The following is a 56,860-nucleotide window of genomic DNA, read 5'->3' as shown; positions in this document are numbered from 1 at the left end:
ACCGCCGGCACCTGGGACGAGGAACTCGACGTCCGTACCTCCTGCCCGGCCCACCGGGGCCTCCTCACCCAGGACGCCGAGGTGCGGCGCGGCTCGCTCGACGACGCGATCCCGGAGGCCGTGCTCGCCGCCGCCTACGACAGTGAGGCCGCCGTGCCGGTGCTGCTGCTCGTCGGCGACTCCGACCCCCTCGCGGGCCACGAGGCGCTCGCGCACACCGCCAAGTCCCTTGCCCGGGCCCGGCTTTCGGTCGTGCACAGCGCTCACCACGACGTCCTCAACGACCTCCAGCACCGGTCGGTGGCCTCCGAGGTCGTCACCTTCCTGGAGACCCTGCGCAACGAACTGCGGCCGCTGATCACGGTGCGGTCGAGCGCCTGGTGAGCACGCCAGCGCCCACCCGGTACTCCGTCTGAATCCGACCTCGAAAGGTCCCGTCATGGCCTCGATCCTGTCCGTCTCCGGCAGCCCCTCCCCCGCCTCGCGCACCACCCGACTCCTGCGCCACCTGGACGACCGGCTCCGCCGCCAAGGCCATGACGTGATCCCGCTGGAAGTGCGCACCCTGCCCGCGCAGGCCCTGCTGGGCGCCGACTTCGGGCATCCGGCGATCGTCGCCGCCACGGCCCTGTTCGAGCAGGCGGACGGGGTGGTGATCGGCACACCGGTCTACAAGGCCGCCTACTCGGGCCTGCTGAAGTCGCTCCTCGACCTGCTCCCGCAATACGCGCTGACCGGCAAGACGGTGCTGCCGCTGGCCACCGGCGGCAGCACGGCCCATGTGCTGGCGATCGACTACGCGTTGCGTCCGGTGCTGAGTTCCATGGGGCCCTCGCACATCGTGCCGGGCTGGTTCACCCTCGACAAGGACATCACGGTCGGCGAGGACGGCACCCTGACCGTCGCGTCCGCCACGGCCGCGGCGCTGGAGCAGGTCACGGATCACTTCTCCAGCGCGTTGGGCGGTCGTACGGCGCTGCTGGCGTCCGCGGGGTGAACGGCACCGGGGGCCGGCGTGGTTGTGGCAGTCGTGTTTCAACTCCCCACGTCACGCTGGTTCCCGGACACCGGCTGTGGTTCTCTCACTGCATGACCGTGCTCGTGACCCGCCGCCACGTCGACTACGTGCGTGTCACCAGCACGGGGTGTTACGCCGCGAGCTGACGCTCCGCTCCGGCATCCGACCCCTCGCTTCACCAGCGCGCCGCGCTGTCCTCCGTCCTGCCCGCTTACGGTCCGGACGGCGGCCCCGCGGTCTCCTCACGCACGCCCGCACCCCCGCACGCTCCGCACAAGGGAGAGCCATGAGCCAGCCCATCGACTCCGTCACCGCGGGTCACACCCCCGAGGACGAGCCCGCAGGTCCCGACACCTCGGCCTGGTCGTTCGAGACCAAGCAGATCCACGCCGGTGCCGCGCCGGACCCGACGACGGGGGCGCGGGCGACGCCGATCTACCAGACCAGTTCGTTCGTGTTCCGCGACACCCAGCACGCCGCCGACCTGTTCTCGCTGGCCGAGCCCGGCAACATCTACACCCGGATCCACAACCCCACCCAGGACGTCTTCGAGCAGCGCGTCGCCGCCCTGGAGGGTGGAGTCGACGCGGTGGCCCTCGCCTCCGGACAGGCCGCGGAGACCCTCGCGATCCTGACCCTGGCGTCCGCGGGCGACCACCTGGTCTCCAGCACCTCCCTGTACGGCGGCACGTACAACCTCTTCCGGCACACGCTGCCGAAGTTCGGCATCGAGGTGTCGTTCGTCGACGACCCCGACGACCTGGAGGCGTGGCGGGCGGCGGTCCGCCCGAACACGAAGGCCCTGTTCGCGGAGACGCTCGGGAACCCGCGCGGCAACGTCCTCGACGTGCGAGGCGTGGCGGACGTCGCACACGGGGCGGGCGTCCCGCTGATCGTCGACAACACCGTGCCGACGCCGTACCTGTTGCGGCCGATCGAGCACGGTGCCGATATCGTCGTCCACTCGGCGACGAAGTTCCTCGGCGGGCACGGCACCACCATCGCCGGTGTCGTGGTCGACGGCGGCACCTTCGACTTCGGCGCGCGCGCCGAGCGCTTCCCCGACTTCAACGAGCCCGACCCCAGCTACCACGGCCTCCGGTACTGGCCGGCGCTGGGCCCGGGCGCCTTCGCCGTCAAGCTGCGCGTGCAGCTGCTGCGCGACCTCGGCCCGGCGGTCTCACCGCACTCCGCGTTCCTGCTCCTCCAGGGCGTGGAGACCCTGAGCCTGCGCATCGAACGCCACTCGTCCAACGCGCAGGCTCTGGCGGAGTGGCTGGAGCAGCGCGACGAGGTGGCCGCCGTCCACTACCCGGGACTTGAGTCGAACCGCTGGTACGAGGCGGGCCGGCGCTATCTTCCGCGCGGTGCCGGTGCGGTGCTGGCCTTCGAGCTCCGTGACGGGGTCGAGGCCGGGAAGCGGTTCGTGGACGCGGTCGAGCTGTTCAGCCATCTCGCCAACATCGGAGACGTACGCAGTCTCATCATCCACCCCGCGTCGACGACCCACAGTCAGCTGGACGAAGCCCAGTTGGCGGCGACCGGTACCTCGCCGGGGCTGGTGCGGCTGTCGGTCGGCATCGAGAACCTCGCGGATCTGATGGCCGACCTGGAGGCCGGGTTCCGCGCGGCCAAGGGCGCGTCCTGAGCACCGTACCGACGCCGTCGGCCCTCCCCCTTCCGCCGGTCTCCGGGGCCTGGCGGGAGGGGGATCCGCCCGGGCGCCGCCAGTGGCACACCCGGGAGAAGCCCCTCGCGCTGGAGGCGGGCGGTGAACTGCCCGGTGTACGGCTGGCGTTCGAGACCTGGGGGCGGCTCGCGCCGGACCGCTCGAACGCCGTGCTGGTGCTGCACGCGCTCACCGGCGACAGCCATGTCGCCGGGCCCGCCGGGCCCGGTCACCCCACCGCCGGCTGGTGGGACGCGCTCGTCGGACCCGGTCAAGTCCTGGACACGGAACGGTGGTTCGTCGTCGCGCCGAACGTGCTCGGCGGCTGTCAGGGCAGCACCGGACCGTCCTCACCCGGCCCCGGCGGCCGGAGTTGGGGCGGGAGCTTCCCCTTTCTGACCCAGCGCGACCAGGTCGCCGTGGAGGCCGGCCTGGCGGACGAACTGGGCGTCGGGCGTTGGGCGTTGGTGATCGGCGGCTCCATGGGCGGGATGCGCGCGCTGGAGTGGGCCGTGACGTTTCCGGAGCGCACGGACGCGCTCCTGCTGCTCGCCACCACGGCGGCGGCGAGCGCCGAGCAGATCGCGTGGGCCGGCATCCAGCTCAACGCGATCCGTTCGGACCCGCACTGGCACGGCGGCGACTACCACGACACCGGCCGGGGTCCCCATGCGGGACTCGGCCTGGCCCGCCGCCTGGCCCATGTCACCTACCGCAGCGAGCCGGAGTTGGCGGTCCGCTTCGGCCGTACGGCGCAGGGTGCGGAGGACCCGTGGAACGGTGGCCGGTACCAGGTCGAGTCGTATCTCGACCATCACGCCGCCAAGTTGGTGCGCCGTTTCGACGCGGGCAGTTATGTCACCCTCTCCGAGGCCATGAACAGCCACGACATCGGCCGCGACCGCGGGGGCACACGCGCGGCGCTGCGCCGGGTGACCGCGCGGACACTGGTCGCCGGGGTCGACTCCGACCGGCTCTATCCGCCGTCCCAGCAGGCCGAGTTGGCGACGGGGATCCCGGCCGCGGACCGGCTCCGGGTGATCGAGTCACCGTACGGCCACGACGGGTTCCTGATCGAGACGGAGCAGGTGGCCGCGCTCGTGCGTGAACTCGTGGGCTAGCGGCCCCGGTTCACGAACGGTCTACCGCCGACGCCACGGCAACGCCTCCTGGTCGTCCCCGGCGTCCTCCTCGCGGTGGAGCGCCGCGTTGATCGCCTCGCCGATCTCCGCGAACTGGCGTACCTGCTCGGGTGTCAGCGCGTCGAAGACCGCACGGCGTACGGCCTCGACGTGGCCGGGGGCCGCGCGTTCCAGGAACTCGCGTCCCTGCGCGGTGAGCGTGGCGAGTTGGCTGCGCCGGTTCTCGGGGTCCTCGTGGCGGTCCAGGTAACCGGCCTCCTGGAGGCGGGTCACGGCGTGGGTCAGCCGGCTGCGCGTGATCTTGAGGCGCTCGGCCAGCTCCGACATGGTCAGCCTGCCCTGCGGAATCGAGGAGAGGTGGGCGAGCAGGATGTAGTCGGAGTGCGTCATCCCCGCGTCGCGCCGCAGCTGACGGTTCAGGTGGTCGGACAGGAGCGTGGAGAACTCGACGTAGGCGAGCCAGGCCCGCATCTCCTCGGCATCCAGCCAGCGTGGCGTCGTGGTCATGGTCGCACTGTAGTCACCGCCGTTTGAACCTTCACACCGCCCGGCCGGGCGCACTCGCGCTGATCCAGTCGGTGACCTGCCGCACGTACTCCCGGTATCCGGACCGCGCGGCGGACACGACCGCGGCGACCTCCTCGGGCTCCGTGTCCAGACACAGCTGCACCAGGACGTGGTGCGGTCCGTCCGCCGGGGTGAGGGCGGCCGCCAGTCCGGCGTCGATCAGCCCGGCCCGCTCCGCCGCGCCGAACGAGGCGGTGGGTGTCCGCGGCGGCGCTTCGCCCAACACTCCTTCGCAGACATGCCGGTTGATGACGATGGCGAGGTCGTTCAGAAGGGCCAGGACGCGCTCGACGGCCAGTCCGGTGCCCGGGTCGTTCGCCAGGCGCGCGCTGTCCAGCCGTCCGAGCGAGTCGAGTTGTACGACCGACTTGCGCATCGTGATCAGCCGGTGCTCGATCGCCGCCCGGTCCACGGTCACCGGCGCCGTCCCCGCACTCGATGTGGTCATCGCCGCATCGTGCCACTCCGCAGCCGGGGCCACGCGGCCGATTCCGTCTGGTGGGACATGCGATGGACGACCGCGGAGGGCGGGGGGACAGTCGTTCCCCGTGGCCGATCGGACCGATCGAGTCGATCAGAACAAGGGGTGCCGAGTGCGATCGTTGAGTGACCTCTTCCGCAACTTCATGCAGCTCGGATACGTGACCGACGACATCGACGCCGCGGCCGCGTTCCTGGAGTCGAGGCTGGGGACGGTCGAGTGCGTCAGGCACTTCAAGTCGTCGCTCGGCGGCGGTCTGCCGCCCGCCGGCGCCGACGACCCGCGCGGCACCTTCGTCGTGGTGGACGGAGTGCCCGCCGACGAGTGGGTCATCGATGTCGCCCTGGTCAACGCCGGTCCGACCAACCTGGAGATCATCCGCCCGGTCGGCGGCATGGTCGACCTCTATCGCGGGGCCGTCAGGCCCGGGGAGCCGGCGACGCTGCATCATCTGGGCTTCCGCGTCGACGACTTCGACGAGGCGTCCGCGATCGTCGCCGCGAGCGGCAGGTCGTGGAAGCAGTACGGGGACAGCGGTGCCATCCGGTTCGGGTACCTCGACATGACAGCCGAGTTGGGGCACTTCGTCGAGGTCATGGAGCTGGACGAGGAGGCTGCCCAGGGGTTCGCGCACCTTGAGGCGGCGTCGAACGCAAGCCGTCACTGAGTGCACTGTTCTCTTTCGGCACGGCCCGCTTCCGCAGGAGTCGGCCGTGTCCGTCCGGTGCTCGACACTTCACGAGAGGGACCGTCATGAGCGGCGAAGGCACAGCTGATTCCTACGATGTCATCGTCGTCGGCTCGGGCGCTGGGCTGGTCGGCGCGTACGCCGCGGCCTCCCGTGGGCTGCGCACGCTGGTGATCGAGAAGACGGAGTACGTCGGCGGGACCACGGCCTATTCGGGCGCCGGGATCTGGCTGCCGGGCAACGCGGCCGAGCAGCGGGCCGGCGTCGAGGACGGCCCCGACGTCGCCCGCCCCTACCTCGACGCGATCGTCGGTGACGACTCGCCGGCCGCGCTGCGGGAGGCCTTCCTCCAGGCCGGTCCCACCCTGATCGACGAGTTGGAGAAGAACCCGCGGTTCGGCCGGTTCTTCTGGCAGGGCGTGCCCGACTACTTCGCCGGCCGACCCGGGAGCCTGCCCCAGGGCCGCACGGTCTTCCCCGAGAACCTCGACCGGTCCGAACTCGGCGACCTGGAACCGCTGGTGCGCAGGCCGCTGTGGACGGAGCGCTGGGGGGTGGAGGTCCCGCAGGAGATGATCGGCGGGCAGGCCCTCATCGGCCGTGCGCTGCTCGCGTTCATGGAGACCGGCAACGGGACCGTGCGCACGAACACCGCGCTGGAGCGCCTGATCGTCGAGGACGGTGCGGTCGTCGGGGTCGAGGCCCTGAGCGAGGGCGAGCCGGTGACCTTCCGTGCCGGGCGGGGCGTCCTGCTCGCCGCCGGCGGTTACGAGCGGAACGGCGCGCTGCGTGAACGCTTCCAGCCCGGGGTCACCGACGAGTGGACCCAGGGCTGCGAGGGCAACACCGGCGACGCCCTCACCGCGGGCATCGACATCGGCGCCGCGACCGGCCTGCTCGACGAGTCGTGGTTCGCGCCGGGCCTCGTCGTGCCCGGCACCCGCCCGGTGTTCTACACGTCGGTCTGGAGCGGCATCTGGGTCAACGCCGCCGGACAGCGCTACCTCAACGAGCGTCTCCCCTACGACCGCGCCGGTCACGAGATGCTCAAGGCGCACCGGTCCTCGCACGTGTCGCATCTGCCCACGCACTGGGTGTTCGACCAGCGCCAGCTCGACAACAGGCGGGCGTTCGCGGGGCTGCCGGTCGCACCGCAGGTGCCCGGCTGGTTCGACGTCGAGAAGTTCCTCGCCGCGGGTGTCCTGAAGCGGGCCGACACGCTGGAGGAACTGGCGGAGCTGATCGGCCTGCCCGCGGGTGCGCTCACCGAGAGCGTCGAGCAGTTCAACGGGTACGCCCGAGGCGGCAAGGACGAGCAGTTCGGCCGCGGTGAGGATCCCTGGGACCTGATGATCACGCACATCGCGGGGTCCCACACCGACGGGCCCAACCCGTGCCTGGGCGTGATCGACAAGCCGCCGTTCTACGCGGCCACGATCGTGCTGTCCGACCTGGGGACCAAGGGGGGCCTGAAGACCGACGAGCACGCGCGCGTGCTGCGGCCCGACGGTTCGGTGATCTCCGGTCTGTACGCGTCGGGGAACACGATGGCGCCGATGTCCGGCCGGATCTACCCGGGCGCGGGCGGTCCCGTGGGTTCGTCGATGGCGTTCTCCTACATCGCCGCCGTCGACATGGCCGACGAGAGCCGGTAGGTCCCGCCCTCCTCAACTCCCTCTCGGAGAAGGGCTCTTGGAGAGGGAGCCGGGCGTTCAAGCGGACTCGGTCGAGTGACCGGGGAACAGGGACAGCGCGGGGTCCAGGGCGACGGCCGCGTTGTTGACCGCGGTCGCTACCTCCCCGAAGCCGACCGACATCAGACGGACCTTGCCGGGGTACGCGGTGACGTCGCCGGCCGCGTACACCCGGTCGACCGTGGTGCGCATCCTGGTGTCGACGACGATCGTGCGCCGCTCCAGTTCGACGCCCCAGTCGGCGAGTGGTCCGAGGTTGCTGATGAAGCCGAGGGCGGCCACGACCGCGTCCACCTTCAGCACCCGGGCCTCCTCCTCCCCGTCGACCCGCAGGTGCGCCTGGCGCAGCAGGTCGTCGCCGGTGAGGGTCTCCACCTGGGCGTTGGTGACGATGTCGACTCCGCAGGCGTGCAGTTCGCGCACGCTCGCCGCGTGGGCCCGGAACGTGCCGCGCCGGTGCACGAGGGTCACCGAGCGGGCGATCGGGTGCAGGGCGAGGGCCCAGTCGACCGCGCTGTCGCCGCCGCCGACGACGAGGACGTCCCGGTCGGCGTGTTCCGCCGGGTCCGGGACGAAGTAGCTCAGCCCGCGCCCGAGGAACTCCTCCCCCGCCGGAAGAGCGCGCGGCGTGAACGTGCCGATCCCGGCGGTCAGTACGACCGCTCCGGCGTCGACGGTGGTGCCGTCGGAGAGGGCGACCTGGGGTCGTCCCTCGGGTGTGTGGGTGAGATCGACGGCTTGGCGACCGAGCAGGTAGGCCGGGTCGAACGCGTCGGCCTGGTCCTTGAGGGCGGTGACGACGTCGCGGCCGCGGGTGCCGGGGACGGCGGCGATGTCGCGGATCTCCTTCTCCGGGTAGAGCGCGGTGATCTGGCCCCCGCACTGCGGCAACGCGTCGACCAGGACGGTCCGCAGCCCGCGGAAGCCCGCGCAGTAGGCGCCGTAGAGCCCGATCGGGCCGGCGCCGACGATGAGGATGTCTGTGGTCACGGTCTCGGCCACGGGCCGGCCTCCTGGGGAATGTGGACGGGGCGCGCTCCGGCGCCCTGGCGCACGGATGGCGGTACGGCGACGGGCACGACGGACGGGAACCCGGCTCGGCGGGACGGTCGGCCGGCTGAGTGTAGGACGGCTCCGAGCAGGGACGTCCGCGCAGGTCCCGGCTGATGGGACGGCCGGTGGACGGCCCCGGACGCCGAGTGGAGAGTCGTTCTCACCGCCACCGCTATGACGGCACGGCGTCCACCGGGACGAGGAGGGTGACACGCGTGAGCGATGAGGTGCGGGTGTGGATCGATCAGAAACTGTGCACGGGTGACGGTCTGTGCACCCAGTACGCCCCCGATGTCTTCGAGTTCGGCGGCGACGGACTGGCCTACGTCAAGGACGCCGCCGACGGGGAACTGCTGACGCCCGAGGGCTCGCAGGCCGATGTGGCGGAGCGGCTGCGTCTCGATGTGATCGACGCCGCCGACGAGTGCCCGGGCAACTGCATCCACGTGGTGCGGCGCGCCGACGGGACCGAGGTCGCCGGCCCCGACGCCGGCTGACGTCCCCTTGCGGCCGCCTGGAGCCGTACACGCATGTCGAGTGGAGGAGTGGTGATCGGTGTCTGCAGTGGTTGAGCCCCAAGTGGAGCGTCGGGTTCCCTGGTTCGAGGGCGATGTGCCCGCCGAGAAGGTGCCGGAGAAGTACCGGCTGTCCCGTGCGTTCGTGCCCAAGGGCCGTTATCTGGACGCCGAGTTCCTCAAGCTGGAGCTGGAAAAGGTGTTCACGCGGGCGTGGTTGCTGGCCTGCCGACTTGAGGAACTGCCGGGCGTCGGGTGTTTCGTCGAGTACGAGATCGGTGGTCATTCGATCCTGGTCGTGCGGGAAGGCAGGGACTCGATCCGCGCCTACTTCAACGCGTGCCGGCATCGCGGTACGCGGCTGGCGCGCGGCCGGGGGCGGGTCGGCTCGCTCATCTGCCCCTTCCACGGCTGGCGTTGGAACCTGGACGGTTCGATCAGGCTGGTGCTCGACCGTGAGGAGTTCGTGCCGCGTTCCGACGACGACCTGGGCCTGGTCCAGGTACGGGCGGAGCAGTGGGGCGGGTTCGTGTTCATCAACATGGACCCCGACGCGAAACCGCTCCTCGAATACCTCGACCCGATCCCGCGGATCTTCGCGCCGTTCCAGTTCGAGAACATGCGCTACCGGTGGCACAAGAGCGTGCTGCTGCCCTGCAATTGGAAGACCGCGCTGGACGGATTCCTCGAGGCCTATCACGTGGCGGGAACGCATCCGCAGCTCTACCGCTTCGACAAGTCGAACACGAACATCGCCTCGATGAAGGAACTCGAGAACCGGATGTGGGCGCCCACGACGGTGTACGAACGGCACGCCCACTATTCGAGCGTCGGCCCGAAGAAGAAGGACACCGCCAAGGACCCGGCCAATCGGGGCACCGGGGGCGTGACCGACGAGCGGCTCAGCGTGGCGCTGAGCGTGCAGTACATCGCCGACGACATGCGGGGCCTGGAGAACGAGCGGAGCTGGCGGGCCGCCGAGGCGCTGAAGACGGCGGAGGTGCCGGAGGGGATGACCGCCGGCCAGTACTACCTCCAGCTGTACAAGGAGTTGTCGCTCGCGGAGGGCTACGACTGGCCGGACATCACGCCCCGGCAGTGGGCGGAGGCCGGTACGGCGTGGAACGTGTTCCCGAACACGATCCTGCTGCCCAACCAGGGTTCGGTCTTCGGCTACCGGGCGCGGCCGAACGGCCTGGACCCGGACAGCTGCCTGTTCGAGATCTTCAGCCTGGACCAGGTCCCCGTCGCCGACTACGACAAGAAGCGGGACTTCCAGCCCCAGTTCTTCGAGGACTTCCGTGAGGCCGACCTCGGCGAGATCTTCACGCAGGACCTGACGAACGCCAAGGAGGTGACCGTGGGCATGCACTCCCCCAGCTTCGACGGGCACCGGCTGAGCGAGGAGCAGGAGATGACCGTCTACAACCACCACCGGGTCGCCGACCGGTTCCTCTGGACCGACTGACCCGTCCGATCCGTGGTCCCGGCCCCCAGGGGCCGGGACACGATCATGTCGAGGACCTACCGCCGGACCCAGCCGACGTCGTGCCAGTACGTCTCCAGCTCCCGCACCGGCTTGGGCCAGGTCTCGATGTAGGTGACGCCCTCGGGTCCCGCCGTCATCGTGTACGGCGTGCCGGCCCGGCTGAGGAAGACGTCCCCCGGACCGACCCGTACGGTCTGCGGCTCACCGGACTCGTAGTGCTCGATGCTGTACTCGCCCGCGAAGACGAAGAGCATCTCGTCGACGTTGTGGTGGTGCCGGGGCACCGTGAAGTCCGGGCGTACGCGCAGCGGGTTGCGGTTGAAGTGCGGTACGTCGATGGGTTTGGTGGTCACCCACATCGCCCCGTCGAACGTCGCCGCGAAGTCCACGGGTGCGTCCCGGAGCAGGCCGCCGTCGTTCCAGAAGTACTGGGGATGGCCCTGCTGCTCCAGACCCATGGGAACCCAGTCCGCGTCTTCCACCAGATCACCGAATGTAAGAGTCACGCGGCGACCGTATGCGCGGCCCGACACGGTGTCGTCGACAGGTTCCGCTCATCGAGACCCGTCCGGCGAGAACTACCCGGTCCCGGCCAACGGGATTCACGCATGACACGTCCCACCCCGGTCCCCAGTATCGGGGCATGGGAATCGAGTTCTTCAATCTGCTGTCGGACGAGGGCTGGATCGAGCTGCCGGTCGACCAGTCCGCTCCCACGTACCTGTGGCACGAGGGCGGTCTCCTGGCCGACGCTCCGGTCGACATGGAGCAGACCTTCAAGGGGAACATGTGGTGGTCGACGAAGGTGGACCCGTCGTTCAACCTGAACGGCCTGCGGTGCGCGCCGGGCTTCGCGGTCCCCCGCCATCATCACAACCTCGATGAGTTGATCATCGTCTTCGGCGGCGCGTTCCATGTCGCCTGGGGCAAGGACGGGGAAGAGGGCAGCCGGACCATCGGTCCGGGCGAGTTCTGGATCAGCGAGGCCGGAACTCCCTATCTCATGACGGCCGGGCCGGAGGGCGTCACCTACGTCGAGACCTGGCCCGAGCCGATGGAGAACCTCGAGACGTACTGGCACGACGCGGGCTGGGTCCATCGCGGTCACTGACCCGACCATCTCTACATTCAGGCCCCTCATTCCGGGCGCGTTGCCGAATGAGGGGCCGATCGCATGGACAGGTCTCGCACGACCCATTCCAGGGTGACTCAATTACGTATACTCTTCTTTCTTGCGGGCCACTGCTTCCGGGGATCGGCTGCCCCTCTTCCTTCGTCGGAGCAGGTCCGTCTCGTCGCCGGTCGTGAAGTCCTCGGCAAGCCCTCGGCACGCCGGCCGGCATGGTCTGCCGCGGCGCCCGGCCCTCGTGCCGTTCGACCTCCACGCGCGGCTCTCTCCTCACTTTCTCGGACGGCAGCGTCGCCGCACGGCGCCGCCGGCCGCTGATCGCAGCGAGTGCCGGGCACTCGCCGACACGTTGGGACGCAGACATGATCGAGTCGGTCGGACGAGCCCTCTCCTCACCCCGGTCGCGCGCGGCGGCCGCGCTGGTGTCGACCACGGTCCTCCTCGCGGGATGCGGCGGCAGCGGAGGTGGTTCGACCACCGCTGCCAGCACGGAAATACCGGCCGCCTTGGCGAGCTCGTTCCCGGGCACGAAAGCCACCGGCGCGCCGGTCAGGATCGGCCTCATCACCAACGAGGGCGGCTCCGCGATCAGCCAGCCCGAGACCAGGGAATCCGCCCAGGCGGCCATGAAGTACGCCAACGCCAACCTCGGCGGAATCGCCGGCAGGCCGATCGAGTTGGTCATCTGCAAGACCAAGGAGGAACCGGCGGCGGCACGGGACTGCGCGAACCAGATGGTCGAGCAGAAGGTCGACGCGGTGGTCCTGACCAGCAGCGGGCTAGGCGACTCGATGGTGCCGATCGTCACCCAGGCCGGCATTCCCTGGGCGACCTCCATCGCCGCCAGCAACTCCGAGGGCACCACCGCCAACGCCTTCTCCTGGACGGGCGGTTTCCCGACGACCATGACGTCGATGGCCGCGTACGCGAAGGAGAAGGGCTACAAGAAGGTGGCCGCGTTCGTGATCGACGCGCCCGCCGCGGTCAGCGGTGTCGAGGCCATCGGCAAGCCCGTCTTCGCCAAGGCCGGTGTCGGCCTCCAGATCGTGACCATAGCGGCGGGCACACCGGACGCGTCCCCTCAGGTGAGTGCCGCGCTGCGGAACAAACCCGACGCCGTGGCCGTCGTCGGAGAGTCGACCGTGTGCACCTCCGTGCTCCAGGCGATGGGCACGCTCGGCGCCGGCATCGCGCGGATGTCCGTCCAGTCGTGCGTGGCCCCCGAGGTCGTCGACGCGGTGGGCCCGGGCATGGACGGACTTCAGGTGTTCAGCAGCTTCGACGTGGCGAGCGACAACATCGAGGCCCAGCTCTACCGCCAGGTGATGAAGGAGTACAGCCCCAGCACACCGACCCAGGGGTACGCGGCGATCGGGTACCAGGGTGTGCTCGGTCTGGTGCGCGCGCTGCACGGTCTGACGGGCACGGTCTCGTCGAAGACGATCACCGCGGCGCTGCACTCGGCGAAGAACGTCGTCCTGCCCGCCGGCCACGGCATCACCTTCACCTGCGACTCCAAGGCGGTACCGGGGCTGCCGTCGGCCTGCTCGGCGAAGGAGGTCACCGGCACGATGTCCGACGGAAAGCTGGGAAAAATGGGGGTCGTCGATCCCGGTCCGTTGTTCGCGCGGTAGTCGGAGCAACCGGAAAGGACGGTCTCGCCGATGAGCCAGTACGTCGTGTTTCTGCTGCTGGGCCTGGGGAGCGGGGCGGTGTTCGGCGCGCTCGCTCTGGCGCTGGTACTGACCTACCGCAGCTCCGGGGTGGTCAACTTCGCCACCGGGGCGATCGCGTTGTACAGCGCGTACACCTACGCGTTCCTGCGCCGGGGCGAGTTGCTGGTGCCGCTGCCGGGTGTGCCGAAGAAGGTCGGGCTCGGGGGTGCCCTCGGCCTCTTCCCGGCGATGGTCATCTCCCTTGTCCTCGCCGCCCTGTTGGGGGTCGTGCTGTACGGGCTGGTGTTCCGGCCGCTGCGGACCGCACCGCCGGTGGCGAAGGCTGTCGCCTCGATCGGGGTGATGCTGGTGATCCAGGCCGTGCTCGCCGCGGCAGTGGGCACGGGCGCGGTGTCGGTCAAGGCCATCCTGCCCAACGACCCGGTGTCCTGGGGCGGTTCGCTCATCCCCGGCGACCGGCTGTGGTTCGCAGCGGTGATCGTCGTACTGACCGTCGTCCTGGCGCTGGTGTTCCGGCTGACCCGGTTCGGTCTCACGGCCCGGGCGGCGACGGAGTCGGAGAAGGGCGCGCTGGTCAGCGGGTTGTCGCCGGAGCGGATCGCGGTGGCGAACTGGGCGCTCAGCTCGGCCGTCGCCGGGCTGTCCGGCATCCTGATCGCCCCGATCGTGCCGCTGGTCCCGGTCTCCTACACCCTGTTCATCGTGCCGGCCCTCGCGGCGGCGCTGGTCGGCAACTTCACCGCGCTGATCCCGGCCGTGGGAGCGGGGCTGGTCATCGGGATGCTCCAGTCGGAACTGCAGTTCCTTCAGGGGAAGTGGTCCTGGCTGCCCCAGGCCGGTCTGGCCCAACTGGTGCCGCTGGCCGTCATCCTGGCCTACCTCGTGGTCCGCGGCCGGCCGCTGCCCACCCGCGGCTCGCTGATCCAGCAGGCGTTGGGCCGGGCACCGCGGCCCGACCGCATCCTGGTCCCGGCGGTCGTGGGTACGGCCCTGGCTGTCGTCGTCCTCTTCGCCACCACCGGGAGCATCCGCGCGGCCGTGATCACCTCGCTGACCCTGGCGGTGATCTCGCTGTCGCTGGTGGTCGTCACCGGGTTCGCCGGGCAGATCTCGCTGGCTCAGCTGACACTGGCGGGGGTCGGCGCGTTCAGCCTGAGCAGGCTGAGCGTCGAATGGGGTGTCCCCTTTCCGTTCGCCCCTTTGCTGGCGGCCTTGGCGGCGATGGTGATCGGGGTGGTGATCGGGCTGCCCGCACTGCGGATCCGCGGCCTGCCGGCGGCGGTGGTCACGGTCGCGCTGGCCGTGGCTCTGGAGGCCTTCTGGTTCCGCAACACCCAACTCAACGGCGGCCTGGGCGGCTCGAAGGTGCCCTCGCCCCGCCTGTTCGGGACCGACCTGGGCATCGGAGCGGGCGACGACTATCCACGCATCCCGTTCGCGTTGCTGTGTCTGGTGGTGCTGCTGCTCGTCGGCCTGGGCGTGGCCTGGCTGCGCCGCAGCAGGCTCGGCGCCGCGATGCTCGCCGTGCGTGCCAACGAACGGTCGGCCGCGGCGGCGGGCATCGACGTCGCCCGTACGAAGATCGTCGCCTTCGCGATCGGGGCGTTCATCGCCGGGCTCGGGGGCGCCCTGCTGGGCTACCAACAGACCGTCGCCGACGCCGAGATGTTCACCGCGATCGGCGGTCTGGGCCTGTTCGCCACCGCGTACCTGGCGGGCATCACCGCCCTGTCCGGCGGCCTCGTGGCCGGGGTGATGGGAGCCGGGGGCCTGCTGCCCGTCCTCCTGGACCGGGCCCTGTCCCTGGGCGAGTGGTACGGCGTGATCATGGGCATCGGTCTCGTCCTCACCGTGATCACCAACCCGGAAGGCCTGGTCGGCCCGGCGCACGAACTGTCGGCCCGGCTACGGCGCAAGCGCCGTCCCTCCGCCCTCGGCGAGGACGCCGACGTCCTGGCCGGGCCGGCGCCGTCCTCCCGCCCACCGGTTCCCGAACCGGGCGAGGTACTCCTCGCGGTACGCGACGTCGGGGTCCGCTACGGCGGTGTGGTGGCCGTCGACTCCGTCTCCTTCGACGTGCGCTCGGGCGAGATCGTCGGCGTGATCGGCCCGAACGGTGCCGGGAAGACCACCCTCCTCGACGCGATCAGCGGATACAACCGCAGTACGGGAACAGTCGAGTTCGACGGCCGGACGATCTCCTCGCTGAAGCCGCACCAGCGGAGCCGGGCGGGCCTCGGACGCACCTTCCAGGGCATCGAGCTCTACGAGGACCTCAGCGTGGAGGAGAACGTGCTCGTCGGGGAGGCGGCCGCCCTGCACGGCGGCGACCACGTCGGCTCCGCACAGGGGCTGGAGCTGCGGAACCGGCTGTTCGAGACGCTGCACCTGAGCCGGTTCCGGAGCCAGCCGGCACGTGAACTGTCCCAGGGCAGGCGGCAGTTGGTGTCCATCGCACGTGCCCTGGCCGGCCGCCCCCGGATGCTGCTGCTCGACGAGCCCGCGGCCGGCCTGGACAGCTCCGAGAGCCGCTGGCTGGGCGACCGGCTGCGGGCCGTACGGGCCGACGGCGTGACGGTCCTGCTCATCGACCACGACATGGGGCTGGTCCTCGACGTGTGCGACCGCATCGTCGTACTGGACATCGGAAAGGTCATCGCGGACGGAACTCCCGCCGAGATCAAGGCAGATCCACGGGTCGCCACCGCCTACCTCGGTGCGACGCAAGCCGATACGGACCAGGTGCGCGGGGAGGTCGTCCAGTGACCGGGCGGGAACTGCTGACATGCGAGGGCGTGGACGCGGGCTACACCAAGGGCCGGCCGGTGGTACGCGGCTTCGACCTGAAGCTGCCGCCCGGCGAGGTCACGGCCCTGCTGGGGCCCAACGGGGCGGGAAAGACAACACTGTTGATGACGCTCGCCGGGCTGCTGCCGCGCCTGGGCGGGTCGGTCGCCCTCGACGGGCGGGAGATCCGTGGCGGGCGGGCACGCGAGGTCGCCCGGCGGGGACTGGTCCTGGTGCCCGACGACCGGTCGCTGTTCACGCAGTTGACCGTGCGGGACAACCTGACACTCGCGCGGCGGCGTCGGGGCAGCACCGTGGACCAGGTGCTCGACTACTTTCCCGCGCTGGGGAAACGGCTGAAGGTCGCGGCCGGGATGCTCTCCGGCGGGGAACAGCAGATGCTGGCCCTGGGCCGGGCGATGATCCAGGACCCTCGGGTGCTGCTCGTCGACGAGTTGAGCATGGGGCTGGCGCCGGTGATCGTCGAGGAGTTGCTGCCGGTCGTCCGGCGGATCGCCGAGGACACCGGCACGGCCGTCGTGCTGGTCGAGCAGCACGTCCGGCTGGCCCTCGACGTGGCGGACCGGGCGGTGGTCCTGGTGCACGGCGAGACGGTGTGGAGCGGGTCCGCCACGACACTCGCGGCGGACCCCGGCCTGCTGGAGCGCGCCTATCTCGGCGAGCAGGCCCCGGAAACCGTCTCGTGACCGCCATCCCGGCCGATTCGCCGTAATGCGGATACTCATTAAGTCGATCGGGTACGGAGGGATCGTCGCGGGTCACGCGACACCGGGACGGAACGGACGAAGGACGGAACATGACGAACAGTGAGGACGCGGCGCAGGAGCGGCAGGGACCGGGCGCGCACCCGGCCGGGGTCCGGGCGCGAAGGGTGTCGGCGTGAGGACGCCCGGGCTCCCCGGCGACAGCCGGTACGACGACCCGGCACTCGGGCTGGGCATCCCCGAGCCGGAGCGGACCCCCCAGGTCGAGTCGTGGACCCGGGCGGCGGGACCGGACGGCGCGGGCGGCGACGGGTACGGCGGGATGATCGCGCGCCTGCGCGGCTTCCTCGACCATGTCGCCGCGGCACGGCTGGACCCCGGCACGGTGGCCGCGCTCTCGGACGACCTCGGCGCCTGGTGCGAGCGGCTCGCCGACGCGGCCGTTGCCGAGCACGAGCAGGTCTTCGGGCACCGGGACGACATGCCGGGCCGCGGCCAGACGATGGCGCCGGCCCTCCGGGTCCACGAGGCCAACCGGTTCAGCGTCCGGGGCACGGTGCGCTTCGGCCGGTACTTCCTCGGCGGGAACGGAGCGGTCCACGGTGGCGCCGTCCCGCTCCTCTTCGACGAGGTCCTGGGCAGGCTCTCGGGCTCGGGCGGCCGCACCCGGGCCCGCACCGCCTATCTGCACACCGACTACCGGTCGATCACCCCGATCGGGGCGGAACTCGACGTACACGGCTGGTTCGTGAGCGAGGAGGGCCGCAAGCGCGTCCTCCGGGCCGAGATCCGCCACGGCGGAATCCTCTGCGCCGAGGCGGAGGGGCTGTTCATCGTCCTCAATCCCGGTCAGCCCTGACCCGAACCGCAAAAGTTAATGAAGACTCCTTAGAGAGGATTGACGGTCGGTTCCGTCGACGAAATAGTTCGATGCGGACCTACTCCGGCGAGGAGCAGACATGGCGATCATGCCCATCGAGTGGGGCAAGGTGCGGGAGTACGCCACGGCGACAGCGGCGGCCCGCCCCGCCTACCTCGACGACCCGAACGCTCCGATCCCGCCGACCTTCCTGGCCACGGTGATCCACTGGAGCACCATCGGCGAGACGGTGCGCGCGCCCGAGGTCGCGAAAGCGTGCGCGACGGTCGGGATCGAACCCGACGTACGGAATCTGCTCTCGCTGGAGCAGGAGTACTTCTTCCACGGCCCGGTGCCGCGGGCAGGCGAGACGCTGCACAACTCCGAGCGCCTGTACGACGTGCGGATCAAAGAGGGCCGGCAGGGACCGATGGTGCTGGTCCGTTTCCTGGTCTCCTTCCACGACGACCAGGGACTCCTACGTGCCGAGTGCCGGTACACGTCCGCCTATGTGCGCAAGGAGGCGTCGTGATCGATCTCGCCCGGGGAACCCGGCTTCCGGAGCGCACGTTCGGGCCGGTCACGATGACCGACATCGTGCGCTACCAGGGCGCGAGCGGTGACATGAACCCGATGCACCACGACGACGAACTCGCCCGCTCCGTCGGCTATCCCGCCGCCTTCAGCGCGGGGATGCTCGGCGCCGGCTGGCTCGCGGCGTACTGCACCGAGCACTTCGGGGAGGAGAGCGTACGGCGCTTCCGCACCCGCTTCACGCAGGTGGTGTACCGCGGGGACCGGCTGGTCGCGTCGGCGGAGGTCGTACGGCTCTTCCAGCAGGGCGACGAGCGGCGGCTGGAGCTCGCGATCCAGCTGCGCAAGGACGACGGCGCGCTCGTGGTCGACGGCTCCGCCGAGTTCGCGCTCACGTGATGGCCCCGGCGCCGGAGAAGGAGCAGGGCATGGAGCCTGGTGGCGAGTTGAGGACCGGGACGAGTGAACGCCCGGATCTGCCCGTCGCGTTGGTGATCGGCGGGGGCGGTATCGGGATGTCGGCGGCACGCCGTCTGGGCCGGTCCCACCGGCTGGTGCTGGCGAGCCTGTCCGCCGCCAGGAACCCGGCGCGGGAGGCCGCGTTGCGGGGGGACGGGATCGACGCGGTGGTGACGCGGTGCGACATCACGGAACCGGACTCGGTCACGGAACTCGGTCGACTGATCGCGGCACATGGCCGGTTGCGTACGGTCGCGCACGTCGCGGCGCTGTCTCCGTCGATGGGTGACTGGCGCACCCTGCTCAGGGTGAACCTCGTCGGGGCGCGGCTGATCGAGCGGATGAGTCTTGGCCAGGCCGTGCCGGGCACGGCCGCGGTCTTCGTGTCCTCCTCCGCCGGGCACCTCGCCGAACCGCCGGATCCGGAGATCACCGCGGTGCTCGACGACCCCCTCGTACCGGACTTCGTCGAGCGTCTGGAGAAGCTGGTGCCGGAGCGCACGCCGCTCCAGGCCTACCGGCTCACCAAGTTCGCGCTGCTCCGGATGTGCAGGAGGCGTGCTGCGGCGTGGGGCACGAAGGGCGCCCGCATCGTGTCGATGTCGCCGGGCCCGATCGCCACCCCGATGGGTGCGCTGGAGTTCGAAGGACCGCACCGCGAGGTCAAGTTGGACATGCTGCGCCGGTCGCCGCTCGGCCGCGAGGGAACGATGACCGAGACCGCCGACGCCATCGAGTTCCTCGCGTCCGACCGGGCGTCGTACATCACCGGGACCGACCTGTTGGTCGACGGCGGCATCCTCGCGACGACCCGGTTCAGCTGAAAGTGCCGTGAACCCGCACCGTCCAAGGGAGTTGGGAATGCCCGACCGGAACGACGACGACCTCGGCGAAGGCCCGCTCCACGGCATCGTCGTCATCGATCTCTCGACGACGCTGCCCGGCGCTCAGGCCACGCAGTTCCTCGCGGACGCGGGGGCGGACGTCATTCTCGTCGAGCCGCCCACGGGTAGCCGACTCCGCGCGAACCCCGGCTGGCCGGGCCTCCTGCGCGGCAAGCGCAGCATCACACTCGACCTGCACGACGACGTCGATCGCGCGACGCTGGACGGCCTTCTCGCGCGCGCCGACGTCGCCGTGACCACGATGCGTCCGGCCGCCGCGGCGCGACTCGGCTTCACCGCCGGGCAGTTGGCGGCCCGGCACCCGCGCCTCGTCATGGCGCTCATCACCGGCTGGGGAACCCGCGGACCGTGGTCCGGCCGCAAGGGCTACGAAGCACTGATCCTCGCCAAGAGCGGCGTCCTCCACTCCAAGCACCAGCTCACCACCGGCCCGGATCCCGCCTACGTCACCACTCCCTACGCCTCCTTCGCGGCCGCGCAGGCAGCGGTCCACGGAATCCTCGCGGCGCTGCTCGAACGGGAGGAGAGCGGTCTGGGCCAGGTGGTGGAGTCCGATCTGGTGACGGGAGTCGGTGCGTACGACCCGTACAACTGGTTCTACGAGCTGGTGCTCGGCCGCTTCCCGGACGCGTTCCAGCCGATGGGTGCCGCCTTCGACCAACAGGGCCGCCCCCAGACCAGGTTGCTGTACGCGATGCTCATCGCCGCCACGGCGGACGGCACTTGGCTGCAGTTCGCGCAGACCGCGCCACGGCTCATGCGGGCGTGGCTGGACGAACTCGGCCTGAGTGCCGAACTCGCCGACCCGAAGTGGGACGGCTTTCCGATGCTTCCGACACCCGAGCTGCGGTTCGAGTGGTGGAACAAGATGGTCTCGAAGGTCGGGCAGCGGACGCTGGAGGAGTGGGAAGCGGTGTTCGCCCGCGATCCCGACGTCTTCGGCGAGCAGTTCCGTACCCCGGACGAGGCGCTGGACCACCCGCAGTTGGTGCACGAGGGCCGCGTGGTCGTCGTGGAGGATCCGGACCTCGGCCCGGTACGCCAGCCGTCGACCCTGGTCCACGCGGCAGGCCGGCCGCTCACGAGGATTCGCCGGGCACCCCGCCTCGGCGAGCACACCCGGGAGCTGCGACGTCTGGCTGCGACGCGTGGTGACGGACTCCCCGGCACCGGGGAACAGCAAGGCCGTTCAGGACCCCCTCTCACCGGCGTGACCGTGCTCGAACTCGGCGCCATGTACGCCGGGCCGTACGGCGCCACCCTCCTCGCCGATCTCGGTGCGCGGGTCATCAAGGTCGAGCCGCTCGACGGCGATCTGATCCGGGGCATCATGGCGTTCCCCGAGGCGGGTGGCGCGAAGGCACTCCAGGGGAAGGAGAGCATCGCCGTCGACCTCCGCACCCCCGAAGGGCTGCGGATCCTGCGGGAGTTGGCCGCACAGGTCGACGTGGTGCTCCAGTGCTACCGGGCGGGTGCCGCGGCCCGGATCGGTGCCGACGAGGCCTCGCTGAAGGCGATCAATCCGGATCTGGTGTACGTGAACGCTCCTGGCTACGGCATCGACGGACCGTACGGTTCCAAGCCCGCCTACGCGCCGTCCATCGGCGCGGCGTCAGGGGTTTCCGCGACCGACGCGCAGGTGGTCGGCCGTCCCACCGAGGATCGTGACCAACTACTGGGCCAAGCACGCAAGTTGTACGCCGGTGGGACGGTCCCGGCGGTCCAGTCGGACGGAATGGCCGCCCTCGGCGTCGCCTCCGCCCTGCTCCTCGGCGTCTACGCGAAGCGTCGCGGGATCGAACTGACCGACGTCGCCGCCACGATGCTGGGCACGAGTACGCAGGCGCTGATCGCGCACAACACCAGCTACCAGGGCCGTCCCGCACAGCCTCGCGTCGACGCCGACTTCCGAGGGATCAGCGCCCTGTACCGGATGTATCCCGCCTCCGACGGCTGGCTCTTCCTCGCCGCGCCGGCGGAGCGGGAGTGGGCTCCTCTGGTAGCCGGGCTCGGCGACCCGGGCGATCTGGCCGACGAGCGGTTCACCACGCGCCGGGCGCGTGCCGCCCACGACGACGCGCTCGCGGAGGTGCTCACCAAGATCTTCGCGACCCGGACGAAGGCCGAGTGGGAGGCCGGCCTCACGGCGCGGGACGTCGGCTGCGTCGCCGTGACCCAGGAACCGGCCGAACGGCACATGCAGGGCGACGAGTTCCACGACGCGGGCTACGCCGTCGACGCGGTCAGTCCCATCTTCGACGAGCACCGTCGGCTCGCGCCGCTGAACCGCTTCTCCCGATCGACGACCAAGCCGGAGGCGGGCTGCACCCTGGGCCAGCACACCGACGCCCTGCTGCGTGCGCTCGGCTACGACCGGGCGCGGATCGCCGGTCTTCGCGACGCGGGAGTCGTACGGTGACGTGACGTCCCAGGCGAGACGCAAGAACCTCCCGCGGCACACCACCGGCAGCACCCGGCCGTGCCCACCGTAGGATTCACGGTATGGGGACGGCCGACGACAACAGCGGCGCCGAGTCGGGCAGCCACATAGACCGCCGGCGCAGCAAGGCTCGGAAACGTCCCAGTGAGGCGTATCTGCGCAGGCGCGCGGAGCTTGAGTCCGCGGCGACAACTGTCATGCGCCGTAAGGGATTTCACGACATGACGCTGCGCGACGTGGCCGAGGAACTCGGGACGGACCGCGCCAGCGTCTACTACTACGTGGCCGGCAAGGACGAGTTGCTCGCGGACCTGGTGCACGGGGCCCTCGTCGAGAGCGACGAGGACCTGACGAAGGTGTCGAGGTCCGAGCAGCCGGCGGCCGACAAGCTACGGGCCGGAATCAGGGTGCTGATGAAGCACTACGACCGCCACTTCCCCTACCTCTACATCTGGGTGCACGAGGATCTGTCCCGGTTCGAGGGGGTGAAGCAGAGCGATCTGGAACCGATCATCGATCTGTCGCAGCGCCAGTTCGAGTTCATCGAGGGATTCGTCCAGGAGGCGGTCGCGTCCGGCGAGTTCACGACCACGCTTCCCGTGGGGGTCGTGGCGCAGTCCATCATCGGTCTCGTCGCGTGGACCTTCCGCTGGTACGAACCCGGTCGGACGCTCTCGGCCCAGGACCTCGCCGACGGACTGGCCGACATCGCGCTGTCCGGACTCGTCACCCGTCCTGCGCCGTGACCGACGGCGGCCGCCAGGGCCGGGCCACGGGAAGCACGTCGACAGTCCCTCTGCTCTCCTCGAACGTGACCCCCACCTGATCGAGGACGGGCTGCAGCTGTCGCGCCGCCCAGGCCTTCCGTTCGAATCGCACTTTTAATGTACCGTCTGGTCTAGCAAACGATTTCGGCATAAGAAGAATGGTGTCCCGGAACCTGATTCTCCCCTGGCGCGGCCAGACACAGCCTGAATTCGGGCACAGGCGTGTAAGCAAGACCTCGACAGATCAGGTGGGGAGAGAAGTGATGTCACGTCCACCGGGTCACGGGCCGGGCTTCGAGGCCAGACGCCGGAAGATCATCGACACCGCGGCGTCCCTGTTCGCGCAACAGGGCTACGCGGCGACCTCCATCAACGACCTGGGCCGCGCGGTCGGGCTCGCCAGGGGCGCCCTGTACTACTACATCGGCTCCAAGGAGAACGTCCTCATCGAGATCCAGTCGCGGGTGCTCGGCCCGCTGCTGGCCCGCGCCAAGGAGATCGCGGCCCTCGACGAGGTCCCGCTGCTGCGGCTGCGGCTGCTGTCCGAGTCGCTGCTGACGATCATCTTCCGCAGGCTCGACCACATCTGGGTCTACGAACACGACTACCGCAGCCTCACCGGTGACCACCTCCACGCCCTGCTTGCCCAGCGCGCCGAATTCGAAGGACTGGTCAGGGCACTGTTCGCAGAGGCCGCTCGACAAGGCCGCTTCCGTACGATGCCGCCCCGGCTGGCCACCCTGCAGTTCCTGAACCTGCACAACCACACCTACCAGTGGGTGAAGCCGGACGGACAGTGGGACGCGGTGCAGTTGTCCCGCGAGTACTGCGACACCCTGCTGCGTGGCTTCGGCGCACCGGACGCCGATCTGACGGAAGTGGAGGAGAAGACGGCGGCATTCAAACGCGACTGCCCGGACCTGCCGCTGGACCCCGAGGCGGAGTGGGTACCGATCTACGTGGCGAGCTGACCGAACTCGCTGTGCGCTGGGACCCGTTGGTGTCCTCGCGGCTCTCCGGGAACGTGGAGTCGGCGCGGGAACGGGAGATCTCCGGCTCCCGTACCTACAGACACCGTCGCCCTGGAAGCATGGTGGGTGATGACCGTCTCGGGCTCACGCGAATCAGGGGCTTCGCTGTCAGGACGCGCCGACGGCGACGAAGGCCGTCAGCTCACGGGCGATGTCCGGCCCGCTGGGCGTGTAGATGACCTCGCTGAAGCCCTCGCCGACGAGGTGCTCGACGCTCCGCCGGATGCTGTGGAGGTCACCGACCATGGTGGTGTGATCGATGTGCTCCAGCAACATGCCGTCGCGGTCCGGCAGGTGGGTGACGTGGCCTTCAAAGGTCCGCAGATGGCGTGACCCGGCCGGTTCGAGCGCCTCGACCGTGTCCCGCCACTGCCGGCCGCCCGGCAGGGCGTCCACGGCCTCAGCGCCGCCATAGGCGTAGGCGTTGTGCCAGTCGAGGACCCGCCACGGTCCGATCGCTCGGCGCACCCGGTCGCTGTCCGGGTTTTCACCCGGGTCCAGGACGGTGCCGGACACCATGGTCGCCGTGGGCAGGTCGGGGTGAACGGGACCGATGATCCCGTCGGCGACGTCGGCCGCCAGCTTCGCGCCGCGCGGCCCGAACGCGCTGAGCCACAGGGGAACGTTCACCGGGCGCGGTTGCGCGAGTCCGTCCACGTGGAGCATACGTACGGTCTTGCCGTTCACGAGCGTCGTCCCGCCCGCCAGGAGTCGGCGCAGCGCGCGCACATAGTCGCCCAACTCGCCCAGTTTCATGGGCGGTTGTCCAACTGTCAGGCGGGCGGTGAAGCCGGTGCCGAAGCAGGGCCGGAACCGCCCGCCGGACAGACGAGAGACGGTGGCGATCGCCGAGGCCATCGCCATCACATCGCGTTGCGTCGGGATGAGAACGGCCGTAGCGAGCCCGATACGGCTGGTGCGTCGAGCGGCGAGCGCCAGGTGGACGAACGGGTCTTCCCACAGGGGTGCCGAGTCGTAGATCCACACCCGCGTGTATCCGAGTCCTTCGGCCAGCACCACGAAATCGGCGAAGTCAGGTCCAGGCGGCAGCCCGCACGACAGCTCGACTTCACTCACGAGGCATCTCGAAACCGCTCAGCAGTACGGCGTTCGACTCGGCCGCGGCCTGCCGCAAGGGCCTGGCCGCGGCGTAGGAATCGGAGTCGTACCAGGCCTGGGCCGCTTCGACCGATTCGAATTCGAGAATGACGGTGCGGTTTCCGTGCCATTCGCCTTCCAATACCCGGGGTTGTCCGTCGACGACCAGGGGCCTGGCCCCGCTCTGGGCCATGGACGGCGCCGCGGCCTGGCTGTACGCGGCCATCCCCTCACTGTCCTTGATGGCTTCGGTGACGACGACGTATCCCCTGGGCATCGAATTCTCCTTCAGATCAAGCAGGTTGAGGATCTCTCGCACGGGCCCCGCGCCGGGTCGGACGGGCAGCGGGGCGCCGTTCAGTCGCTCTGCGCTTCCACGCCGTCGGACGGCCGGTAGAACGTGGCGAGGAGACCCAACGCGGCACTGGTGCCCGCCACAACCGCGCCCACGGACCACCAGATACCGGAGCTGTCGAGTCCCAGCGCGTTGTCCAGCGACCACGCGCCCGGGCCGACCGAGGCGACCCCCACGGCCACGAGCCCGACGAGCAGCACGTACTCCCAGCCGCCCTTGAAGACGAAGTAGCCCTTGCCCCGATGGTCGGTGAGGGCGGCTACGAGCATCAGGCCCACGTAGGCGGTACAGGCCGCACCGGTCAGGAGACCGAGGCCGAGCAGTACTCCCGCGACGATCTCGGTGCCGGCGGCGAGCCGCGCGTGCAGCCACGCCGGGCGCAGCCCGAGCGAGGCGAACCAGGAGGTCGTACCGGCCAGTCCACCGGACCCGAAGGTCTTGTTCACCCCGTGGGCGACCAGCATCAGCCCGAGAGCCAAGCGGATCACCAGCATGCCTAGGTCATGGGCCATGACGGTCCCCAGCTCCCTGTCTCCATCCGCTTGGGACGCGGACTCTTCGAATCCCCGCACGCCCAACGGTCTCCGCCGTCGAGCCCGCCCCTGCCCCCTCGCTCGACCTCGCGTCCGACGACGCCCTCGACGGACACGAGGACGTCGGCAGGGCGATGGCAGGGTCTGTCCGGAGAAGACGACGACTGGCCACGTCGTTCCCGGCCTCCTCATCAGGGGGCCGGGAACGACAGTCCGCGGCTCGGCCGCGATCAGGCGTTTTCGGTGACCGGGGCGAGTTTCCGGCTCTTGTCGAAGTGCACGACGTCGGCGAGGGTGCCGCCCAGGATGGCCGCGCGGTCCTCGTCGTTGACGCCCTCGAAGTTCTCCGCGATGCACTCGGCACTGCTGCGGAAGGTGCCTTCCGCGTGTGGGTAGTCGTTGCCCCACATCACCGTCGACAGGCCGGTGATGTGACGGGCCTTGACCGCCGTGGGGTCGTCCGCGAACTGCACGTGGATCTGCCGCCGGACGTACTCGGTCGGCTTGAGCGGGTAGGGCCACTTGTCGTTGATCGCGAACAGCCTTCCCATGGAGGGCTGTTCGGTCGCCGGACGGTCGTCGTCCCAGAAGCCGAGCCACCAGTCGGGGTCCTGGCCGGTGCCCGTCTTCCACGCCTTGTCCATGTAGCCCATGAAGGAGACCAGCCAGCCGGCGGTGTACTCGATCAGGTTGAAGTGCAGGTCGGGGAAGCGCTCGCACACCCCGCCGCCGACCAGGCTGGCGATGATGCCCTGCGGACCCGCCACACCGGCGCCGGCCGCGAAGCCCATGGTCCGGCCCGCCACCATGTCGTCGGTCAGGTTGCCCTTGCCCATGTTCATGGACGTCATCAGCCCCCGGACGGTCTGCGCCGTCCCGGAGATCTCCTGCTTGACCTTCACCCCGCCGGTGGCCACGTGGATGAAGACCGGCAGGTCGTGTGCCTGGGCGGCGGCCCAGATCGGGTCGTACTCCCGCGCGTAGTACGGCAGCGGCGGGATCTCCGGCAGCAGGATCGCGCCGAGTCCCAGCCGCGCTATCCGCTCGATCTCCGCCACGGCCGCGGGGACGTCCGTGATCGGGATCGCGGCGGTGGGACGCAGCCGGTCCTTGTAGGGGAGGTAGCGCTCGACGAGGTAGTCGTTCCACACCCGCGCGTGCGCCATCGACAGCTCGTGGTCGTCCGTGAACAGGACGAACAGCGAGAGGTTGGGGAACATGACCGAGGCGTCGACGCCGTCGAAGTTCATGTCCCGGATGATGTGGTCGGGATCGCCGTCGGGCGTCTCCCCGCCGGTCTGGCGGTACTTGGAGATGGTCCAGCCGTCGAACCCGATGGTGTGGAGCTTCTTGAACTCCGTGTGCCCGCCCGGCACGATCGGCTCGTCGAGAGTGAACTCCTCTTCCCAGAGGGCGCGTTCACGCAGCTGCTTGGGCAGGCGGGTCTTGAACAGATCGACCGGCTCGATGATGTGCGAATCGCCGGACACGACAAATTCCTTGAACACAGGCGGTACCTCTCTTCGAACTCCGTCGTCCGTAGCCAGAAGGCCGACCCCCAGATGCCACCCAAGCTAGCTGTACCGATCGGTCTAGTCAATAATTCAGCAAATGGAAAACCCGGCAGATGCGACCTCCAAGGCTGACACTCAGCTGACATATGACCGACTGGTCTATTCCTTCCCTCTGGGCTCATTCCATTCAGACCGAGGCGTCTCGCGGACAGCCGGTCGGACACCAGGACGGACTTCCGCGTGCCGGCGAGGAAACGGCTGCTGACGCACCTGACATCTCGCTGACGGCCGTGGATTCCGCAGCCCGACCGGCGCGACGAGCGGGCACTCTCCCGAGTGCGAGGTGCAGCCCTCTGCACCACCGGGCCCGGAACACGCTCCACCGCGTTCAGACTCCGCGGCATGGGGCATCGGCCTCTGTACGTTCCATCGGGTGACGGAGGCCCCAATGACCGGCCCTTATCGGCTGTGAACGTCTAGTCGTCCTGCGTGGAGGCCGACAGGCCACCGTCGACGATGATGTCGACACCTGTCACGAAGCTCGCCCCGTCCGACAACAGGAACGCGGCGACGGCTGCGACCTCCTCGTAGCGGCCGGTACGGCCCAGGGGCGTGGCCTGGATGAACTGTCGTACCGACTCATGCCGCGCCGCCTCCAACCGGGTCTGCGGGGAGTCGATCGCCCCGGGCGAGACGGAGCAAACGCGTGCGCCCAGCGGCCCGAGTCGTACCGCCTCGGCACGGGCCAGGCGCTGCACTCCGTACATGGCCCATGGGTATGCCCACGCGGGATCCTCGACGGCTGGGCCGATCGCTTCACGGATGCGATCGAGGAATCCCTCCCGCGCCGGGTTCTCCAGGACGGCCGCGACCACCGGATCGGGTTCGACGTGAGCGATCAGCGGAGACACCGAGGCGCAGTACACGAAGGCCGTGCCCGCGGTGGCCAGGGGGCGGAGCGCCTCGGCGAGCAGTGCGCTCCCGACGAAGTCGACCTCGATGATCCCGCGCCAGTCGGCGTCCTCCGGCGCCACGCTCTCGGCATGCGCGACGGCCCGCAGCGTGCCGAACTCCCGGACCCGTTCAGCCAACCGGAAGTAGCAGTCGCGGTCGGTGACATCCCCTCCGACCGCTTCGACGACGGCTCGCTTCCCGGAGCCTGCCAGGTCCTTCGCGACCACGGCCGCCGCCTCGTTCCGGTCCGCGAGCAACAACACGTCGACCATGTCGGCGAGGTGGCGCGCGCATGCCTCACCCGTCCCCTGACCGACACCGGTGGCGACCCCTACCGTGGTCATGCGCAACTCCTCACTGTAGAAAACCGCTGTGGGACGAGTCTCCCGCGATCAGGGACGTCCGGGTGGGCCGCCTGTCGTACCACCTGCTGAGGCCGGCCTCCTACCGCCCGCTCCAACGTACCGCTTGGTCAAGCGGACAGAGCGTTCCCCTGGACTCCGCCCCGCCCGTGACCGATGCGCGACCCGGTTCCGGGGCTTCGGCGCGCCCGACCGAGCCCTGTCGAAGCCACACCCACGCCGGACGGGGCACCCGGTGTCGGCTTCGGTCATGTCGGCGCATGCGGGATTCACCGCGGAATCGTCGTCTCTCTTCGTGACGGGCCCGGCCTGCTCACGCTCACCATCGCGCCTTGGGGACACGCAATCCGGCGTGCCGGGGGCTCGGTGACCCCATCGGTGCCAGGCGACGACAAGGGCGGCGAGGCCTGCGGCGGCCTCCGTGCGCTTGGATCGCTTGGATCAATGGCTCGCCCCCACCCGTCACCACGGATCTGCTCCAGGACTGGTCGACGCCGCCACCACCGGTCATGACCTTGGTCTGCGCCGCGAGGTTTACCTTCGGATGCTCCACCCGAAATATCTCGGTAAAGGAGCTTCGGCACGCTCCCGTCATGGAAGGTGCGCACGCGTCGTCCGCCGACGAATGGAAGCAGATCTGCTCGGACAGCTTTGTTCCGCTGCAAGTCGGCCGGATCGGCGAGGGCTTCCGGGGCAGTGTCACCCGGGTCCCCGTGGCATCCGGCGTCGCGGTCAGCGAGGTCAGGTCGGGAGCCTCGCAGGTGTTGCGGACCGCCCGGTTGACGCGGAGCACCCCGAGTGAGGACTACCTGTTCGTCGTCCACATGGGCGGCGTGGGCTTCGTCGAGCAGGACACCCGCCGGGCCCGGCTACAGATACGCGGTGGAATCCTGTACGACAGCAGCAGGCCCTACACCCTGTCGTTCCCGGAGACGGCCATCCACGAGCTCGTCCTGCACGTGCCGCGCTCGCTGGTCGGGCACGGAGACCGGGAGTCGCGGGAGCGCTGCGGCCACCTCATCAGTGCGGACCTCCCGGCGCTGCGCGTGCTCGGCGCGATGATGACCGAGGTCCTGCGCATGCCGGAGGGTGCCGTGCCCGGTGCCGGGTCCGACCCGAGTATCGGCCGGGCGATGACGGACCTGCTCTCGGGTGTGCTCGACTCGGCGTTCAGGCCGCCGGCACACGGCCCGCAGTCCCTGGGCCGCACGGCGACGCTCCGGATGGTCCAGGCCCACATCGCGGAACAGCTCGCCGACCCGGAGCTGACCCCCACCGCTCTCGCGGCCCGGCACAATGTGTCGTTGCGCCATCTGCACGCACTGTTCGCCGAGACGGGCACCACCCCGGCCGCCTACATCCGCCAGGAACGGCTCCGGTTGGCGCACCGTCTGCTGGCCCGCCCCTCAGACCGGCACCTGACCGTCGCAGCCGTCGCCCGGCGCAGCGGTTTCACCGACCTCACCACCTTCACCCGGGCCTTTCGCCGCGCGTTCGACCGCACCCCCTCGGAACACCGGGCCGCGTCACTGCGCACCGCCGACTCCGCCCCCAACAGCCGCTCAACGCACTGACACCCGTGCGGATTTCGCCGGTCGCCCGTGCACGCAACGCCGAAACGTCCCGTACCGCTCCCGCTAGCTTCTCCGTGTCCCGGACGCGCATCACGCGCCGCCGGACCGACACGACGGAGGAGCGCCATGTCCCACCCCCTCGACCGGCGAAGCCTGATGCGGACCGCGGCAGCCGCGAGCGCCGTCGCAGCCGGCAGTGGGCTCGGCGCCCTCTCCTTCCCCGCGGCGGCGGCCACCTCCCGGAAAGCAGCGCCCTCGCACGACGACGCGGTCACGATCGGCAGGGAGCCGTACAAGGTGGCCGTGGTGACCGCGGCCCCGGTGGAGTTCGACCTGGGGGCCGGCGTCGACAAGGCTGTCGCGCTCATCCAGGAGGCCGCGGAGCACGGGGCCAGGCTGGTCGCCTTCGGTGAACTGTGGCTGCCCGGCTACCCGAAGGCCGTGAACACCGACCCGAACTGGCCGACCACTGGCCTGCCCGCCTACGCCCAGCAGTCGCTGACGGTCGGCGGCAAGGAGTGGCGACGCCTGCGCGAGGCCGCCCGCGAGCACCGGATCACGGTGGAGATCTGCTACAGCGAACGCGCCGGGAAGCACCTGTTCATGGGGCAGGCCCTCTTCGGCCCCGACGGCGTGCCGCTGATCGTACGGCGCAAGATCCGCCCCTCCGGCTCGGAGCGCACCGTCTTCTCCGACGACGGCCTCGGCCGCGACATCGAGGTCCGCACGACCCCACTCGGCCGCATCGGGGCCCTGTCCTGCTGGGAGCACCTCCACCCGGAGATGACGTACAACATGCTCGCCCAGCTGGAGGCGGTCCACATCGCCGCCTGGCCCTACAACTCACCGCCCGGTAGCGCCGTCCAGTGGTGGGAGGACGTCGACGTCGCCCTGTCGGCCGCCCGGATGTACGCCATCAACGGCAGCTGCTACGTCCTGCTCCCCTCGGCCGGATACGGGGCGGTGCTCGACCCGCGCGGACAGTTCCTGGTCAAGTCGGTGTCCGGCAAGGAGGATCTGCTCTACGCGGTCGTCGACCCGAGCACGTTCACCTCCAAGACCGCCGACCCCGAGGGCGAGACCTCATACGGTGTCCTTCGGCTCCTGGCCCGGACATACCCCGGACCGCGCGTGTCCGACCCCGAGCACGAACACAGGAACATGATCACGGTCCCGCTGAGCTGACCCGCGACGCCCGGGGCAGGCCGCCGGGGACACGGGGACACACGTACACGGACCGCGTCTTCCGGCGGGCTCCCTCTCGCGGAGGCAGGTGCGCACACCCTGTCCGTGACATCGACGGCCCACCGGCTGGAGCACCTCGAATTCACCAAGCCCCTGCCGGTCGAAGACGTCCACCCGGTCGACGGCACGATCACCGCGCGAGGCCCCCGCACGGCACGACACCGCTCACCCATGCACACCTGATCGAATGGAGTACGAGACATGTCTTCCGTAGTGCGCGTGGCGGCCGTACAGGCCGAACCCAAGTGGCTGGACCTCGATGCCGGAGTCGCCCAGGCCGTGGACCTCATCGCCCGGGCCGCCTCGGGCGGGGCCGAACTGGTCGCGTTCCCCGAGGTGTTCCTGCCCGGCTACCCCTGGTGGATCTGGCTGGACTCCCCCCTCGCAGGGATGCGGTACGTCCCCCGGTACGCGGAGAACTCCATGACCCGCGACGGCGAACACCTGGCCCGCATCGCGGCGGCCGCCGCCGAGCACCACGTCTTCGTCGTCCTGGGCTTCGCCGAACGCACCGTCACCGGCAGCCTCTACATGGCCCAGGCCCTCATCGACGACACCGGCCGCGTCCTCTCCGTGCGCCGCAAACTCAAGCCGACCCACGCCGAACGCACCGTCTACGGCGAGGGAGACGGCAGCGACATCCAGGTCCACGAGACCAGACTCGGCCGGCTGGGCGCGCTGAACTGCGCGGAGCACATACAGCCGCTGACCAAGTACACGATGTTCAGCAAGGGCGAGCAGATCCACGTCGCCTCCTGGCCCAGCTTCTCCGTCTACCGGGGCATGGCCACGGCGCTCGGCCCCGAGGTCAACACCGCCGTCAGCCTGGTGTACGCCGTCGAAGGGCAGACCTTCGTCCTCGCCCCCTGCACCACGGTCGGCCAGGCCGGCCAGGATCTCTTCTGCGACACCGAGGCCAAGAGGGAACTCCTCCTCCAGGGTGGCGGCTTCACCCGCATCTACGGCCCCGAGGGCACCGAACTCGCCAAGCCCCTGGCCGAGACCGAGGAGGGCATCCTCTACGCCGACCTCGACTTCGCCCTCCTCGCCATCGCCAAGAACGCCTACGACCCGGCCGGCCACTACTCCCGCCCCGACGTCTTCAGCCTCACGTTCAATCCGAACGCCAACCAGGCGGTCAAGCCCGTCGGCCCACCGCCCGCGGCGACCGGCGACGCGGCTGTCGCCGAGGAGGAGAAGGACGGCGACGACGCGATCACGCCGGACTGAGCACAAGCAGGACGTCCGCACTGCCCGAACCGTCCGGTGAGTCTCCACGAGAGGGCTGACGCGACAGTCACAACGCCCCGTCAAGTCGGAAACGTGTCAGCCCGTCAAGTCGGAGACGTGTCAGAAAGGGGAGCCGGGGCAGGAGCCCGGCGGCGACAGCCGGTCAGCCCCGTCGCTGCTTCGCCCGTGCCTCGTCCTCCATGAGGTCGTACGTCACCGCCGAGACCGGCGCGATGAGCATGCCCACCCATCCGTCGATGTAGTTGTTGAGCTGTGCGTCGCTGATCGGGTGCCGGTTCCGGGCGTGGTCGCCCAGGAGGTTGAGCACGCTGTTGTAGAGCTGCGCCTCGCGGCCACGCCGTACGCGATCGGGCAGTACGCCCAGCAGGCCGGGCACCAGTTCCTGGAGTACGTCGGTGGCCTCCTCGATCTGCCGCGGCCAGTACTCCGCGTCCGCGCTCGCGGGCGCCAGCCGCGCCAGGAACGGTACGAACATCTCGCCGGCCTCGATGCTCTCGATCAGCGGGCGCACCACCAGCCACACCGCCGCCAGGGGGTCCTCGGCCACTCCGTCGGCACGGGCCTCATCCAGCAGGACGGCCCGGCGCGCGTCGATGGTCCGGTAGCGGAAGGCGATCAGAGCCCTGACCAGGCCCGCCTTGGAGCCGAAGTGGTAGGTGATGACGGACGAGTTGGACTGCCCCGCCTCCATCTGGATCTCCCGCAGGGTCACGCCCTCGACCCCGCGAACGGCGAAGAGCCGCTCGGCGGTCGTCATCAGCAGCTCACGGGTCGCCTCCCCCGTGGTGTGCCGGCGTCTGCGGCCCTCGGCCTTCTCCTCCACTGCCATGGTCCTCATGGTGGTGGATGCGAAGCGGCACACGCAACGCCAAAACTAATGGAGATGTATTAGAAAGCCTGGACAGCGGGCCCTGTCGATGGAACAGTTCGATGCGAAGACCTGGCATCGCAGGCCTCATCCCTCCCTACTTCCGGAGGACTTCACCCCATGCCGAAGATCTGGACCAACTCGGGCGACTCCCATTTCCTGGAGCCGAGCGATCTATGGGAGTCGCGGTTGCCCGGGCGGCTCGCCGACCTGACGCCGAAGTCCGAGAAGGACCCGGACGGGGAGTACGAGACGGTGCACGTCGACGGTCAGTCGTTCCGTCGGAAACTGCCGACGTCGGTGGCCCGGGAGTTCCTGGAGGAGAGCCGCAAGGCACAGGGCATCCGCGATGCCCGGGCGCGGCTGAACGACCTGGACCAGGAAGGCGTCTGGGGCGAGGTGATCTTCCCGTCGCTGGGGATGTGGGCCTCGACCTTCCGGACGCCGGAGCTGCTCAAGGCGTGCATGCGGGCGAGCAACGAGTGGGCGCTGGCGGAGATCGCGGCGGTCTCGGACCGCTATGTGGTCACCGCGCAGGTGTCGACGCTGGTCGTGGAGGACGCGATCGCCGAGTTGGAGTGGGCCGCCGAGCAGGGCTTCCGGGCCGTGTTCCTGCCCACCACGCCGCACCCCAGCGCGCCGGACTGGCACCGAACCGACTGGGAGCCGTTCTGGGACGCCGCCGAACGCGCACGGATGGTCCTCGCCTTCCACATCGGTACCGACCCGGTGGACATGACGACCGGCGGCGCGGGCCTGATCTACCGCGGCCCCGGCGGCGCGGTCATGAACTACACCGAGACGACGTTCTCCGGTCAGCGCGCCGCGATGAAGCTGGTGGCCTCCGGTGCCCTCGACCGGCACCCGGATCTGAAGGTGCTGATCTCCGAGGGCGGCGCCACCTGGATCCCGTTCCTGGGCGACCGCATGCTGGAGGGTTACCGCCAGCACCACATGGCGGTGCGCCCGAAACTCGAACGGGACCCGAAGGAAACCCTGATGACCCAGGTGTACGCCTCCTTCCAGCACGACGAGACGGCGGTCGCCGCGTTCGAGTCGATGGGCTACCGGAACGTCATGTTCGGCTCCGACTACCCGCACATGGAAGGTACCTTCGGGCATACGCAGGACACCCTGAAGTCGTTGTTCGACGGCGTCTCGGACGAGACCCGGCTGCGGATCACCCAGGGCGCGTTCTTCGAACTCTTCCCGCAGGTGCCCCCGGTCCCCACGAGCGGGGTCTGAGCCGGATGCCACGGGATTCGGGCCTGCGCGACGTCGCGATCGTCGGCGTCGGCGCCACGCCCTACTACCGGCGCGGCGAGTCCGCCGGCAAGAGCATCACGCACCTCGCCGGCGAGGCCATCCTCGCCGCCTGCGCCGACGCCGGTCTCTCCGTCAAGGAGATCGACGGGTTCGCCTACTACTCGGGCGCCGGTGCCGGCTACGGCGACAAGATGGAGTCCGTCGACTTCATGGAGACTCTGGGCATCCCCGAGGTGCGCTTCTCGGCGTCGCTCACGAACGGCGGCGGCGGCTCGGCGGGCGCGATCGGTCTCGCCCGCGCGGCGATCGTCGCCGGCGACGCCTCGGTCGTCGTCACGGTCATGGCCCTGCAACAGCAGAAGCAACGCCTCGGCACAGTGATAGCCGCCAAGCCCGTGACCCCGGTCAGCTCCTTCCTCCAGCCCTCCGGACTGGCGGGTCCCGGCCATCTGATGTCCGTCCTGGCCCGCCGTCACATGCACCAGTACGGCACCACCCGGGACGCGTTCGCTGAGATCGCCGTCTCCACCCGGCAGAACGCCCTCAATCGGCCCAAGGCGATCCAGCGGACACCCCTCACCCGCGAGGAGTACTTCAGCGGGCGGATGATCGCCGAACCGCTCTGCGTCTACGACTTCTGCCTGGAGACGGAGGGAGCGGTCGCCGTGATCACCACCCCGACCGACCGCGCCCGCGACCTGCGCCAGAAGCCGGTCCCCGTGGTGGCCGTCGCCCACGGCGGCACCCGGGACTGGGGCCGCGCCTTCTCCTGGTACGGCATGCCCGACGAGACCTTCACCTCCTCGGGCCACAGACCGATCGCCGGACGCCTCTACAAACAGGCGGGCATCACGCCCCAGGACATCGATGTGGCCCTGATCTACGACCACTTCACCCCCATGGTGCTCATGCAACTGGAGGACTACGGCTTCTGCGACAAGGGCGACGGCGGCCCGTTCGTCGAGAGCGGCGCGATCCGCTACTCCCCCCGCCGGAAACCCGGAACCATCGCGGTGAACCCTCATGGCGGGCAGCTCTCCGAGGCGTACGTCATCGGGATGACCCAGATCGTCGAGGGCGTCGAGCAGATGCGCGGGACCGCGATCAACCAGGTCTCCGACGCCGAGTTCGCCCTGTGCACCGGCGGTCCGGCCAGCCTGCCGGTCAGCGGCCTGATCCTGGGACGCGACCGATGACCGGGGCGAACCTCGCGACGGCATTGCCGTCGGACGTCGTACGGATCGCGACGGACACCGTCACCGAGCCGTTCTGGCAGGCCGCGAAGCAACGGCGGCTTGTGGCACCGCAGTGCGGCGACTGCGGAACCTTCCGGCTTCCTCCCACCCCGTTCTGCCCGGAGTGCCAGTCCACGGCGGTCGACTGGCCCCAACTCTCCGGCCGCGCGACCGTCTACAGCTTCGCCGTGGTCCACGGCTATCCCGGGCTGCCGGATCTGACCCTGGTCCCCGCCGTCGTGGAGATGCCGGACGCCCCCGGGGCGAGGCTGGTCACCAATGTGGTCGGGGTCGAACCGGCCGACGTACGGATCGGGTTGGCGCTGACCGTCGACTTCCATCCCATCACGGACGGCTGGCTGCTGCCCGTGTTCCGCGTGGCCGCCGAGGAGGTGTGAGACATGAGCGACGACTATGAGAGCGCGCTGGAGGAGAAGCCGCTCGCATTCCTGGCGAGCGTGGCCAACAGCGGGGGTTCCTGCGACGGCCAGGCCGTCGTTCCCGACGGCGATCGCTATCGGTGCTGGTGTTCCTGTGGCGAGTGGAACATCGAGGCGCCGACTCAGGCCGAGGGACTGCGACTCGCCCGACTCCACACGTCCACGACGGGGGCGCGGCCATGGGTGTGATCCTCTTCGTCCGGCACGGTCAGGCATCGGTGGGCGCGGCGGACCACGACGTGCTCTCCGGCACCGGCAGACTCCAGTCCGAGACGCTCGGAGCGGAGTTCTCCCGGCACGGTGTCTCCGCGACACGCATTCTGACCGGCCGTCTCAACCGACAGCAGCAGACCGCCCGTTGCACACGTGTCGCCGCGAAGTGGTCGACGTCCGCGGAGGTCGACGAGGCGTGGAACGAGTTCGACCACGAGGACGTCGTCGCGGCGCGTCGCAAGGTGGACACGCCTGACGCCGAGCCGCTCGACCGGGCGATTCCCCGATGGTCCTCGGGCCGGCACGACCACGACTACACGGAGCCCTTCCCCGCGTTCACGAAGCGGGTCGAGAACGCATTGCGCACGCTGGCCGCCGAGTTGGCCTCGGGCGAGAGCGCCGTCGTCTTCACCAGCGCGGGAGTGATCGGGTGGGTCGCCGCGTCGCTGCTGGGCGGCGGTGAGCCGCAGTGGTCCGCGCTGAACCGCGTGGCGGTCAACAGCGGCGTCACGAAGGTCGTCGTGGGCAGCCGGAGCAGCACGCTCGTCACCTTCAACGAGCACTCCCACCTGCCCCCTCGACTCATCACCTACAGATAAGGGCTGACATGGAGTCAGGCAGGAAGGTCGCCTTCATCACCGGTGTCGCCCGCGGTCAGGGCCGGGCGCACGCGGTGAAACTCGCTTCCCGGGGCATGGACGTCATCGGTCTCGACATCTGCGAGGACATCGAGTCGATGGACTATCCGAACGCGACCGAGGACGACCTCCGCGCGACGGTCAAGGCCGTGGAGGAGGCGGGTGGGGCGATCGTCGCCGAGAAGGGCGACGTGCGCAGTTACGACGATCTGCGCCGGGTCCTGGACCACGGCCTGGAACGTTTCGGCCGGGTCGACGTCCTGCTCGCGAACGCCGGCATCATCCGTCTCTCCCCCGGTGGCGACCGCGACCGCACCTGGACCGACGTCATCGACGTGAACCTGACGGGCGTCTGGCGCACGATCGAGGTGGTGCTGCCGGCGATCCGGGCCGGGGAGCGCGGCGGGTCGATCGTCATCACGAGTTCGGTGGCGGGGATCAAGGGCGGCGCGAACGACAAGGCGGGCGGCCAAGCCTACACGGCGGCGAAGCGGGGCCTGGTCGGGCTGATGCAGGTGCTCGCGAACGAGTACGCGAGCGAGCGGATCCGGGTCAACACCATTCATCCCACAGGGGTGTTGTCGGGCATGACGCAGAACCCGGTGATGGAGGAACTCCACGCGCAGGCCGCCAAGGGCGAGAAGAACCCGATCAGCCAGATGCGGAACGCCCTCCCGATCGACATCCTGCGGGCCGAGGACATCGCCAACGCCGTCGCGTGGCTGGTCTCCGACGAAGCCGCCTACATCACCGGTATCCAACTGCCCCTCGACGCGGGCTTCGCCGTCCGCTGAGCCGCGCGCCACCGACCCCGCCGGCCAAGAGTTCACCGGGAGACACGACCCATGACCGTGACCGCTCCGCACGTCCAACTCCGCTACGGTCAGAACGTTCTCGACTCCGGGTCCGGCGGTGTCTTCGAGCATCGCAACCCGTACACGGGCGAGGTGCAGGCGGCGATCCCGCTGGCCGGAGCCGCAGAGATCGACGAGGCCGTCGAACTGGCCGCCGCGCAGGCGGAGTCCTGGCGCCGCTGGACGCCGGAGGCACGGCGCGAGGTCCTGATGCGGTTCGCCGAGCTGCTGGGCGAACACCGTCAGGAGTTCGTCGACCTCCAGGCGCTCGACGGCGGCACCCCGATCCACTTCGGTGAACGGATCGTCGACAACTCGATCAACTGGACGCGCTACTACGCCGGTTGGTGCGACAAGCTCTCCGGCGAGCTGATCTCGACACTCGACACCCGCGGCTACTTCTCCTACACGACACCCGAGCCGTACGGCGTCGTCGGCATCATCGTCACCTGGAACGGCCCGGTCGTCTCCCTGGGCATGAAGGTCGTCCCGGCGCTGGCCGCGGGGAACTGCGTGGTCGTGAAACCCTCGGAGTTCACCCCCTTCGCACCGCACCTCTACGCCCGACTCCTGCGCGAGGCAGGCGTACCGGACGGCGTGTGCAGCATCCTCAGCGGTGGCGCGGAGGCCGGCGAGGCCCTGGTGCGCCATCCCAGGGTCGAGAAGGTGAGTTTCACCGGCGGCCCCGTCGCGGCCCGCCGGATCATGCACGCCTGCGCCGAGCAACTCAAGCCCGCCGTACTGGAGTTGGGCGGCAAGACGGGCAGCATCGTCTTCCCGGACGCCGGTGACCTGGAAGCGGTGGCGAACCGCGCCGTACGGGACAGCATCGGGGTCCTGGCCGGGCAGGGCTGCGTGGTGCCGACCCGGCTGATCGTGCACGAAGACATCTACGACGAGGTGGTCGAGCGGGTCACCGAGGTCGCCGCGACCTACCGGATGGGGGATCCGTTCGATCCCGGAGTCAAGGTCGGGCCACTCATCAACGCCGCGGCCGTGGAGCGGGTCTGCGGGATGCTCGACCGCGCCAAGCGGGACAAGGCCGGCCGGATCACCATCGGCGGCAGCCGGGCCGGCGGTGACCTCGCCGACAAGAACTTCGTCGAGCCGACGATCATCGTCGACGTGGACCCCGAGCACGAGATCGCGCAGACGGAGGTCTTCGGCCCCGTGCTGCTGGTCTTCAAGTTCTCCACCGAGGACGAGGCGGTCGCCCTCGCCAACAGCACGCCGTACGGGCTCGGCGCCAACATCCAGTCGACGAACCTCACTCGCGTCCACCGGGTGGCCGAACGCCTGAAGGCCGGCGGCGTCTACGTCAACGGCGCCCGGCAGAACCTCCCGCACACCCCCTTCGGCGGTCTCGGCCTCAGCGGTTACGGCAAGGAGGGCGGCCGGGCCGGCATCGACGAGTTCCTGCGCTACAAGACCGTGTCGATCATCCAGCCGGAGTGAGGGTGCAGCCGGCTCCACCCCGGGTTCGGGAGGCCGCTCCCTCGTGGCGGCGGGCAGGCGACGGAATCGTGGTCGGCAGAGATCGAGAGCGTTCCGCGCCTCCCCACCGCGACGAAGGAAAATCCCGCGAAGTCCCAGCTCACCACCGGCGCCGGACTCCGGACTCCGACACGGAGGCTACGCGTCGATGCCGAGCCCGCGAGCGCCGTAGCCGGTGAGGACGGCCGTGACCACTTCGGTGCGGGATCTGAGCCCGGTGCGTGCGAACAGCCGGGACAGCCGGTTGGCGACCGCGTCCTCGGTGAGCCGCAGCACCGTGGCGATCTGCCGGTTGGTCAGGCCTTCGGCGATCAGGGTCGCGAGCAACTCCTCGCTCTCGACGGTGGCTTGCTTCCGGCCGGGCACGGTGATCCCGGTCTCGCGCATGGCGGCCCGGGTGTGGAAGCGCTCCAGTACGGCACCGCTCCGACCGAAGAGTTCGTACGCCTCTCGCAGCAGTGCGGGTGGGCCGCCGCCCACGTCGACGGAGGCGACGAGGGCCACCGCCGTCTCGAACGGCTGGCTGCGCGAGCGTGCCAGTTCCACGGCCTCCCGTGCGTTCTCCCCGGCGGTGACGGGACTGTCCGGCCGTAGCACCCGGGCCGATGCCGTGAGGTACCTGAGCCGTGTCCTTCCGGTGCCCATCCGGTCGGAGATCCGTTCCAGGCGTTCCAGGCAGGGCAGCGCCTCGGCCGTGCGTCCCGATTCCGCGAGCAACTCGGCGAGGGAGGCCCAGAGTTCGTCGGTCCCGGCGATCTGCCCGTGCGCCTCCGCCGCGTCCAGGCCGCGCCGCAGCGTCTTCTCCGCGCCGGTCGGATCGCCGAGGATCCGCAGCAACTCCGCTTCGGCGGCGTCCAGTGAGTACTCGGGTGGACCCTCCCCCTCGGCCCGCACGCTGTCGATCAGGCGGCGGGCGCTCGTGACGCGACCCCGGGCGAGAAGGATCGCCGTGGTCCGCGCGGGAACCACGTAGTGGTCGACCGCCGCCGTGTGGATCCCGTTGTTCGCCAGCATCCAGCGGGCCGGTTCCAGTGCCTCGTCCCACTCGCCCCGGAGGTGGTGCCGGAGGAACTGACTGTGCCGGGGCATCAGTCGGGGGGCCAGACCCTGGGCCGTCAGGAGGGCCTCGCCCGCGTGCAGGTCGCCGCCGTTGAGCAACTCGTCGAACTTGGCGACGGTCAGTGTGTACGCGTGGTCGGGGCCGATGTGCGGCGCTTCCGGAAGGGTCAGTGAGCGTCTGAACCGCTCCGGCCGGCCCAGCGCCAGTTCCGCCGCGGCCCGGAAGCAGTCGGGGTTGGCGGCGGCGCGGACGTCGGTGTTCCATATCGGTTCCGTCCGCACCAGGAGGTCGAGCGCCTCACTCCATCTCGCCAGCAGACACAGGGCCAGTGCCCGGCCGGTGGTGGCGGCCAGGACGGGCAACCGCAGTTCGTCCCACCACTGTTCCGTGGCCAGTCGCGAAAGTGCCCGCCAGTCGAGGTCGTTGGCCGTCGCCACCGTGAACAGGGTCGCGGTCTCCTGGAGTTCCAGCCGGCCGAGGATGTCCGGGCGGTCCCGCAGGATCGACTCGGCGATGGTCCGAGCGGCCCGGAAGTCCCCCGCGAAGTAGGCGGCGACGGCGTACCGCTGAAGGGCCGGGATCCGGTCGGCGGGGCGCTCGACGAGGTTGCCTGCCGCCTGGCACCAGCGGAGCATTCCCCTGCCTTCGGCGTCGGGATGCAGACGCTCCGCCGCGGCCGTCAACTCCTTTGCCGCACGGTCCCGTTCGACCAGGGTCCCCGCGTCCGCGATCCGGTCCGCCCTATAGGCCACCGCGTCCGCCTCGTCGAGCCCAACCGTCGTCGGCGGTTTCGCCCCGGCCGTGCTGCCCGCCGCGTCCTCGTCAGCCCACAGCGTCTGCGTCGCGGTGGCCGACAGCCGACTGAGCTCCAGCGGCCCGAGCCGCTCGCGGAGGGCATGTGCCACCAGCGGAACCGCGAGCGTCCACCCCTGTGCCGTACCGCCATCGGTCCCGGGCAGGTCCTCGACGATCTCCGCACCGGCCAAGTCCCGCACGGCGGCCCGGACTTCGTCGACGGACAGGCCGACCGCCCCCGCGATCAGCGCTACGGCCCGTGCGCCGAGGGGCCACAGGACACTGAGGGCGCCTGCCACTGTGCGGCACGGTTCGCCCAGCGCGTCCAGCGCCCGCATGAACCGGTCGCCGTCCGGCAGCACCGGCGTCGGCGTCCGCACCCCGACGAAGGCGTGGCCGTCCGCGACCTTGATCGCGCCTTGCCGCGTCCACTCGGTGAGCAGGGCGTCGACCGCCCCGGGCAGTCCGCGTGTGAGGGCGCGCACGCGCCGCGCGAGACCGGTGTCGGGAGTCGCCCCCAACCGCCGCGCCACCATGGCGACGGTCCGGTCGGCCCCGAGGCGGGTCAGCACGATCGTGCGGGCCCCCTGGGCAGCGGCCAGCTCATCCACGGTTCCGCCGGCACGGTCCCGCCGTAGGACCCGGCTCTCTTCCACGACCCTCCCGGCACCGGACGCACTCCCGCCGCACCCCACCACCGAGGCCAGCAGCCGGACACCGGACGGCACCCGTGCGAAGTCGGTTCCGCCGAGCAGGGCCAGCGAATCGGGGTCGGCGTACTGGAGGTCGTCCAGCACCACGACCACGGACGCGGCCCGCGCCAGAGCAGCGCGCAGCAGTGCGGCCATCACCGCCCCGTCGCGCCGCCCGGCCGCACGCACCGCCTCCGCGGGCCGACGCTCCTCCAGCACCATGACGAGCCGCAGCGCCAGCAGGAAGGGCCGAGCGCCGTCACCGGGAACACAGTTCACGGCGCGCACCAACTCCCCTTCCGCGCGCAGTCGTTGGGCGATCGCGTTCATGAACACGGTGCGCCCGGAGCCTCGTTCACCCCGGACCAGGACAAGTCGCGGCCCTCCCCTGTCCCTCAGCAGGCCGTGGCTCTCGTCCAGCTCCCGCTCACGGCCGATTGGACAGTCGGTCGCGGGATCCACGCCCGCAGCCGTCCCGCCGCGTACCAGCCACGGGTTGCCGGACGGAACGGTCATGGTCCACCGCGCTCTCTTCGACGACCCGGGCCGGGCGGGCGGTGACGGGCCCGGGTGTTCCCGGCGTCTCCGGTCGGCCGTACGTTCGGGAACCGACCCCGCATCCACATTATGATCACATTCACGCGGCCGTTTCCGTCGCACGGTCGACTCCGCACGCACCACCACCAACTCGCGTGCTCCTGTTGGTAGTTCACGCGCGGAACACCGGACCCGGAAGGAAGTGGGCGTGCGGGAAGGAGACCCTCTCGTCGGCAGGGACAGCGAACTCCGTGACATGACGCGGACCCTGCTGGCCACCGGCGCCTCGGCCCGCACCCTCCTGGTCGTCGGTGGTCCGGGGACGGGCAAGACCACCCTGGTGGAACAGGCCCGCCGAGCGGCGGCCGAGGAAGGCGCCCACGTCCTACGGCTGCGCTGTCACGACGGGGAGAGCGCGCCCGGTGCGGAGGCGCTGGCCGACGGCGTCCATTCGGTGCTCGCCAAGTTCCACGACCGCCGCAGCCCGGTCCGGGCCGGCGCCCTCCGCCGGATCCGGCTCCGATCCACCGGCCAGGACGGCGAGTTGGCACTGCTGTCCGTCTTGGGTGAGATCCTCACGGACGCGGCGGCCCGCATCCCCTTCGCGGTGGTGGTCGACGACGTCGAACGGATGCCGCCGCCGACGGCGTCCGCCCTCGGCCTGCTGCTGCGCGTCTTCCGCCCGGCCGGAGTACCGGTGGTGATGACCGGCCGACCGATCCGGCCCGCCGCCGACGGCGCCTCGCCGCTGACGGCCGCGGCCGACCGGCTGCTCGAACTCCCGCCGCTGCGCCCCGCGGACATCGAGGCCCTCGTCGTACGGCGACTCGGCCGCCCGGTCGAGCCGGCCCTCGTGACGGCGGTGCTGGCCGCGCTGGGCCCCATGGCGGGCACCCCCGCGGCCGTACTGTCGGTGCTCGACGCGCTGGACGAGCACGGCGACCTCCTGGAACTCGACGGCCATGTGTGCCTGACGGAACCGGAGCGCGCACTGCGTCTCACCACGGACACAACGGAGTTGAGCCGGCTCTGCTGGCCCGATTCCCCTCCGGACACCGACAGTCTGGACGCCGCGGCGGCGGTGGCCCGCAGCATCGAACACGCCGAGGTGCGGCTGGACGATCTGCTCCGGCTGAAGCCGGGGGGCCCGCGCCGGGCCGGCCTCGTCGACCGAGCGGTCACCCCGCTGGTCAGGGACGGGACGCTGACCGTGGGCAAGGACGGCCGGATGGCGTTCGCCGTGCCGGCGCTCGCGGCGGCGCTGCGCGCCCTGCCCACCCACCATGACGTGTCGTCGCTGCACGCCCTGATCACCGGGTCGTTGACGGATCGGCTGGGCGCGGAGACGGCGGGCAGCTGCTGTCCGCGGCTGGCCGAACATGTGGCGGCCGCCGGGGCCGAGTTGGACGACGTCCTCGCGGCGGACGTGCTGCTCGCGGCGGCCCGTGCGGACGCCAGGTCGGACTGGCCCCGATCGGTCCGCGCCTACGCGTCCGCGCTGCGACGCCTGCCGTCTTACGACCACCGGACACCCCAAGTGCTGCGAGAGTGGGCCGAGTTGAGCCTGCGTCACGCCGACCACACCGGTGCGCTCGCGCTGGGCGAACCGCTGCTCGCCCGCCTGACCGCGTCACCGGCCGGGGCGCGGGACCGGGACGGGGGCTCGCTGGACTTCGTAGCCGAGGTGTGGGCTCTGGCGGCGCTGCACGAACACCGGTTGCCGCACTTCCACGCCGTCCGGGATCCGATCCCCGCCATGGACGAACTCGCGGAACTGGCCGGTCCGTTCGGGGTCGGTCCCCTGCCGTCCCGGCCACGGGGCGAGACGCGCCGGGCGTCGGCCGCCGAGCGCCGGAAGGGATCCGGGCCACTGCCGTCCGGCCCGGAACTACGGCTGCTGGCGGCCTCCGCGGGGAGCCACGACGGACTCTCGGCCGCTCTGCGCACCCTGCCACCCGACGCGGACAGCACACCGGACCTGGACCGGCTGCGGAACGCCGCCGTCCACGCGGACCTGGCCGGCGCCCTGGCCACCGTGCTCGGTGACCGGTACACCGGGGCGGGCGACAGCAGCGCCGCCTGGTACCACGCCATGGTCCGCGACTACCTCGAAGGCGACTGGGACCGGGCTCTGGTCTCCGCCCGCCGGATCGAGGCGCGCAGCCGGACCCGTGGTTCGACGGCGGGCGCGGCACAGCCCGCCCGGGCGCTCGCTGCCGAAATCCATTGCACGCGTGGGGAGTTGGACCTCGCCCGGTTCTGGATCGAGCTGATTCCGGAGGCCGTGTCGCACCCGCTGGTCGTCTGGGCCAGGCTGGGCGTGCGGTACTGGTCGGGTCAGCGGGAGGAGGCGCTCGCGGCGGCCCTCAGGGACGTACGACGGGCTCGCGAGCAGGGGCTGCACTCGGGCACGGAGAAGGTGCTTCTGCGGTACATCTCCTTCGCCCTGGTGGCGGGCCTGCCCCAAGCCATGCCTCAGGCGCTGGACGAACTGGAGGCGCTGCACGCGGTGGTGGGTTCTCCCATGACGCGCGAGGCGGTGCTCATCGGGCGCGGACTGGTGCACGGCGACGCGGACAGCGCGCTGGCGGCCCTGCGGTCGGTACGCCGACGGGGCGACGCCTACCTGGGCCTGCTCTGCTGTCTGTGCCTGATGGAGATCGGCGACGAGTCCGGACCGTGGCTGGCCGAGGCCTCCCGGATCGCGCAGTCGCTGGGGATCGGGCGCGCCACCCGTACGACGCTCGGTCACATGACGCGCCGGCGGACCCTCGGACTGCCGAGGACGCGTCCGGCCAGGGACGAGTTCGGTGCGGAGGACGTCCGGCTGACCACGATGGTCAGCGAGGGGGCGACCAACCGGCAGATCGCGGCACGGCTCGCGTGGAGCGAGAAGACCGTGGAGCGGCGGCTCAGCCGGCTCTTCCGCCGTACCGGGTGCCGCTCCCGGGTGGAACTGGCCGCAGCCTGGCTGGACGGCAGCCTCGCCCGCCGCGTTCTGGTGCCGGACGACACCCCCTCCAGGGCCGGCGGTCCCGTGCCGGGCCCGGGCGGAGCGCGGCGGCCGTGACGGAGAGGGCTGCGGGCCGCCGGCCCAAGGGCGTTGCCCGCCGGGTCAGTTGAGGCGGGCGGCGTGCGTGTCGACGGGTACACCGAGCCGGCCGGTGAGCAGGGAGCCGTCGGGCTTCACCTGAAGGTTCCATTCCAGGGCCGGGATGTAGCCGAGCACCAGCAGCGCGTCGGTCCCGCGCAACGGGGTGTCGCCCCATCGCTCGTTGCGGTACTGGGCCGCGGTGACCACGAAGAGCCGACGGGCGTGGCTCCCGGAGTTCGCCGCACCGCGGTCCCTGCCCATGTGCAGGGTCTGCACGGCCGACGGTCCCCCGCGCTGTCCGGGCAGCTTGTTCTCCCCCACAGCCAGTGCATCGCCCCGGGTGGCCGCGGTGTGCAGGCGGGCCGATCGCGCGGCCAGCCCGTCGGTCACCGAGGGAGTGGCCGCCGAGCCCACCAGGACGACCGTGGCGAGGGTCCCGACCGGCCCCGAGACCACTTCGGAGATGAGGGCCTGCGCCAGGAGCAGGACATCGTTGTCGTCTCCGGTCAGGGCGATCGGGCCGCTCAGCCGGGAGAGGTCGACCAGCATGCGTTCGCCCCTGTGGAGGCCGAGGGTGACGGTCAGGGAGTACGGATGGGTGAGCCCGTCGCCCCCGTCGCCTCCTCGCCGCAGCCTCGCCGTGTCCACGGACCACTCCTTCCCGGAGACGTCCGCGGTCCAGGGCGCCGGCGCGTCGTCGTCGGCCTCGGCGAGCCGCAGGGTCAGTTTCTGCCCCGAGTGGACGACGACGTGGATGTCCGGCAGCGAGCGCCCGCCCTGCGGACGCCCCGCGGCCACGGCCCGCAGGCCCAGCGCGACCGTTTCGAGCGCCTTGCGGCTGGGGCCCAGCACCGTTGAACGGGTCCGCGCCGACGAGGAGTTGTGCCTCCGCCGGAAGAGCGCGACCCCGAGCAGGAACAGGCCGAGCCCCACGCACAGGGCAATGGACGCGATCATGCGGCCGCCTTTGTTGCTAGAAGTTGTCAGAGACAGGCACCGGCCCAAGAGAGCGCCGGCCGTCGGCGTGGAACGCCGACGACGAAGCGGACCGGTGTCCGAAGGGCGCGAGAACGCGCTTCCCCCGGCATCGTCGCGCGCCCGCTGTTTCCGGTGAAAGGCGAAACCGCCAACCTTGCCGGTCCGTACAGGGAGTTGGGGGGATCTTCCGCCCGGGACCGTCGTGACGCCCGGGACGCCTCGGCAACTCGCGCCAGGTTTCCCTCCCCTCGCGCGCGACGGGCCGGTGGGGCGCCTGCGTGATCTCCGCCGGTGACACCATCGTCCTCCCGAACCTCATGGACGACCTCAGTTGCGAGTTGGGGGGCGCGTGCCTCAGCAAGTACTCGGCGAGAGCCTGCGCGTGGCGATCCACGCCCCCGCCCCGTTGATCCGCGCCGGGCTGGCCGGCTTCGTCGCCATGGAGCCGCGGCTGCGCGAGGTGCCGCGGGACAGGATCCGGGAGGCCGACGCGATCGTGGTCGCCGTGGACGTGGCGGACGCCTCCGTCCTGGACCTGCTCCCCAGCCTGTGCGACCACCCGGGCGCACGCTTCCTCGTGGTCGTCAGCGATCGCTGGCAGGCCGACGTGTCGCTGGCCCGGCACCGGGGCGTCCGCGCCGTGGTGTGGTGGGACTTCTGTAGCCCGGACGTCTTCGTCCGCACGGTGCGCGCCGTGGCGGGCGAGGACGGAAACGCAGCACATGCCACACACACCGTCGCCCCCTCCCGGCACCGGGCTCCCCTGAGCACGCGCGAAGTGGCCGTACTACGCCTGATCGCCGAGGGAAGACAGTGCGACGAGATCGCGACGGAACTCTCCTACTCCGAGCGCACGGTGCGCTACATCCTCTACGGCGCGATGAAGCGCCTGCGGGCACGCAACCGCACCCATGCCGTCTCCTACGCCATACGGGCCGGATTGATCTGATCCGCCGTAACATCGGCCTCCCGCACCGGAGTTGACGGAGGAGCACCGATGAACCTGGGCAGCCACCTCACTCAGCGTCTGCTGCGTCTTCCTCCGCCTCTCACCCGCGATGTGACCGTCGACCACGATCTACGGGTGCCGATGCGGGACGGGACCGTCCTGCTGGCCGACCGCTGGAGGCCGAGGTCCGGTGGCGACGGCCTGCCGACCGCGCTGCTGCGGATCCCCTACGGCAGGGCGGGCATGGCCGCGGGTCCGATGGTCCGGCCGCTGGCCGAGCGCGGATTCCAGGTGCTGATCCAGAGCACGCGCGGGACGTTCGGCTCCGGCGGCACCTTCGATCCCATGCGGCACGAGCGCGAGGACGGGCTCGACACCGTGGACTGGGTGATCGGGCAGCCCTGGTTCGGCGAGTCGATGGTGCTGTACGGCATGAGCTACCTCGGCTTCGTCCAGTGGGCCATCGCCGACCAACTGCCGCCGCAGGTCAGGGCGATGATCCCGGCGGTGTCGGAATCGGCGCTCAGTCTGGAGTTCCTCCGCGAGGACGGGTTCTCCCTGGAGACACCGTTCGGCTGGGGCGTCATGGTCGCCGGACAGGAACGCCGGTGGGCGGTACCGCGCCAACTCCTGGGGGCGAAGCGGGTGCGCCGCGCCATGTCGACGCTGCCCCTGGGCGAGGCCGATGTCGCCGCCATGGGACAGCGGTCCGGCTACATCCAGGACGTCCTCGCCCACGACGCCGGCACGCCGCGCTGGGCAGCGCTCGACCACAGTCACCGGGTGGCCGACATCGCCGTACCGGTGAGCTCGGTCGGCGGCTGGTACGACATCTTCCTGCCCGGCCAGCTCCGCGACCACCAGGCCCTCCAGGCGGCCGGTCGGCAGGCCCGGCTCACGGTCGGCCCGTGGACGCACACCTCCCGGGGTGTGGGCGTCACGGCGGTCGCCGAGGCCCTCGGTTTCGGCCTCGCCCACGCCCGCGACGAGCAGCCGGCGGAGCGCGCCCCGGTCCGCCTGTTCGTCATGGGCGAGGAGACCTGGCGCGACTTCCCCTCCTGGCCGCCCCCGGGGTACACACAGCGGCGCTTCCACCTCCACCCTGGCGGCACCCTGTCCACCGACCCGGCGGACGAATCCGCGCCAGACGGCTACCGCTACGACCCGGCGGACCCGACTCCGGCCGTCGGCGGGGTGCGCCTGGCCCTCGGCGTGAAGGGCGGCCCCGTCGACAACACCGGACTCGAAGCCCGGCCGGACGTGCTGACCTACACAACTCCCGTACTGGACACGGATGTCGAGGTGATCGGTGAGGTCGGCGCCGAGATCTGGTTCCGCTCCAGCCTGCCTTTCGCGGATGTGTTCGTCCGGCTGTGCGACGTCGACGCCGGGGGCCGCTCGACGAACGTGTGCGACGGCCTGGCCGGTCTGGCCGACGCCGACCGGATCTCCCGCGCGACGGTACGGCTGTGGCCGACGGCCCACCGCTTCCGGCGCGGTCACCGCATCCGGGTCCAGGTATCCAGCGGCGCTTTCCCCCGCTACAACCGCAATCCGGGCACCGGCGAACCCAGGGCGACGGCCACGACTCTCCGCGCCGGGAACCAGGAGGTGTTCCACGACCCCGGACACCCGTCCGCGGTACTTCTGCCGGTCCGCCCGGCGATACGGAAAAACGGCTCGGCCGAGCACGAGCTCGATAAGGGACTGGACATGAGTGGACTAGACAATTAAGCCGCTTCAACTCCCACGCGATGTCCCGGAATACGGCGCCTGAAGGACCCGGCCGGTCTCGGCACATATTGCCCCACCGAGACCTGGCCGACACCACGACTACTCAATTGTCATATGCCCTGCCGTGTTTATACCTCCAGGGTGGACTCGAGCCGCTTGAGGTTATGCCTCGCCAGCGCCAGATTGCTGCGCTCCCGGTCCAGCGCCAGATACAGGAAGAGCGAGCCGCGTGAGCTCGCCAGCGGCCTGATCAGGTGGTACTGCCGGCCGAGGGTGATCAGGATGTCCTCGATACGGTCGTCCACGTTGATGGACTTCAGCGTGCGCTGCTTGGCCCGCACCACCTCGGTGTTGCCCGCCCCCGCGACCTCCAGGTCCAGATGCGGGCCGCCACCCAGCGCCCCCAGCGTCATGCCGCTCTCGTAGTCGACCAGGGACACCCCCAGAGCCCCGTCGATAGTCATCGCTTCCTTGAGTGTCGCCTCAATGTTCACGTGGTGCCTCGTTCCCCTCACCCCGGCAAGAATCAGTATCTCGCCACGAAAACGGTCTCAATGCGAACCGTGCGGGTAACAGACAACACCATCTTTGGTCAGAGTTGCGATAGTTGGCAAACAAAGTAGTCTGCTCGCCGGAGTGACTGAAGGGGGGACCTTTGTCATCGCTCGACGCCGCGCTGGGCCGCGCCCTGAGCACACCCGGCATCAGCGGAGCCGCGGTACTCGATGCCGTCACCGGCCTCTCCTATGCGGAATCGGGTGATACAAGTGCCAGTCAGGACTCCTGCGAAATAGCGGAACTGGCCCGCACCCGCCTCGTTCGGGCAGGCGCGTCAGGGGAGTTGGAGAGCGTCATCGTGACGACCTCCACCCGGCATCTCGTAACGATCCAACTCCCGCGGCAGGGCGACCCCTTGCTGCTGTGCGCGACCGTCGACCGCGACCGCACGAACCTCAGCTCGGCGCTGCGCGAACTGAGGCTGCACGCCGACGAGTTGCTGGCATGACGGAAGGCACCGAGGAACCGCTCCCCGACTCCCGCAATGTTCCCGCCCTGTTGGCGGCACTCCGGACCCGACACCGTTCCTGCACCGTGGTCGTGACCGGCACCCCCGGCGGCTCCATCCATGTGCGCGACGGTCTCGTGGTGGCCATGGAGACCCCCGGCGCACCGGGCATCGAGGGGCTGCTGCTCAGGTCGGGCCGGATCGGTGAGCAGACATGGTCGGCGGTCCGCGCCTCCGACACCACCCACGAACACCTCGCCGCCGAACTCGTGGACCGCGGACTCGTGGGCGCCGCCGAGTTGGAGGTCATCAGCCTCGGCGCGCTCTTCGACGCCGCCTTCGCGCTCTCCCTCGCCGTACCCGACAGCTGGGAAGTCACCGGCCCCGTACCGACGTTGTACCGCAACGCCGGAGTCACCCCCGAGCGACTCCTCGGCGAGGTGTCCCGACGTATCAACTTCCTTGCCGGGGAGCCCGGTTCGGTCGCCGCCCTCGCCCGCACCCGTATGCAGCCGGCGTCCACCGCGCACCTCCCCGAACCCGCCGACAGGCTCCCGGCCCGGCACCGAGCCGTCCTGGCCGCCGCGGACGGACGCAGGACGGCGAGGGACATCGCCTTCGCCCTCGGCCGGGGTCTCTTCGCCGTCATGATCGACCTACGACACCTGCTGGACCGCGGTCTCGTCCGCCCGCACACACCCTCGGCGAACGGCCGACCCAGCACCGCGGCGCGCATCGCACCGTCCGCGGCGCCTCCCTCCGCCATGGCGCCGCCCTCCGCACTCGACTCCGCGTCGCTCCCGCGTCGGCTCCCCGGCCGGAACTCCGCAGCGGCCCGCCGACCTCACGACTGAACCGCCGGGCCCCCGGCCGCGTCCCCACCGGATTCCCCTCCTACCTCGTTGTCCCACCGCCATCACACGCAACAGGAAGAAGACGCCTTGACTGCCACCCCCTCTTGAACGAGGGGGTCCTACGGCTCGCGCCGTGGGGTTTTCTGCTTCGTCGCCGACTGCCCGCCCGGAGAACTCCGTTGAGGTCTTACACCGGCTCCACAGACAGACACCGCCAGCCCGGCGGCCAAAAGGTTCCGTGCCGCGTTCACGTCACGGTCATGAGTCGTCCCGCAGTCGCACGTCCAGGTACGGACGCTGAGCGGCATCTCCTGTCGCAGACTGCCGCAGTTCGAGCACAGTTTGGAAGAGGGGAAGAACCGGTCTACCACGATGACCTCGCGCCCGTACCAGGCGGCCTTGTACTCCAGCATGGAGCGGAACTCGCTCCAGCTCGCGTCGGAAATGGCCCGGGCGAGCATGTGGTTTTTGACCAAGTTGCGCACGGTCAGGTCCTCGATCACGAGCGTTTGGTTCTCACGCACGAGCCGAGTGGTCAACTTGTGGAGCAGATCGCGGCGCCGGTCGGCGATCCGGGCGTGGATCTTCGCGACCTTGCGCCGTGCCTTGGCCCGGTTGGTTCCCTCGCCCTTGGCCTTACGGGACAGCTCGCGCTGAGCTCTTGCGAGACGGCCGCGGTCACGGCGCTCGTGCCGCGGGTTGGCGACCTTCTCCCCCGAGGAGAGGGTCAGCAGATGGATAAGACCGACATCGATCCCGACAGCCGCATCGGCAGTTGGAAGCGGCCCGATGGTGGGGTCGTCACACAGCATCGAGACGAACCAGCGACCGGCCGCGTCCTGCGACACGCTCACAGTCGACGGCTGGGCTCCTTCGGGCAATGGCCGCGACCAGACGATGTCCAGCGGCTCCGTCATCTTCGCCAACGTCAGCCGTCCGTCCCGGAAGCGAAAACCGCTGCGGCTGTATTCGGCGGACTTCCGGGACTTCTTCCGCGTCTTGAAGCGCGGGTACTTGGCCCGCTTAGCGAAGAAGTGGGTGAACGCCGTCTGCACATGCCGCAGTGTCTGCTGAAGCGGAACGGACGACACCTCACGCAGGAAGGCGAGCTCCTCGGTCCTCTTCCATCCAGTCAGCATGGCCGAGGTCTGGTTGTAGGTGACCTGTTCCTGCCTCAGCGTCCACGCCTCACTCCGGGCAGCGAGCGCCAAGTTGTAGACCTTCCGCACGCACCCGAACGTGCGCGACAACTCGGTTGCCTGCGCCTCGGTGGGATAGAAGCGGTACTTGAACGCCCGCTTCACGTGATTCATGGTCACCCGCACAAACTAGTGAGACCTCCACGCCAACATCAAACCTGCCGGTCACGGCACTGGGATCCACCCTGGAGACGATTCCCAGCTCCTTGCCCTGCACCACAGGGGCACTGTTTCCGACCCCGGCCAAAGCCGCGGGCATCAACGAAAGGATTCCAATGAGCGACCCCGTGACCGACCTCCTCATCGCCCTGCGGGACAGCGTGATGGGAGTCACCGAGACCACGCTGGCCACCAGCGACGGGCTCGTCGTGGCGAGCGACACGGCCAAGACCCACCCCGAGTCCATGGCCGCGGTGGCGGCGGCGACCCTCGCTCTGGGCCACCGCCTCGCCGATCAGGGCGGCACCGGCCACCTCCGCGAGATCAGCGCGCGCTGCAGCACGGGCCACGTGATCGTGACGGCCGTAGGAGAACGGGCACTGCTCGCGGTGGTCGCGGACCACGGCCTGGACCAGGCGGCGTTCCACCGCGAGATCCCGGCCGTCACGGCGGAACTGCGCCGGCATCTGGACGAGGACGTCTAGGCGGACTCGCGGACAATCACCCGGGCCGGTCGCGACGCGGCGTCCGCCGCCGGCAGGCCCAGCGCGGTGCGTGCGGCGCTGCGGCCGATGGCCTCCGCCTCGATGTGCACGGTGGTCAGGGCGGGCGAGAACAGCGCTCCGTGCGGGGTGTCGTCGAACCCGACGACGGCGAGGTCCTGCGGTGCGCGCAGCCCGAGGCGCCTCATCGCGGCGAGCGTGACGAGCGCGAGGTCGTCGTTGTAGGCGAGGACGGCCGTGACGTCCGGGTGGTCGGTGCGGAAGGCCCGGAGCCGTTCCTCGGCCGTGTCGACATCGCCGGGCAGGACGAGCGCCGGGCAGGCCGGCAGGCCCGCTGCGTGCGTGGCCTGCCGGATGAGCCGCCCTCGCAGACCGGACAGAGCCTGGAGTTCCGGGGTGTCCGGCATGACGGTGGCGAGATACCGGTGGCCTCGGTCGACCAGGTACCGGACCGGGACGTCGGCCTGCGCGGAGAACGCGTCGAGGGACGTCTCGGCGTCGGTGACGATCTCGTCCGCTCTGCCCGCGTCACCCAGGTCGATCACCGCCCGGGCGGAGACGGCCTGCGCCACGTCGGAGAGGGCCTGCGAGGAGAGATGGCCGTGCAGCACCAGCAACACGTGCTGGTGCGCGGCGAGTTCGGCGTCGAGGCCCCGGATGTAGCTGCCGAGGCTGCTGCCGGTGGGCACGCCCTCGATGTTGAGCAGGACGATGCGGGACGCCCCTTTGCGCAGCGCCTGCGCCGAGCCGTTCGGGACGTAGCCGAGTTCGCGCGCGGCCTGCCGTACCCGTTCCCGTGTCTCCTCGGAGACGTGCCCGGCCGCCCCGTTGAGAACGAAGCTCACCGTGGTCTGTGAGACCCCGCTGACCCGGGCGACGTCCTTGGCTGTCGCGCGCGTGGACCTGCTCACTCTCTCGCTCCTCGGAAACGGGGGCCCGGCGGCCGGGTCTCCTGCGTGCGGTCTGATCTGGGGCTTGTGCGGTGCGGGATGCGCTGGATACCGTACCGCAGACAGGTGGTAATACGTTTTACCAGCTGCGGGATGCGTACTGGGGACCTGATGCGAGGAGAGGCGCCCATGAAGCTCGACGCGGTCGACCCGGAACTGCGGCGCGCCGTCGCGCGGATGCCGCGGCTGCCGGTCCGCCGGACGTGGGGACGGCGCGTGGTGCGCGCCCTGGTCGTTCGGCACGGGCCGGGCGACCCGGTCGAGGGCGTCGACGTCCGTGTCCTCGACGAGGGCCGGGGCCTGCGCGTGTACACGCCCGCCGGTGGCGGCTCGGGCGCGGCGCTGCTGTGGGTGCACGGCGGCGGGTACGTCATCGGCGACGTCGTCCAGGACAACGCGTTCTGCGCCCTGACGGCCCGCGAGTCGGGCCTCGTCGTCGTCTCGACGAACTACCGCCTCGCCCCCGAACACCCCTTCCCGGCCGCGCTCGACGACGTCTCCGCAGCGTGGCGATGGGCGCGGGAGTCGGCCGGATCCCTCGGGATCGACCCGGCGCGCATCGCCGTCGGGGGTGCCAGCGCGGGCGCGGGTCTGGCCGCGTGTCTGGCACAGCGGTTGTACGACGCCGGTGGGGTCCGGCCGGTCGGGCAGTGGCTGTTCTCCCCCATGCTCGACGACCGCACCGCCGCGCGGCGCGAACTGGACGACGTGCGGCACCGGGTGTGGCACAACTCGGCGAACCGGACCGGTTGGGCCGCTTATCTCGGTACCGGGCCCGGCGCCTCCCGCGTCCCCGACCACGCGGTCGCGGCCCGGCGCGCCGACCTGAGCGGGCTGCCACCGGCCTGGATCGGCGTCGGCGACATCGACCTGTTCGCCGACGAGTGCCGCACCTATGCCGACCGTCTGCGCGACGCGGGCGTGGACTGCGCGTTCGACCTCGTGCCCGGTGCTCCGCACGGCTTCGAGACCTGGGCTCCCGGCACACGTGTCGCCCGGGCGCTGCTGGAGCGCGGCCGTGCCTGGCTGCGTGCGCGGGTGGCCGGACCGGCCTCGACGGCACCCGGCGAGTCCTGAGCTTCACTCCCCCGGAACCGGTCACCGCCCCTCACCTCACGGAGCCCTCATGCTGCGCACATCCTTCAACGACGGCTGGCAGACCCGCCCCAAGGTCAATCCCTTCGCCGAACTGTCCGGTACGAAGGTGCCGTTCAGGCCGGTGACACTGCCGCACGACGCGATGATCGGGCAGGAGCGCACGGCGCCGGACGGCGAGGCCACGATGGAGGGCGGCGCCGGGGCGTACTTCCCGGGCGGGACCTACGAGTACCGCAAGACGTTCGCTGTTCCCGAGGAGCACCGGGGCAAGCGGATCCTCTTCGAGTTCGAGGGCGTCTATCGCGATGCCGTCGTGTACATCAACGGGGACTACGCCGGCCAACGCCCCTTCGGTTACTCGCACTTCCACATCGACGCCGACCGTTTCCTGCGGTACGGCGACGACGGCGACAACGAGATCCGCGTGGAGGCCCGCGCCCATCGTGACTCACGCTGGTACACCGGTGCGGGCATCTATCGCGACACCTGGATGCTCGTCGGCGACGTGGTCCGGATCGCGCCCGACGGGGTCCGTGTCACCACCCCGGACGTCGACGCGGAACGGGCAGTGGTCGAGGTCGCGACGAGGGTCGAGAACGACTCGATCGCGATCCGTACGGTCGACGTCGTCACCGAGGTCCGCGATGCCGACGGGAGTGTCGTCGCGAGCGACGTCTCGAAGGCGACGGTGCTGCCGGGCGAGCCCGCGGTCGTACGCCAACGCCTGTATGTCTACGCCCCGTTGCTGTGGAGCACGGGCACACCCGCCCTGTACACCGCCACCGTGACCCTGAAGGACCTCGACGCCGAGACCGTCGTCTTCGGTGTCCGGTCGCTGCGCCTCGACCCCCGGCACGGGCTGCGGATCAACGGCGAGACGGTCAAGCTGCGCGGCGCATGTGTCCACCACGACAACGGAGTTCTGGGCGCGGCGACCTTCGCCCGCGCCGAGGAACGGCGGGTCCAACTCCTCAAGGACGCGGGGTTCAACGCGCTCCGTATGTCCCATCACCCCATGAGCAAGGCGATGTTGGACGCGTGCGACCGCCTCGGGATGCTCGTCGTGGACGAGGCCTTCGACGTGTGGACGTCGGGCAAGAGCGAGTTCGACTACAGCCTCGACTTCCCCGAGTGGTGGGAGCGCGACATCGAGGCGATGGTCGCCAAGGACTTCAACCACCCCAGCGTCATCATGTACTCGATCGGCAACGAGATCCCCGAGACCGGTACCCCCTCCGGCGCCGCGCGGGGCCGCGAACTCGCGGAGAAAGTGCGCTCGTTGGACGGCACGCGCTATGTCACCAACGCGGTGAACGGCATGCTCGCCGTCATGTCCGAACTGGGCAAGCTGCGGCAGCAGTCACAGGAGAAGGCGGCCGATCCGACCGAGAGCGAGGACAAGGGCATCAACACCCTCATGGCCGACGCGGGCGACATGATGAACGCGATCAGCGCCTCCGCCCTCGTCACCGAGAAGACAGCCGAGTCCTTCGCCGTGCTCGACGTCGCCGGCATGAACTACGCCGAGGCCCGCTACACGCTGGACCGCGACCTGTTCCCCAACCGCGTCATCCTCGGCACCGAGACCTTCTCCACCCGCATCGACGGCAACTGGCGTCTGGTCGAACAACTCGGCCATGTCATCGGCGACTTCACCTGGACCGGCTGGGACTACCTCGGCGAGGTCGGCATCGGCCGCCCCCAGTACCTCTCTCTTATACACCTCTGAC

General features: G+C 70.3%; 53 protein-coding genes. 38 read left to right on the top strand and 15 right to left on the bottom strand.

Annotated elements, in window-relative coordinates:
* From ACNFOC_RS07970 to metX, 4 genes are all read left to right on the top strand, one after another.
* Window positions 1-384 (top strand): alpha/beta hydrolase (locus ACNFOC_RS07970; RefSeq protein ID WP_416958101.1); only part of this gene is annotated, 384 nt, incomplete at its 5' end.
* 55 nt (window positions 385-439) lie between these two features.
* Window positions 440-997 (top strand): NADPH-dependent FMN reductase, encoded by a 558-nt coding sequence (gene ssuE / locus ACNFOC_RS07965; RefSeq protein WP_416958099.1) that lies wholly within the window; start codon window positions 440-442, stop codon window positions 995-997.
* A gap of 307 nt (window positions 998-1,304) precedes the next feature.
* Window positions 1,305-2,666, top strand: coding sequence for a bifunctional o-acetylhomoserine/o-acetylserine sulfhydrylase (locus tag ACNFOC_RS07960; protein ID WP_416958097.1), 1,362 nt, complete (start codon window positions 1,305-1,307; stop codon window positions 2,664-2,666).
* On the top strand, window positions 2,663-3,808 hold the full coding sequence (gene metX, locus ACNFOC_RS07955; protein WP_416958105.1) for a homoserine O-acetyltransferase MetX: 1,146 nt from the start codon (window positions 2,663-2,665) through the stop codon (window positions 3,806-3,808). Before ACNFOC_RS07960 ends, metX begins: the two co-directional genes overlap by 4 nt.
* A gap of 21 nt (window positions 3,809-3,829) precedes the next feature.
* Here the strand turns inward: metX and ACNFOC_RS07950 are convergent, their stop codons facing one another.
* A complete protein-coding gene (locus ACNFOC_RS07950; protein WP_416958095.1) occupies window positions 3,830-4,336 on the bottom strand; it encodes a MarR family winged helix-turn-helix transcriptional regulator in 507 nt (168 codons plus the stop codon).
* A 31-nt stretch (window positions 4,337-4,367) separates the two neighbouring features.
* Window positions 4,368-4,844, bottom strand: coding sequence for a hypothetical protein (locus ACNFOC_RS07945; RefSeq protein WP_416958093.1), 477 nt, complete (start codon window positions 4,842-4,844; stop codon window positions 4,368-4,370).
* Between the two features lie 145 nt (window positions 4,845-4,989).
* On the opposite strand from ACNFOC_RS07945, the gene ACNFOC_RS07940 reads away from it, so the two are divergent.
* Entirely contained in the window at window positions 4,990-5,544 is a 555-nt protein-coding gene (locus ACNFOC_RS07940) for a VOC family protein (RefSeq protein ID WP_416958091.1), read from the top strand.
* An 86-nt stretch (window positions 5,545-5,630) separates the two neighbouring features.
* Window positions 5,631-7,220: an FAD-dependent oxidoreductase gene (locus ACNFOC_RS07935; RefSeq protein WP_416958089.1), complete on the top strand. Its 1,590-nt coding sequence runs from the start codon at window positions 5,631-5,633 to the stop codon at window positions 7,218-7,220.
* A gap of 57 nt (window positions 7,221-7,277) precedes the next feature.
* On the opposite strand, the gene ACNFOC_RS07930 is transcribed toward ACNFOC_RS07935, so the two are convergent.
* Window positions 7,278-8,261, bottom strand: a complete 984-nt coding sequence (locus ACNFOC_RS07930) for an NAD(P)/FAD-dependent oxidoreductase (protein ID WP_416958087.1) — start codon at window positions 8,259-8,261, stop codon at window positions 7,278-7,280.
* Window positions 8,262-8,518: 257 nt separating this feature from the next.
* Here ACNFOC_RS07930 and ACNFOC_RS07925 point away from each other — a divergent pair, with 257 nt between their 5' ends.
* Both ACNFOC_RS07925 and ACNFOC_RS07920 read left to right on the top strand, forming a co-directional pair.
* Window positions 8,519-8,809: a ferredoxin gene (locus ACNFOC_RS07925; protein ID WP_416958085.1), complete on the top strand. Its 291-nt coding sequence runs from the start codon at window positions 8,519-8,521 to the stop codon at window positions 8,807-8,809.
* A gap of 58 nt (window positions 8,810-8,867) precedes the next feature.
* On the top strand, window positions 8,868-10,295 hold the full coding sequence (locus ACNFOC_RS07920) for an aromatic ring-hydroxylating oxygenase subunit alpha (protein WP_416958083.1): 1,428 nt from the start codon (window positions 8,868-8,870) through the stop codon (window positions 10,293-10,295).
* Between the two features lie 56 nt (window positions 10,296-10,351).
* Here the strand turns inward: ACNFOC_RS07920 and ACNFOC_RS07915 are convergent, their stop codons facing one another.
* Window positions 10,352-10,822, bottom strand: a complete 471-nt coding sequence (locus ACNFOC_RS07915; protein WP_416958081.1) for a cupin domain-containing protein — start codon at window positions 10,820-10,822, stop codon at window positions 10,352-10,354.
* A gap of 137 nt (window positions 10,823-10,959) precedes the next feature.
* On the opposite strand from ACNFOC_RS07915, the gene ACNFOC_RS07910 reads away from it, so the two are divergent.
* The 11 genes from ACNFOC_RS07910 (at window position 10,960) to ACNFOC_RS07860 (ending at window position 23,568) form a co-directional block, all read left to right on the top strand.
* Window positions 10,960-11,427 (top strand): cupin domain-containing protein, encoded by a 468-nt coding sequence (locus ACNFOC_RS07910; RefSeq protein WP_416958079.1) that lies wholly within the window; start codon window positions 10,960-10,962, stop codon window positions 11,425-11,427.
* Window positions 11,428-11,807: 380 nt separating this feature from the next.
* Complete coding sequence (locus ACNFOC_RS07905) at window positions 11,808-13,079, top strand: ABC transporter substrate-binding protein (RefSeq protein ID WP_416958077.1); 1,272 nt, start codon at window positions 11,808-11,810, stop codon at window positions 13,077-13,079.
* Between the two features lie 30 nt (window positions 13,080-13,109).
* On the top strand, window positions 13,110-15,887 hold the full coding sequence (locus tag ACNFOC_RS07900) for an ABC transporter permease subunit (protein ID WP_416958075.1): 2,778 nt from the start codon (window positions 13,110-13,112) through the stop codon (window positions 15,885-15,887).
* Window positions 15,884-16,615, top strand: a complete 732-nt coding sequence (locus ACNFOC_RS07895) for an ABC transporter ATP-binding protein (RefSeq protein WP_416958073.1) — start codon at window positions 15,884-15,886, stop codon at window positions 16,613-16,615. Before ACNFOC_RS07900 ends, ACNFOC_RS07895 begins: the two co-directional genes overlap by 4 nt.
* 193 nt (window positions 16,616-16,808) lie before the next feature.
* On the top strand, window positions 16,809-17,492 hold the full coding sequence (locus ACNFOC_RS07890; protein WP_416958071.1) for a PaaI family thioesterase: 684 nt from the start codon (window positions 16,809-16,811) through the stop codon (window positions 17,490-17,492).
* Between the two features lie 100 nt (window positions 17,493-17,592).
* Window positions 17,593-18,024, top strand: a complete 432-nt coding sequence (locus ACNFOC_RS07885) for an FAS1-like dehydratase domain-containing protein (RefSeq protein WP_416958069.1) — start codon at window positions 17,593-17,595, stop codon at window positions 18,022-18,024.
* Window positions 18,021-18,425 carry a MaoC/PaaZ C-terminal domain-containing protein gene (locus ACNFOC_RS07880; protein ID WP_416958067.1) on the top strand — a complete coding sequence of 135 codons (405 nt, stop codon included), beginning with the start codon at window positions 18,021-18,023 and terminating at the stop codon, window positions 18,423-18,425. The genes ACNFOC_RS07885 and ACNFOC_RS07880 overlap by 4 nt, the downstream gene beginning before the upstream one ends.
* A 29-nt stretch (window positions 18,426-18,454) precedes the next feature.
* On the top strand, window positions 18,455-19,309 hold the full coding sequence (locus tag ACNFOC_RS07875) for an SDR family oxidoreductase (protein WP_416958065.1): 855 nt from the start codon (window positions 18,455-18,457) through the stop codon (window positions 19,307-19,309).
* A gap of 37 nt (window positions 19,310-19,346) precedes the next feature.
* On the top strand, window positions 19,347-21,809 hold the full coding sequence (locus ACNFOC_RS07870; RefSeq protein ID WP_416958063.1) for a CaiB/BaiF CoA transferase family protein: 2,463 nt from the start codon (window positions 19,347-19,349) through the stop codon (window positions 21,807-21,809).
* An 83-nt stretch (window positions 21,810-21,892) separates the two neighbouring features.
* Window positions 21,893-22,576 (top strand): TetR/AcrR family transcriptional regulator, encoded by a 684-nt coding sequence (locus ACNFOC_RS07865; protein WP_416958061.1) that lies wholly within the window; start codon window positions 21,893-21,895, stop codon window positions 22,574-22,576.
* 284 nt (window positions 22,577-22,860) lie between these two features.
* A complete protein-coding gene (locus ACNFOC_RS07860) occupies window positions 22,861-23,568 on the top strand; it encodes a TetR/AcrR family transcriptional regulator (RefSeq protein ID WP_416958059.1) in 708 nt (235 codons plus the stop codon).
* A gap of 168 nt (window positions 23,569-23,736) precedes the next feature.
* Here the strand turns inward: ACNFOC_RS07860 and ACNFOC_RS07855 are convergent, their stop codons facing one another.
* The 5 genes from ACNFOC_RS07855 to ACNFOC_RS07835 form a co-directional block, all read right to left on the bottom strand.
* Window positions 23,737-24,705: an LLM class flavin-dependent oxidoreductase gene (locus ACNFOC_RS07855; protein ID WP_416958057.1), complete on the bottom strand. Its 969-nt coding sequence runs from the start codon at window positions 24,703-24,705 to the stop codon at window positions 23,737-23,739.
* On the bottom strand, window positions 24,698-25,003 hold the full coding sequence (locus ACNFOC_RS07850) for a DUF1330 domain-containing protein (protein ID WP_416958055.1): 306 nt from the start codon (window positions 25,001-25,003) through the stop codon (window positions 24,698-24,700). The genes ACNFOC_RS07855 and ACNFOC_RS07850 overlap by 8 nt, the downstream gene beginning before the upstream one ends.
* An 80-nt stretch (window positions 25,004-25,083) precedes the next feature.
* Window positions 25,084-25,593 (bottom strand): DoxX family protein, encoded by a 510-nt coding sequence (locus tag ACNFOC_RS07845; RefSeq protein WP_416958053.1) that lies wholly within the window; start codon window positions 25,591-25,593, stop codon window positions 25,084-25,086.
* 251 nt (window positions 25,594-25,844) lie between these two features.
* Window positions 25,845-27,104 (bottom strand): amidohydrolase family protein, encoded by a 1,260-nt coding sequence (locus ACNFOC_RS07840; protein WP_416958050.1) that lies wholly within the window; start codon window positions 27,102-27,104, stop codon window positions 25,845-25,847.
* 500 nt (window positions 27,105-27,604) lie between these two features.
* A complete protein-coding gene (locus tag ACNFOC_RS07835) occupies window positions 27,605-28,426 on the bottom strand; it encodes an SDR family oxidoreductase (RefSeq protein ID WP_416958048.1) in 822 nt (273 codons plus the stop codon).
* Window positions 28,427-29,037: 611 nt separating this feature from the next.
* Here ACNFOC_RS07835 and ACNFOC_RS07830 point away from each other — a divergent pair.
* The 4 genes from ACNFOC_RS07830 (at window position 29,038) to ACNFOC_RS07815 (ending at window position 32,493) form a co-directional block, all read left to right on the top strand.
* Complete coding sequence (locus ACNFOC_RS07830; protein ID WP_416958046.1) at window positions 29,038-30,018, top strand: helix-turn-helix domain-containing protein; 981 nt, start codon at window positions 29,038-29,040, stop codon at window positions 30,016-30,018.
* A 126-nt stretch (window positions 30,019-30,144) separates the two neighbouring features.
* Window positions 30,145-31,203 (top strand): nitrilase-related carbon-nitrogen hydrolase, encoded by a 1,059-nt coding sequence (locus ACNFOC_RS07825; protein ID WP_416958044.1) that lies wholly within the window; start codon window positions 30,145-30,147, stop codon window positions 31,201-31,203.
* Between the two features lie 105 nt (window positions 31,204-31,308).
* Window positions 31,309-31,446, top strand: coding sequence for a hypothetical protein (locus ACNFOC_RS07820; RefSeq protein WP_416958042.1), 138 nt, complete (start codon window positions 31,309-31,311; stop codon window positions 31,444-31,446).
* Between the two features lie 18 nt (window positions 31,447-31,464).
* Complete coding sequence (locus tag ACNFOC_RS07815) at window positions 31,465-32,493, top strand: carbon-nitrogen hydrolase family protein (RefSeq protein ID WP_416958041.1); 1,029 nt, start codon at window positions 31,465-31,467, stop codon at window positions 32,491-32,493.
* A gap of 163 nt (window positions 32,494-32,656) precedes the next feature.
* Here ACNFOC_RS07815 and ACNFOC_RS07810 read toward each other — a convergent pair whose 3' ends face one another.
* Window positions 32,657-33,343: a TetR/AcrR family transcriptional regulator gene (locus ACNFOC_RS07810; protein WP_416958038.1), complete on the bottom strand. Its 687-nt coding sequence runs from the start codon at window positions 33,341-33,343 to the stop codon at window positions 32,657-32,659.
* 159 nt (window positions 33,344-33,502) lie between these two features.
* On the opposite strand from ACNFOC_RS07810, the gene ACNFOC_RS07805 reads away from it, so the two are divergent.
* From ACNFOC_RS07805 to ACNFOC_RS07775, 7 genes are read left to right on the top strand one after another with little or no spacing between them, the layout of a single operon-like run.
* Complete coding sequence (locus ACNFOC_RS07805) at window positions 33,503-34,627, top strand: amidohydrolase family protein (protein ID WP_416958036.1); 1,125 nt, start codon at window positions 33,503-33,505, stop codon at window positions 34,625-34,627.
* A 5-nt stretch (window positions 34,628-34,632) separates the two neighbouring features.
* Complete coding sequence (locus tag ACNFOC_RS07800) at window positions 34,633-35,844, top strand: thiolase C-terminal domain-containing protein (RefSeq protein ID WP_416958034.1); 1,212 nt, start codon at window positions 34,633-34,635, stop codon at window positions 35,842-35,844.
* Entirely contained in the window at window positions 35,841-36,281 is a 441-nt protein-coding gene (locus tag ACNFOC_RS07795) for a Zn-ribbon domain-containing OB-fold protein (RefSeq protein WP_416958032.1), read from the top strand. Before ACNFOC_RS07800 ends, ACNFOC_RS07795 begins: the two co-directional genes overlap by 4 nt.
* A gap of 3 nt (window positions 36,282-36,284) precedes the next feature.
* Window positions 36,285-36,512 carry a hypothetical protein gene (locus tag ACNFOC_RS07790; RefSeq protein WP_416958030.1) on the top strand — a complete coding sequence of 76 codons (228 nt, stop codon included), beginning with the start codon at window positions 36,285-36,287 and terminating at the stop codon, window positions 36,510-36,512.
* On the top strand, window positions 36,503-37,135 hold the full coding sequence (locus ACNFOC_RS07785; protein WP_416958027.1) for a histidine phosphatase family protein: 633 nt from the start codon (window positions 36,503-36,505) through the stop codon (window positions 37,133-37,135). Before ACNFOC_RS07790 ends, ACNFOC_RS07785 begins: the two co-directional genes overlap by 10 nt.
* An 8-nt stretch (window positions 37,136-37,143) precedes the next feature.
* Window positions 37,144-37,968 carry a mycofactocin-coupled SDR family oxidoreductase gene (locus tag ACNFOC_RS07780; RefSeq protein WP_416958025.1) on the top strand — a complete coding sequence of 275 codons (825 nt, stop codon included), beginning with the start codon at window positions 37,144-37,146 and terminating at the stop codon, window positions 37,966-37,968.
* Window positions 37,969-38,019: 51 nt separating this feature from the next.
* Window positions 38,020-39,483, top strand: coding sequence for an aldehyde dehydrogenase family protein (locus ACNFOC_RS07775; protein ID WP_416958023.1), 1,464 nt, complete (start codon window positions 38,020-38,022; stop codon window positions 39,481-39,483).
* Between the two features lie 177 nt (window positions 39,484-39,660).
* Here the strand turns inward: ACNFOC_RS07775 and ACNFOC_RS07770 are convergent, their stop codons facing one another.
* Window positions 39,661-42,585, bottom strand: a complete 2,925-nt coding sequence (locus ACNFOC_RS07770; protein ID WP_416958021.1) for an AAA family ATPase — start codon at window positions 42,583-42,585, stop codon at window positions 39,661-39,663.
* A 229-nt stretch (window positions 42,586-42,814) separates the two neighbouring features.
* Here ACNFOC_RS07770 and ACNFOC_RS07765 point away from each other — a divergent pair, with 229 nt between their 5' ends.
* Entirely contained in the window at window positions 42,815-45,676 is a 2,862-nt protein-coding gene (locus tag ACNFOC_RS07765) for a helix-turn-helix transcriptional regulator (protein ID WP_416958019.1), read from the top strand.
* Between the two features lie 45 nt (window positions 45,677-45,721).
* On the opposite strand, the gene ACNFOC_RS07760 is transcribed toward ACNFOC_RS07765, so the two are convergent.
* Window positions 45,722-46,657, bottom strand: a complete 936-nt coding sequence (locus ACNFOC_RS07760; protein WP_416958017.1) for a hypothetical protein — start codon at window positions 46,655-46,657, stop codon at window positions 45,722-45,724.
* A 370-nt stretch (window positions 46,658-47,027) separates the two neighbouring features.
* Here ACNFOC_RS07760 and ACNFOC_RS07755 point away from each other — a divergent pair, with 370 nt between their 5' ends.
* Window positions 47,028-47,627: a helix-turn-helix transcriptional regulator gene (locus ACNFOC_RS07755; protein WP_416958014.1), complete on the top strand. Its 600-nt coding sequence runs from the start codon at window positions 47,028-47,030 to the stop codon at window positions 47,625-47,627.
* Window positions 47,628-47,675: 48 nt separating this feature from the next.
* The gene (locus ACNFOC_RS07750) at window positions 47,676-49,361 is read left to right on the top strand and encodes a CocE/NonD family hydrolase (protein WP_416958012.1); all 1,686 of its coding nucleotides are present in this window, start codon (window positions 47,676-47,678) and stop codon (window positions 49,359-49,361) included.
* A 128-nt stretch (window positions 49,362-49,489) separates the two neighbouring features.
* Here ACNFOC_RS07750 and ACNFOC_RS07745 read toward each other — a convergent pair whose 3' ends face one another.
* On the bottom strand, window positions 49,490-49,855 hold the full coding sequence (locus ACNFOC_RS07745; protein WP_416958010.1) for a hypothetical protein: 366 nt from the start codon (window positions 49,853-49,855) through the stop codon (window positions 49,490-49,492).
* 161 nt (window positions 49,856-50,016) lie between these two features.
* On the opposite strand from ACNFOC_RS07745, the gene ACNFOC_RS07740 reads away from it, so the two are divergent.
* On the top strand, window positions 50,017-50,367 hold the full coding sequence (locus tag ACNFOC_RS07740) for a hypothetical protein (RefSeq protein WP_416958008.1): 351 nt from the start codon (window positions 50,017-50,019) through the stop codon (window positions 50,365-50,367).
* Window positions 50,364-51,221, top strand: coding sequence for a hypothetical protein (locus ACNFOC_RS07735; protein WP_416958006.1), 858 nt, complete (start codon window positions 50,364-50,366; stop codon window positions 51,219-51,221). The genes ACNFOC_RS07740 and ACNFOC_RS07735 overlap by 4 nt, the downstream gene beginning before the upstream one ends.
* A 119-nt stretch (window positions 51,222-51,340) precedes the next feature.
* Here ACNFOC_RS07735 and ACNFOC_RS07730 read toward each other — a convergent pair whose 3' ends face one another.
* A complete protein-coding gene (locus ACNFOC_RS07730) occupies window positions 51,341-52,534 on the bottom strand; it encodes an RNA-guided endonuclease InsQ/TnpB family protein (RefSeq protein WP_416958103.1) in 1,194 nt (397 codons plus the stop codon).
* 161 nt (window positions 52,535-52,695) lie between these two features.
* Between ACNFOC_RS07730 and ACNFOC_RS07725 the strand changes: the two genes are divergently transcribed.
* Window positions 52,696-53,064, top strand: a complete 369-nt coding sequence (locus ACNFOC_RS07725; protein WP_416958004.1) for a roadblock/LC7 domain-containing protein — start codon at window positions 52,696-52,698, stop codon at window positions 53,062-53,064.
* Here the strand turns inward: ACNFOC_RS07725 and ACNFOC_RS07720 are convergent.
* Entirely contained in the window at window positions 53,061-53,993 is a 933-nt protein-coding gene (locus ACNFOC_RS07720; protein WP_416958002.1) for a LacI family DNA-binding transcriptional regulator, read from the bottom strand. The two genes, ACNFOC_RS07725 and ACNFOC_RS07720, sit on opposite strands and share 4 nt — an antisense overlap.
* A 168-nt stretch (window positions 53,994-54,161) precedes the next feature.
* Here ACNFOC_RS07720 and ACNFOC_RS07715 point away from each other — a divergent pair, with 168 nt between their 5' ends.
* Together ACNFOC_RS07715 and ACNFOC_RS07710 are read left to right on the top strand one after the other, a co-directional pair.
* Window positions 54,162-55,109, top strand: coding sequence for an alpha/beta hydrolase (locus ACNFOC_RS07715; protein ID WP_416958000.1), 948 nt, complete (start codon window positions 54,162-54,164; stop codon window positions 55,107-55,109).
* Window positions 55,110-55,158: 49 nt separating this feature from the next.
* The gene (locus ACNFOC_RS07710) at window positions 55,159-56,859 is read left to right on the top strand and encodes a glycoside hydrolase family 2 TIM barrel-domain containing protein (RefSeq protein ID WP_416957999.1); all 1,701 of its coding nucleotides are present in this window, start codon (window positions 55,159-55,161) and stop codon (window positions 56,857-56,859) included.
* The last annotated feature ends 1 nt before the right edge of the window (window position 56,860 follow it).

The sequence above is a fragment of the Streptomyces colwelliae genome (assembly GCF_048158785.1).
Taxonomy (GTDB): domain Bacteria; phylum Actinomycetota; class Actinomycetes; order Streptomycetales; family Streptomycetaceae; genus Streptomyces.
This window is presented reverse-complemented; position numbering and strand designations above follow the sequence as displayed.

Coding starts and splice junctions, on each gene's coding strand:
- ACNFOC_RS07785 (WP_416958027.1), top strand. CDS start 36,503: ATGGGTGTGATCCTCTTCGTCCGGCACGGTCAGGCATCGGTGGGCGCG.
- ACNFOC_RS07730 (WP_416958103.1), bottom strand. CDS start 52,534: ATGAATCACGTGAAGCGGGCGTTCAAGTACCGCTTCTATCCCACCGAG.
- ACNFOC_RS07795 (WP_416958032.1), top strand. CDS start 35,841: ATGACCGGGGCGAACCTCGCGACGGCATTGCCGTCGGACGTCGTACGG.
- ACNFOC_RS07945 (WP_416958093.1), bottom strand. CDS start 4,844: ATGACCACATCGAGTGCGGGGACGGCGCCGGTGACCGTGGACCGGGCG.
- ACNFOC_RS07960 (WP_416958097.1), top strand. CDS start 1,305: ATGAGCCAGCCCATCGACTCCGTCACCGCGGGTCACACCCCCGAGGAC.
- ssuE (WP_416958099.1), top strand. CDS start 440: ATGGCCTCGATCCTGTCCGTCTCCGGCAGCCCCTCCCCCGCCTCGCGC.
- ACNFOC_RS07850 (WP_416958055.1), bottom strand. CDS start 25,003: ATGCCCAGGGGATACGTCGTCGTCACCGAAGCCATCAAGGACAGTGAG.
- ACNFOC_RS07935 (WP_416958089.1), top strand. CDS start 5,631: ATGAGCGGCGAAGGCACAGCTGATTCCTACGATGTCATCGTCGTCGGC.
- ACNFOC_RS07710 (WP_416957999.1), top strand. CDS start 55,159: ATGCTGCGCACATCCTTCAACGACGGCTGGCAGACCCGCCCCAAGGTC.
- ACNFOC_RS07715 (WP_416958000.1), top strand. CDS start 54,162: ATGAAGCTCGACGCGGTCGACCCGGAACTGCGGCGCGCCGTCGCGCGG.
- ACNFOC_RS07825 (WP_416958044.1), top strand. CDS start 30,145: ATGTCCCACCCCCTCGACCGGCGAAGCCTGATGCGGACCGCGGCAGCC.
- ACNFOC_RS07835 (WP_416958048.1), bottom strand. CDS start 28,426: ATGACCACGGTAGGGGTCGCCACCGGTGTCGGTCAGGGGACGGGTGAG.
- ACNFOC_RS07860 (WP_416958059.1), top strand. CDS start 22,861: ATGTCACGTCCACCGGGTCACGGGCCGGGCTTCGAGGCCAGACGCCGG.
- ACNFOC_RS07875 (WP_416958065.1), top strand. CDS start 18,455: ATGGAGCCTGGTGGCGAGTTGAGGACCGGGACGAGTGAACGCCCGGAT.
- ACNFOC_RS07810 (WP_416958038.1), bottom strand. CDS start 33,343: ATGGCAGTGGAGGAGAAGGCCGAGGGCCGCAGACGCCGGCACACCACG.
- ACNFOC_RS07845 (WP_416958053.1), bottom strand. CDS start 25,593: ATGGCCCATGACCTAGGCATGCTGGTGATCCGCTTGGCTCTCGGGCTG.
- ACNFOC_RS07780 (WP_416958025.1), top strand. CDS start 37,144: ATGGAGTCAGGCAGGAAGGTCGCCTTCATCACCGGTGTCGCCCGCGGT.
- ACNFOC_RS07805 (WP_416958036.1), top strand. CDS start 33,503: ATGCCGAAGATCTGGACCAACTCGGGCGACTCCCATTTCCTGGAGCCG.
- ACNFOC_RS07760 (WP_416958017.1), bottom strand. CDS start 46,657: ATGATCGCGTCCATTGCCCTGTGCGTGGGGCTCGGCCTGTTCCTGCTC.
- ACNFOC_RS07830 (WP_416958046.1), top strand. CDS start 29,038: ATGGAAGGTGCGCACGCGTCGTCCGCCGACGAATGGAAGCAGATCTGC.
- ACNFOC_RS07900 (WP_416958075.1), top strand. CDS start 13,110: ATGAGCCAGTACGTCGTGTTTCTGCTGCTGGGCCTGGGGAGCGGGGCG.
- ACNFOC_RS07735 (WP_416958006.1), top strand. CDS start 50,364: ATGACGGAAGGCACCGAGGAACCGCTCCCCGACTCCCGCAATGTTCCC.
- ACNFOC_RS07870 (WP_416958063.1), top strand. CDS start 19,347: ATGCCCGACCGGAACGACGACGACCTCGGCGAAGGCCCGCTCCACGGC.
- ACNFOC_RS07770 (WP_416958021.1), bottom strand. CDS start 42,585: ATGACCGTTCCGTCCGGCAACCCGTGGCTGGTACGCGGCGGGACGGCT.
- ACNFOC_RS07950 (WP_416958095.1), bottom strand. CDS start 4,336: ATGACCACGACGCCACGCTGGCTGGATGCCGAGGAGATGCGGGCCTGG.
- ACNFOC_RS07905 (WP_416958077.1), top strand. CDS start 11,808: ATGATCGAGTCGGTCGGACGAGCCCTCTCCTCACCCCGGTCGCGCGCG.
- ACNFOC_RS07725 (WP_416958004.1), top strand. CDS start 52,696: ATGAGCGACCCCGTGACCGACCTCCTCATCGCCCTGCGGGACAGCGTG.
- ACNFOC_RS07865 (WP_416958061.1), top strand. CDS start 21,893: ATGGGGACGGCCGACGACAACAGCGGCGCCGAGTCGGGCAGCCACATA.
- ACNFOC_RS07885 (WP_416958069.1), top strand. CDS start 17,593: ATGGCGATCATGCCCATCGAGTGGGGCAAGGTGCGGGAGTACGCCACG.
- ACNFOC_RS07815 (WP_416958041.1), top strand. CDS start 31,465: ATGTCTTCCGTAGTGCGCGTGGCGGCCGTACAGGCCGAACCCAAGTGG.
- ACNFOC_RS07750 (WP_416958012.1), top strand. CDS start 47,676: ATGAACCTGGGCAGCCACCTCACTCAGCGTCTGCTGCGTCTTCCTCCG.
- ACNFOC_RS07790 (WP_416958030.1), top strand. CDS start 36,285: ATGAGCGACGACTATGAGAGCGCGCTGGAGGAGAAGCCGCTCGCATTC.
- ACNFOC_RS07800 (WP_416958034.1), top strand. CDS start 34,633: ATGCCACGGGATTCGGGCCTGCGCGACGTCGCGATCGTCGGCGTCGGC.
- ACNFOC_RS07775 (WP_416958023.1), top strand. CDS start 38,020: ATGACCGTGACCGCTCCGCACGTCCAACTCCGCTACGGTCAGAACGTT.
- ACNFOC_RS07910 (WP_416958079.1), top strand. CDS start 10,960: ATGGGAATCGAGTTCTTCAATCTGCTGTCGGACGAGGGCTGGATCGAG.